A 55257-nucleotide genomic window follows, 5' to 3' on the forward strand; every position below is an offset into this window, starting at 1 on the left:
TGCACGGTCGCGCCACACAGGTAGATCGAGACACAACCCGGCCGGAGCGGGGCGAAGTCACGGATCTGCCGGGCACTGGTGTCGTACAGGCGAATGGCCACGCGTGTCTCCCTGCTTCTCGTGGCGGTGACGCTCATGGTTGACGGAAATCAGGCGTGGGCGCGGGCGGACTTGATGAACGCTGTGATCAGCTCCGGGTCCTTGACCCCTCGGCTCTGCTCGACACCGCTCGACACGTCGACGCCCCATGGACGGGTGACTTCCACGGCGTTCTGCACGTTGTCCGGCGTGAGGCCGCCGGCGAGAAGCCACTTCTCGCCGGGGCTGGTGAGATGCTTTCTGGTCCAGTCCCAGGGGGTTCCCGAGCCTGGAATCGGGGCGTCCAGGAGGAGGATGTCCTCTCCCATTTCCCCGCAGCGTGGGACGTGGTCGCTGAACGCGGTGCCGCGAATCAGCGTCCAGCCTTCGCGGGCCAGGTCGTCGTAATATCCGCGGCCCTCCTGCCCGTGCAGCTGGACGCCCGAGACACCGGCGATATTGGCCAGGGACCGCACATCTCGCAGTGGCTGATTACGGAAGACTCCGACGGTCAGGACGTTTTCCGGAACGCGGCGGCACAGCTTGGCGGCTGTGCCGGCGCTGACGCGGCGCGGACTGTCGGAGAAGACGAAGCCGATGGCGTCGGCTCCCTCTTCGACGGCCGTGTCCACGTCCCTTTCGGTTCGCAGACCGCAGATCTTGATGAACAGGCGTTGACTCACGCTGGGGCTCCGTTGCGGAGTTCGATGTGTCAGCTGGTGGTCATCGCCAGCTGCAGGCCGATGCCCACGAAGGCGGCGGCGAAGGTTCGGCGCATCCAGGCGAGGACCTTCGGCCGGGAGATCACATGGTCCCGGACCGCTGCCGCGAACGCCCCGTAGAGGACGAAGACGACGAAGGTCATCACCATGAAAACCGTGCTCAGTTCAAGCATGGGCGCGACGGAGTTCTTCGCGTCCACGGGAACGAACTGAGGCAGGAAGGCCAGGAAGAAGATCGAGAGCTTGGGGTTCAGGAAGTTGATCAGGATGGCGGTTCCCGTGATCCTGGCGGCCGAGGTATCGCCTTCCTGACGGTCTTCGACCTTCAGGGTGCCCTGTTCACGCAGCGTGTTCCAGGCCATGTACAGGAGGTAGGCCACGCCCAGGTACTTGAAGGTCTGGAAGACGACCGCACTGGTGTGCAGGATGGCCGCGAGGCCCGCGATCGCCGCCGCCAGATGCGGGACGATGCCGAGAGTGCAGCCGAAGGCCGCTACGACGCTCTTGCGAAAGCCCCGGGACAGCCCGGTTGCGATCGTGTACAGAGCGCCTGTTCCCGGTGACACGACGATGACGAACGATGTGATCAGGAACTGGATGCTCACGGATGCCGCTCCTTGGTCCTTGTCATGGCGTCCGCAGGGGAAGCCGTCTCCACGCCGGGTTCCGTGCCTGGCCCCGGCGCGGCAGACCGCCGTGTGCTACCGCAGATGCCTGGTCTACTCAACAGTCGGAACGCTACCGGGTGTTGTTGAGATCAGCTCGCGAGTTGCGGATTCAACATCGTCGCGTCGCATCAGGCTTTCGCCGATCAGGAAGGTGTGAATTCCTGCCTTGGCGAGACGGTCGAGATCCGGTCGTCCCTTCAGTCCGCTCTCGCCGACGACGACCCGCTCCTCCGGGACCTTCGAGGCGAGGGACTCTCCGGTGGTGAGCGTGGTTTCCAGCGTCCGGAGATTGCGGTTGTTAATACCGAGGAGGCGTGAGCGCAGTCGCATAGCGCGGTCCAGCTCCTGCTCGTCGTGAACCTCGACCAGTACGTCCATGCCCAGACCGAGCGCGGTGTCCTCCAGGTCCTTGGCCGTCGCGTCGTCGACGGCGGACAGCAGGAGCAGAATGCAGTCGGCTCCCCAGGCCCGGGCTTCGACGACCTGATAGGGGTCGTACATGAAGTCCTTGCGCAGGACCGGGAGGGCGGTCGCCGCCCGCGCGGCCGCGAGATGTTCGCGGCGGCCGTCGAAGGACGGACCGTCGGTCAGGACGGAGAGGCAGGCTGCGCCGCCCCGCTCGTAGGCCTGTCCCAGGGCGGACGGGTCGAAGTCGGTGCGGATGAGACCGGCCGAGGGACTGCGTTTCTTGATCTCGGTGATCAGCGCGTATCGGCCCTGGGCGAGGCGCCGCTCGATCGCGGTGAGAAATCCCCGGGGCGCCGGAGCGGCTTCTGCGCGGCGCTGCAGTTCGGGCAGTGCGACCGACTTCTTCGCGGCGGCAATCTCCTCGCGCTTGTAGGCTTCGATCCGCGTCAGAAGGTCACTCACGTCAGTCTCCTGTTCTGTGCGAGGCTGCGGCCAGCCGGTCGAGACACCTCTTGGCCTGGCCGGAATTGATTGAGTGCTCTGCCATCGCCACACCGTCCACCAGACCGGCGGCACGACCGGCGGCCACCAGCGCCGCCGCCGCGTTCAGCACGGCGACGTCGCGATAGGGGCCGCGCTCGCCGTCCAGCACCGCGATCAGCGCCTTCGCGTTGCTCTCCGGCGGGCCGCCGCGGAGGTCCTCCGGCCGGCAGCGAGGAAGACCCACGTCCTCGGGCGTGATCTCGTAGGTCCGCACATCTCCGTCGAGAAGTTCGGCGACGGTGGTGGGACCGGTGCCGGTGATCTCGTCGAGTCCGTCCGAGCCGTGCACTACCAGAGCGCGCTTGGAGCCGAGCTCACCCAGCACCCGTGCCATCGGTTCCACCCATTGCCGGGAGTACACGCCGACCAGGTGGTGGCGCACTCCGGCCGGATTCAGAAGCGGTCCCAGGATGTTGAAGATGGTCCGGGTGGCCAGTTCGATCCGTGCGGGCGCCACGTGTTTGAGCGCGGGGTGGTGGGACGGGGCGAACATGAAGCCCACGCCCGATGCTTCGATGCACCGCTCCACTCCGGCAGGGTCCAGCCCCGTCTTCACGCCCAGGGCACCGAGCACGTCCGCCGCGCCGGACCGGGAAGACAGTGCGCGATTGCCGTGCTTGGCCACGGGGACGCCCGCGCCGGCCACGATGAACGCGGCACAGGTGGAGATGTTGTACGACCCGGAGCCATCACCTCCTGTGCCCACCACGTCCACGGCCCCTTCGGGAGCCGCGACGCGGCGCATCTGCGAGCGCAGGGCGGTCGCGGCTCCGGTGATCTCCTCGACGGTCTCGCCGCGGACCCGCAGCGCCATGAGGATGCCGCCCACCTGAGCCGGCGTGGGCTCGCCGGACATCATCTTGGTGAACACGTGTGCTGACTCCTCGCGAGTGAGCGAGGCACCATCGGCGACCTTGCCGATCAGTGACCGGAAGCGCTCCATCAGACCCCCACCTCCGCGTCGGCGCCCCCGGCCGGGAGGGGCTGGTCCCAGTCGAGTTCGACGTTCTCCCGCCGGTACGGGGTCCAGTCGGTGAGCCCCGTGTCCAGGGTCCGCGCGAAGAGATGGCCGCTGTGTACGGCAGCGGCGATGATGCCCGGGCCCAGACAGTCGCCGATGCGTACGACCCTGCGCACACCGGCCTGCGCCAGTTCCTCCGGATTCCACTGCCCGAGTTCGTGATACAGGCCGTCCCGGGGCACCATGCTCGTGGCCAGGACCACCGCGTCGGCCTGGACGGCCGTCTCGCGGCCGGTGTAGACGCATGCCAGATGGGCCCTCCCCGCCCCCGTGCGGGACAGCGCGGTCGACGTGTGGACCGATGCGCAGAGTTCGAGCACGCGGCGGCCGACACGGCGCTGCTCCGCCGTGTACTGGGTGAAGGCGGCGACCATGCTCTCGGGAGTGACGAAGGTGACCTCGCACCCCTCCGTCACGAGTCGTTCGGCGAGGACGGTCGCCATGTAGTAGTGGTCGTCGTCGAACAGGACGACCCTCCCCGCAGGAAGGCGGCCCTCCATGATGTCGTCCGGCGTGAAGACCGGCAGCTGGTCCAGTCCGGGAATGGGAGCGAGGTGATGCCGGCCGACTCCGTCCCGCCGCCAGCCGGCACCGGTCGCCACGGCTACGAGCGAGCATTGGGCCTCGCGCACGAGATCGCCTGTGACCTCGTTGCCCGGCAGCAGCTGTACGTTGGGCATCGAGCGCAGCTGCTGAAGACGCCAGTCCCGGATCCGGGCATAGGTCCCGAGACCCGGCAGACGGCTCTCACGGGTCACCCGGCCGCCGAGCTCGCGGTTGCTGTCGGCGAGTATCACGCTGTAACCGCGCTGGCCCAGTGCCCGAGCCGCCTCCAGACCGGCAGGACCGGCTCCGGCGATCAGCACCGTGTCGTTCGTCGTGCGAACCTCGATCTTCTCGGGGTGCCAGCCCCGGCGCCATTCCTCGCCGGTGGTGGGGTTCTGTGTGCAGCGGAAGGGCGCCCCGGCCCGGTCGTAGGCCACGCAGATGTTGCATCCGATGCACTCGCGGATGTCGTCGAAGCGCCCCTCCTCGATCTTGCGGGGAAGGAAGGGGTCGGCGATCGACGGGCGTGCGGCGCCGATGAAGTCGAGCGTTCCACCGCGGATCATCGAGACCATCGTGTCGGGCGAGGTGAACCGGCCCACCCCGACGACCGGTTTGGTCGTGACGCTCTTGACGAACTTGACGTACTGCTCCTGGTAGCCCTCGTCGGTGAAGCGCGCGGTGGCACCGTCGTTGTCGAAGTTGCTGACGTTCACGTCCCACAGGTCGGGCAGTTCCGCGAGCATTTCGACGACGTCGTAGCCCTCCCCGTCCGCGGTGAAACCGCGCTCTCCCATCAGCTCGTCCACGCTGAAGCGCACGGCGACCGCGCAGGTGTCGCCGACAGCCTCCTTCGTGTCCTCGATGAGCTCACGCAGGAGACGGGCCCGGTTCTCCAGACTCCCGCCGTACTCGTCTGTGCGCTGGTTGCGCCGGCGGGAGAGGAAGTTGACGGGCAGCGTCATGTCGTGCCCTGCATAGATGTAGACGATGTCGAAGCCGGCCCGCCGCGCATTGAGCGCGGCCTCGCGGTGCCAGCGGCGGAAAGCCCGGATGTCGCCCTTGTCCATGGCCCGTGCCGTGCCCGGAAAGATACCGCGGGTCGCCTCCACGCTCGGGGCGATCGGCACGGTACGCGACTCCAGGTTGCTCACATGCGCGCCGTTGTGGGCCAACTCGACCCCGGCGAGAGCGCCGTGCTCGTGGATGAGATCGGTCGCCTTGGCGAGGTAGGGGATGTCCTTGGCGTCCCAGAGGCGGATTTCACGCTGGTGGTTGCCGGAGTGGTGGATATCGCACTGCTCGGAGCAGACGACCCCCCAGCCGCCTTCCGCCTTGACGGCGCGCATCGCGGCCATCGAGCTCGGATAGGCGCGCCCCATGCCGTTGCAGTGGGGCACTTGGTAGAAACGGTTCTTGGCGGTGACCGGGCCTATGCGGACAGGTTCGAAGAGTATGTCGTAGCGCGCGGGGCGGACCATGGTGTTCCTTAGCGGTGTCGTGGTCGTCGTGCGGGGCCGAGGCCCGGGCGGGGCTTCTGGGGACCGTCGGCCCCGGGTGATCGACGAGATCCGCGGACCTACTGGTCCTGACGGGGCGGATAGGGGCGTGCGCCGAAGATCGCGCTGCCGACGCGTACATGGGTGGCGCCGTGCTCGATCGCGGAGGTGTAGTCGCCGCTCATCCCCATCGACAGCAGCTTGAGGCCATTGCGTTGCGCGATCTCGGTGAGCTGCGTGAAGTGCGGTTCCGGGGGCCCGCCGACGGGCGGGATGCACATGAGGCCCACCACATCCAGACGGTGCTTGCCCCGGCAGGTCTCGAGGAACGCGTCGGCCTCCTCCGGCGGAACTCCCGCCTTCTGTGGCTCGGAGCCCGTGTTGACCTGGACGAACAGGCGCGGCCAACGGTCCTGCTGGGCACATTGCTTGGCGAGGGCGGTGCACAGCGAAGCCCGGTCGACGGAGTGAATGACGTCGAAGAGGGCCACGGCCTCACGGGCCTTGTTGCTCTGCAGTGGGCCGATGAGGTGCAGCTCGAGCCCGGAGAACCGCTCCAGCAGGCCGGGCCACTTGTCACGGGCCTCCTGGACGCGGTTCTCGCCGTACACCAGGTGGCCCGCCGAGATGGTCTGTGCAAGGAGATCCGGCGCTACGGTCTTGGACGCGGCGACCAGTGTCACCGACTCGGGGGTGCGCCCGGCCCGGGCGCAGGCCGCCGCCATCTCCTCCCTGACAAGCGTCAGGCCACTGGCCGGGGTGCCGGCGGCCGGCGTCTCGCGGGCGGTGGTCACAAGGGTCTCCCCTCTCAGGAGTACGAGAAGTCGAGGCGGCGATGGGAGGGATCGATCATCGCCGTGGTGACGATCCGGACGCCGAGGTCCGTCAGGCCGCCGTGCAGCTCCGCCTCCATCGCGGCGAGGTCGTCGGCCGCCGTGTCGTGGTGGGCCTCCGACACGATCAGTACTCGATCGGTCTCCGCGGAGACGACGGACTTGCCGCTCTGCCGGTACGTCCACCGCCGCGAGTGGGCGTAGCCCTCCGGGTCCGCGAACACGACCTCGCCCTCGGCCGGGTTCTCCGACTCGCCCTGGAACGTCAGATACGTCTCCGATCCGGTGGCGGGGCGGACCTCGATGCCCTCGGCGACCTTCGACATGTCGAAGGCGGCGATGGGGGTCCCGAAGGCCATCGAAACGTAGTTGAGATAGTCGACGAGGGGGTGGAAGCTCGGCATGTCCTTGCTCTTGCGGTAGCGCCGCAACAGAGCTTCGGAGGCGCAGCGGTACTGGGTGGGTTTGAGCCCCATCCGGGCGAACGCCTCACGCCATGCGGCGATCTCCGGCATCTCGGCCTCGGCGGCCGCGGCCTGACGCCGGTCGATGTCCTCGGCCAGCTTCTTGATCCGCTGGTGGCCCTGCTCGGCCCCGAGCACGTTGTCGGTGACGACGACCAGGGCGCGCAGGTTGGGGTGTACGTCCCAGATCTCGTCCGCATGGGTGAAGTACATGGTGGCGGTCCTCAGAAGGAGTAGTGGTTCACGTGATGACCGAAGCCGGGGATGCTAGGGATAGAGGCGTCCCTTGTCCCAGGCACCTTCGGGCTTCTCACGGCTGAAAACGAGACGATCGTGCAGGCGATACGGCTGGTCCTGCCAGAACTCCAGATAAGTTGGCCGAATGCGGTACCCGTTCCAGTGGGGCGGACGGGGCACGTCGCCCTCGCCGAAACGCGCCGTTTCCCGCTCGACGGCGGCCTCCAGCTCGGTCCGATCGGCCAGCGGCCGGGACTGCCGGCTCGCCCAGGCCCCGATGCGGCTCTGACGCGCACGGGAGGCGAAGTAGGCGTCGGACTCCTCGTCGGTGACGAGTTCGACTGTTCCCCGGAAGCGCACCTGGCGGCGCAGTGACTTCCAGTGCAGCACGGCGGCCGCCTGCATGTTGGCATCCAGTTCCAGGCCCTTGCTGGACCGGGAATTGGTGAAGAAGACGAAGCCCTCGGGACCGTGGTCCTTGAGCAGCACCATGCGGACGTCCGGCAGGCTGTCGCTGCCGGTGGTGGCCAGGGCCATGGCGTTGGGATCGTTGACCTCGCTCGTGCCTGCTTCTTCCAGCCACTGGCGGAAGAGATCGAAGGGATCGTCGGCCAGGATCTGCTGGTTCTGCATGGAAGCTCCTTGCTGGCGTCACAGGGCCGTGGAGACGGGGGTGGGCGGGCGGGGCTCCGCGGCGACGGCTTCGGCCCCGGCCCGCCCGTGGGAAGGCGCGTCAGGCGGCCGCGGGCAACCCGTCGAGCGACTGCTTGTCGGTGAGCAGGTTCCGCCACTTGTCCCGCTCGTCTCCGGGAGTGCTGATCAGCTGGATGACGCCGTCCGCCGTGATCAGGACCTCGGCGGCCGGAGGCACGTTCAGGAACTCCATGTGCTGGGTGGCGCAGTAGGCGCCGACGTCGAGGATCGCCATGTGGCTGTCGGCATCGAGCCCGTCCGGCACCGCGACTTCCCGAGGCAGGATGTAGTCGTTGCGCAGGATGGTGCGTCCGCGTACGGCCGCGCTCGTCGTGGTCTCGCTCTCGATCACCTGCATCGAGGAGTCCAGGAAGAGGACGTTGTGGTTGCGGTCGCGCAGCTGGGCCGAGGGCATGAGCATGCGGCAGCCGTCGGTGACGAGGATGTTCGAGACCGGCGTGGTGATGAGGGAGCGCTCCACGCTCAGCAGGAGGACCCCGGTGTCGGCCAGAACGTCGCGGGCCGGCTCGAAGAGGAGCTTCACGTCCTCCGGAATGTGCATCCGCTGGACCGAGTCCGCGATACGGGCAAAGTACTCCTGCCAGTCGAAATGCTTCTCCGACTCGTCCCACGCGTCGTAGTCGAAGCCGTGGCCGCCGGCGAAGTTGATCGACCGGGCGGTGGGGAAGTACTTCAGGTAGATGGAGAATACCTGCTCGACGATTCCGACCATGTCCTCCAGGGAATTTCCGCTGCCGCAGTACACCTCGAGCCCTTCGAGGTCGCGGTCGTATTCCTTGAGGAGGTTCGCCAGCTGGTCCAGCTCGCCGAACTTGATGCCCGGTTTCCCCGAGTCGAGGCTGTCGATCCGGACGCTGATGGTCGGCGCCTCGGTGCGCAGCGAGTAGGCGACCTCGTCGAGGCTCGCCAGGAAGGTGGGATTCCCCGTCTGGTCCCAGAAAGCGATCTCTTCGTCGGAGACGTGCCCCGGTGAGACGATGAACTTGTCGAATCCGAACTCTCGCAGGAGTCGGTACTCGCTGGGAAGCTGGACGAGTACGCCGACCCCGTCCATCTCCTTCAGGGGCGCTAACACGTGAGGGTTCGAGTTCGGGAAGAACGGTATGTACAGCTCGACCCTGTCTCCCAGGCCGGCTGCTGCCGCGGCGTCCCTTACACGCCCGAGGTTCTTGCGGAACTGCGCTTCGCTGTAGACGAAGGCCGGAGTGCCGACCTGCCCGGCGATGCGAGCGAGGTCGGCCTGTCGGAGCCACGGATGAGCCAGTGCGGTCATGTAGATCCCCCAGAGCCCGCGCGGTTTCCGGGCGCACAGGTAAGGCACGGCTGCGCAGAGAAGCCGGCAGATCCCCCCGTGCGCACCAGGAAGCCGCTGCGGAATGACGTTGGCGACGGTCTGATGGCGCTGCTCAACGTCTATCAACCTTCTTCACAAAGCTGCAATATTTGACACCTTCACTGGCTGAAATCAGATGTCGATGCGTCGGCAAGAACTCGATGGAGCTCCAGGCAGGAAGCGGGAAGCGTCATCTGTCCGAATGTTGAGATAACCCATGCGTGGCCGGAATTGACCTTTATCCCAGCATGTGGACATTCATTTGACGCGTCTGCATGGGTAGCCCCTAACATTGCCTCACTCCTTCGCGCCGCACAGGTTGGCCCGATAGCCGAGCCGCGCAATGGAGCGCTTTCTTCTTACCGTTTTCTTGGCGCGTGCACCAAGAAAACAAGGAGGGCGACCCTCTGGGTATTCCCTCCGGCATGGCCGTGTGCCCGAGTGGTCAGGGAGCCGCCTGCAAAGCGGTTTACATCGGTTCGAATCCGGTCGCGGCCTCTGTGGAGCCCTGCTGTGCCGGCCCTGCGACAAGACAGACGGGGGCACAACCGAGCCGTCATGGCGCCCTTCTGCGCAGGGCGCTGCGGTCAGCGGCCGCCCCGTCCGACGGGGCGGCCGCGCCGCGTCACGACGTCGTCGACTTGCCGTACCAGTCGCGCAGCCAGGTGCGCATCTGCGCGACCTCTGCGCTCTTGCTGGTGACGACGGAGCGGGCCAGGGCGGTCAGCTGGCTGTGGGTGGCGCGCCCGGGCACGGTTCCGGCCACGAGGACGGCTGCCTCGTGGTGGGAGATCATCGCTTCCAAGAACGCCTGATCGACGCTTTCACCCGTGGGCATCGAGGTGAGGTGGCTGGTCATGGCCCCCATGTCCGCTTGCATCGTCCTCATCGTCTTCCAGACGTCCGCAGGCACACGGGCGGCTGCTTGAGCCTGCGTGAGCCCGTCCCAGTCCTTGAGCCAGGTGGTCATTTCGCTCATTTCCCGGTCCTGGGCGGTAACGATCTGTTGCGCCAAGGCCTTGAGCTCGGGGCGTGTGCCGTGGGCGAGCTCCACCTCGGCCATGGCCACGGCCATGCGGTGGTGCGGGATCATGCCGACCACGAACGCCTGCTCGAAAGGGGGCCCCTGTAGCTTCTTCAGGGCGGCGGTGTACTGCTGGGCCGTCCGCACCAGCGGATTCGCGTCGGACTCCTGCTGAATGGCGGCCATTTGAGGGGTGAGAGCGGATGGGACGGCCGCTCCGGCGGTCGGTACCAAAGCGAGGGGCAGGGCGAAGGCGGCGGGTGCGAGAACCGTGGTGACCGCACGGCGCGCGGGAGATGGCATGGGGCCACTTCCTTTCGAAAGCGTTTCCGGATAACCCGAGCCCTCTAAACCTGCCATGGCCGGAAACGGCGGGCAGGTCGGATGGCCGCCGGGCGTGACAGCCGCCGCGGTGAAGGAGCCCCGGGCACGAGGGGCAACGCACGTTCGCGGCACTCCGTACACCATTGGTCCACCCGAGTGACCCGATGGCGCGGCAGACGCCGGCAGCCCGCGATGTGCGCCAGGAGCCGAGAGGCGATTCACGAGGGCTGCAACGTTCGCAGGGGAGACGCGTGTCGGCGGTGCGGCCACGCGCGGGCCTCGGTGCCGTGGTCCGCCTGAGCCAGCTTCCGGCCGGTGCCCACGGCGTCTGCCGCCCACCCGGTCACCCGGGGTGTGTCGTCGTCGAGGGGAGCGCCTGTTCCACCCGGACCGTCTTGCCATCGGGCGTGTACCGCACCCCCCAGTTCCGGGCCAGTTGGGCCACGATGAACAGGCCGCGTCCGCCTTCGTCGACGGTCCGCGCATGGCACAGGCGCGGTGTGGTGGGGCTGATGTCGTGGACCTCGCAGGTGAGCACGCGGTCCTTCACCAGGCGCAGGCTCAGCGGTGCGCTGCCGTGACGGACGGCATTGGTGACCAGTTCGCTGACGATCAGTTCGGTCGCATAGGTCAACTCCTCGTCCACGCCCCAGTCGGCGAGCCGCCCGTGAGCATGCGTGCGCGCCGTGGCTGCCGCTGTGGGGTCCTGGTCCAGAGGCCAGGTGGCGCCGTGATCGGCGGGGAAGGGGTGGGTGCGGGCGAGCAGGAGGATGGCGTCGCCGGGGCCGGTGTTGCCCTGCAGACGATAGAGGACCTCGTCGCACAGGTCCTGCAGCGGAGAGCGTCCGGTGCATGGGCGGGCGCGGACGCCGTATGGATGGCAGGGGTGCAGAGCGCGAGGATGTCGCCTTCGGAGAGGGCGACATGGGTGGTGGCGAAGGGCGGTCCCTCGGCGCTGCCCAGCGTGGGTCCGCAGCCGGTGTCGACCGGTTCCGTCGGGCCGTCGCAGTGGGCGATCACGGGCGGGGACTCGCCGGCGCGAGCGGATGGTGCAGGTGCGGGCCAGGGAGTCGTAGACCGCATACACGCAATGGGTGGTGAGCTCTTGGCGGTGCGAAGGGTCGCCGGGTGGGCGAGCGGCACGTTCCTGAGCGAGAAACAGGGCGGCGTCGTTGAGTCGCGGGAGCAGTTCGTCGGGCTCCAGGTCGAGTGCGGCCAGTAAGTGGAGGACTGTCCGCAGCTGCCCCATGGTCGTGACGGCGTGGATGCCTTGCCCGGTGACATCGCCGACGACGAGCGCGGTGCGGGCACCGGGTAGGGCGAAGGTGTCGTACCAGCCACCTCCTGCTTCGGTGCGCCCGAGCAGCTCCGCCGCCTCGTCGCTCCACTGCACCACTGTCCCGTCACCGTCGACCACCACCAGCGGAGCCTCGCCCGTCACAGGCCATCACCTCCACTCTCAGCCTCCTCCTGGTTGCCATCGCGTGCCTCCGATGCCGGGGGTGCACGGAGGGCCGGGGCAGCGGGGTCTGCGATCGCGGTCCCGGTCTCGACTCGGCCAGACGCCATCGCCCTGGGATCGGCCACGCGCCATCGCCCTGGGATCGGCCACGCGCCATGGCCGTGGGATCGGCCAGACGCCATCGCCCTGTGAACAGCAGGGCTGCTCGCGGTCAGCCGCGGTCGCGGAGGCTGGCTTCTTCGAGGTCGAGTTCACGCTGGATCCGGCGCCGGGTGGCGTTGCTGATCTTGTTCGCTTCGTAGAGGTGCTGGAGTTCGGCCGCCTCGATGGCGATGAGTGCCCGGCGTATCTCACGGTAGGCGTCGGCGGGACGGGCGTCCGGGTCGCTGTAATGGGCGTCTTCGGCCTGGTGAATACGCGCTTCCAGATGGCGACGGGCCTGTTTCACGGCGGCCTCGGCGGCGGCACCCAGCTCGGCGAGCTGATCCAGATCGCCAAGCTGTTTGAGCTCGTCGAGGGCGGCGCGGGCGATGTGCCGGCGCGTCCGGGCCTCCTCGCGGGCGGTGTGCTCCGGTTCCAGAGCGATGCCGGAGCGGCGGACGATGGGCACGAGAGTGAAACCCTGGAAGACAAGGGTGAGCGCGATGGTCCCGGTCGTGAGCGTGAGGATGAGCGCCCGGTGCGGCAACGGCGCCCCCGTCTGGGTGACCAGGGGGACGGAGAGCGCGGCAGCGAGCGGCATGACGCCTCGGGTGCCTGCCCAGGACAGGACGGCCGGAACGCGCCAGGAAAGCCGGCTGTCGCCCTCCCCATGCCGGTGGTGGATCAGAGCGGACAGCGGGAAGACCCACAGCAGGCGGATCGCCAGCAGAGTGGCGGCGATCACCGGCACCCACAGCGGCCAGCCGTGCTCGTCACGCGCGAGCTGACGGACAAGGGAGGGGAGCTCGAGGCCGATGAGGGCGAAGACGACGCTCTCCAGCAGGAAGGCCACCGTGTCGTAGACGGCGTGGACCTGGATGCGGATGGGGGCGTTGCTGAGCTTGTGGCCGGTGCTGCCGAGGACGACCCCGGACACGATGACGGCGGTGACGCCGGAGGTGTGCGACTGCTCCGCAATGACGTACGAGGCGTACGGAGTGACCAAGGCGATGACGGTCTCCAGTATGGGATCCTCGGTCCGTCTGCGGATGAGGGCGACCACTCCGGCGACCGCCGCGCCGATGAGGGCTCCTCCGCCCGCAAGGATCAGGAACTGCTCGACGGTCCCGGACACGGAGACGGCGCTGCCGGAAACCGCGGTGGCCACGGCGACCTTGTACAGGACCAGGGATGTCGCGTCGTTGAACAGACTTTCGGCCTGCACCATGGCCTGCACACGCGGTGGAAGAGACAGGCGCCGGCCGAGCGCGGTAACGGCCACGGGGTCGGTGCTGGCCAGTACGGAGCCGAGGATGAACGCTGTCGCGGTGGTGAGTGGGGTGATCGTCCGGGCGACGTACCCGACGGCGATGGCCGAGGCGACGACCAGGCCGAAGACCAGACCGGTGACAGGGCGCCACACGGTACGCAGGTCGCGGACGGACATTTCCCCGGCCGAGGCGAAGAGCAGCGGGGGCAGCACCAGCACGTTGATCACATGAGGCGGGACGCGAACCTCTGGAACCCAGGGCATCAGCCCGACGAGCAGACCGGCAATCACGAGCAGAGAAGGGGCGGGCAGGCTCCAGCGCCGGGCACCGGTCGCCACTGCGGTGGCCAGCACCACGAGCAGCAGGATGACGGTCAGGCCAGTCATGGAGCGTCCCCGGTGGGTTACGGCTTGTTACCCCCTCTGACCGGATGCTTTATCAACGTAACCGACGGGGACCGGCGACGCAGCCCGCCCGGAACCGCGACGGTCCAGGTGCGGCAGCGGTTGCGGCGGCGCACCTGGGCGTGGTTCAGGCCCCGGCGACGGGTGAGCGCTCCGGGCTCACGGGCAGTCCTCGGCGATCCCGGCGGCTGCGGTTGCCGTACCGGACACGATGCCGGGGTCAGCACCGTCGTCGTCCAACCGCCCCTTCGGGGGCGGGGTCGTAGGTGGCTGCGCGGCACGCAGGGCGAACTGCGGGGTCGGAGCGACGAGGTGGTCCGCAAGGGAGCCGCGAGGGCAGGCGGTGCGTCGGCGACGACGCCGGGCCGGGGCCTGCGCTGCCGCCCGTGACGGCCTCGCACCCTACTTCTCGGCGGCCGGAATGAGGCCGGGGGCGAACCTGTGGGAGATGGATTCCATCAGCGGCCTGCGCTTGGTGTTGTGGAAAGCAGCGATACGCCACTTCCCGTCGTCCTGGTGGACGAGGGTGTACGTCTGGATCTTGGCGAGTTTCTGCGGCCGCTTGCCTTTGTAGGTGTCGCCGCGCCCGTTGACGACGGCTACGTCAGGGCCGAGGAAGCGGATGCCGAGGACCTCGTCCGCCAGCTTGCTGCCCTTGAGGAACCCCGCGAACAGCGTGCGGTGGCTGTCCACGATGTCCTGTCGTCCCTGGTAGAAGGTGCCGACGAAGGTGATGTAGGTGGCGTCCTCGGTGAACAACTCGCCGTACGCCTCGGCATCGTGTCGCTCCCAGGCGGCGACGAGTTCATTCAGTACCGATGTGACGGCGGCGACGTCGTGCGTGGTCGTCATGGCGAACGGCTGCCTTCCTTTTTGGTTAAACTGAAGCAGATACTCAACGGAAGCAGTATCTGCACATGTGCAGATAACTTAGAAGGTGGTTTCGTCGGATGGCAACCCCTGGAGACTCCGTAGACTCCGCAGACTCCGCGGACGCCGCAGATGAGCACGTGATCTTCCGCCAGTACCTGGACGCAGTGGGGCTTCAGGGCCTGGCCGGCGCGGAGGCTGCTGGACTGCATACGTCGGAGTGGTACGCGCTGAGCCTGATCACCCTGGAGGGCAGCCTCACGTCAGGTGAGCTGGCCTCCAGGACCGGGCTGACCACCGGTGCCACCACCCGCCTGATCGACCGCCTCGAGCGGGCCGGCTATGCCCGCCGCGCCGCAGACCCCAAGGACCGCAGGCGCGTGATCGTGAAGCCGGTGCCCGACGGACTCAGCCGCATCGAGGAAGTCCTGGGCCCGCCCCGCCGCCACATCGCCGAGGTCCTGGCGCGTTACACCCCCCAGGAGCGCGCCGTGCTCTTCGACTACTTCAGGCAGGCCGCACCCGCATTCCGCGCGGCAACGGAAGAGATCCGAGCGGCCGCAGCCCCACGACGCAACAGGGCCGCCGCCCGGGCCAAGGACGACGGCTGACCGCGGACAGGTGAGACGTGCCCGCCCGGACCGCCTCACCGGACACACCGGCCCGGTCGTATCAGTCGCATACTCCCCCGAGGGCCGGCTCCTCGCCATGGCCGAATGGGACCACGTCACCCGAGTGGGGAACATTACGGGCCCGTTGAACGGAGTTCACCCTGCCACTCCCCCATCTTCCTACGCATGCTGGGTGGCGGTCAGCCGGCTCGTGATCTCGTCCGCTGTCAGCACGAGCGCGAAACCCTTGCGCAGGACCGCGAGTTCTGGTTCCTGCCGGGTCTCGTCATCGGTGGCCGTGACGTCGGAGCCGAAGACGACCTTGTAGCCGCGCTCATACGCCTGCCGGGCAGTGGTGCCGCAGCAGTAGTTGGTGAGCGTTCCTGTGACGATGACCGTGTCCCGTCCGAGGTTGCGGAGCACTGTGTCGAGCGGGGTGTCGTAGAAGGCCCCGTAGGAGGGCTTGCGGATCAGGACCTCGTCAGCGTGGCGGCCCATCTGGCCCCATACGCGGGCAGGGCCCGGCCGGCGCCAGTCGGTGTCGGCGTGCGGCAGGAACCGCAGGGTGCGCGGCCGGTCCAGTCCGAGATGCGTGTCGTCGAAGAGGGTCCAGATCACCGGGATGGAGACGCCCCTGCATTCTTCGACCAGTTGCTGTAGCCGGGGGGCCATCCGGGTCGCCGCGGGCACCCAGTAGGGGCTCCAGCCAGGCTCCACGAACTCGTCTTGCATGTCGATGACCAGAAGCGCCGTCCGTTCGGGCCGTATGTCGAACGATGCCCGACCGTGCTCGTAAGAGCTGCGCGCACGCGCGGTCACCCATGCCTCGGTGTACGTCACCCTTACCTCCTACATCGTTTCGAGGTACCTCGGTTCGATGTGCGAGAGTAGCAGCATGCTTGAACTCGCGATCCTGGGATTCCTGGCCGAGGGGCCGCTCCACGGTTATCAACTGCGCCACCGCATAGCGCACTTGTCCGGCCATGCCCGGCCGGTCAGTGATGGCAGCCTCTACCCCGCGATCAACCGGCTGGTCAACGCCGGGCTGTTGGACCGGCGAGCAGAACCGGGCGTCTCGGCTGCTCAGCGGCACACCGTGAGCCTGACCGATGCAGGCCGCTCCGAGCTGCTGCGTCGGCTGCGCGATGCCGACGGCCTGGACATCAGCGACAGCACCCGGTACTTCACAGTCCTGGCTTTCCTCTCCCAGATTCCCGACACCGCCGACCAGCACGCAGTGCTGCGCCGGCGGTTGGCATTCCTGGAGCAACCCGCGAGCTTCTTCCACGAGGGTGACCGCCCGTTGTCCGCCGAGGAAACCGACGACCCCTACCGACGCGGCATGCTCACCATCGCTCGAGCTACCAGCCGCGCGGAGCGATCCTGGCTGCGGGAAGTCTTGGGCTGACGGGCTGCCAGTGAAGGCCACTCGAGGCGGGCCACGTACCCGGCTGATGATCGAGCCCACGATGCTGGACGCGCTCGCCGAGCAGGGGGCGGCCCGGCACTACGGCACGGACGAGCCGCAGCCCCTGTTTACCGGGCGTGGCTGGCAGGCGGAGACGACGATGCCGTACGCAGAGGTGGGGCAGGCAATGAGACGATGGCCGCAGAATGGCGCTACGGGCGGGGGCCCACCTGGTGCACGCCACACGGTGAGGACGGGCGTCAGCCGGTCCATGGTCCACACGTGGTGACGCCGGCCGGGCCGCCTTCGAGGACCCGTAATGCGCCGCCGCACGGCTGGTGTTGTGGGCGGCGGCCTTGCCCTGGCGGCAGCTAAGAGCGCCCCTTGCGAGCCTTGCGGCGAGCGCCCAGCAATACGCGTAGCGTGCTCAGGAGTGTCGGACTCGCCGAGCCGCGCAGCAACTTTGCACCACGCGCCAGCGCGGCATCAGCGGTCAGCAACTCGACTTCGACCAGCGCGCCCATCAGCGGGCGGTAAGGGGCCGGAGCCAGGGCGGTCAGCTTCCTGGCCGTCTGCAAGGCGGTCCGAGCCTGCGTTATCTGGTGGCCCAACAGCTCTCGAACACCCGGGACTTCGCGGCCAGCGGCCAAGTCGTCCAGTTTGACTGAGAAGCGTTGCAGCATGTCCGCCGGTATGCCCAGTTGCCCCTCCCGCAGGTCCTCGGCGATGTCGTTGACGAAGTCCAGCCGCTGACTGCCGTCGATGAACGCCCGGCACGCCACCCGATACGGCCCGTCGTCGGTCTCCGGTCCCAGCAGCGTGCCAACCAACATGAAGGCCGGCAGTGAGTAGGCATCCACATAGGCCTGGTAGTCAGCCTCGTCGAGGAATCCGGTGAATTCCAGCTCGGCTGTCGCGGTGGACAGATATTCCTCTACCGGCCTTCGCAGCCGCGGGTATGCAGCAATGGTGTGAGCCAGCGTGCGGAGCAGCGGATCACCGGCGACTCCCGTCTCCAGCACCCGACGTACCCGATCTCCCCAAGACGCCCAAGCTGCGGCTCGCTGCGCCTTCGGACCGGTGTCCAGAAGGTTGTCCCCGTGGTGCATCACGGCCGTCGCCACTACCACGTGGGGCAGCATCGGACGTGGCAGAAGCGTCTGCACTGCCAGGTATGAGGCGCGGCGGAAGCGTGCCACCAGTCGCCGCTGAGCCTCGTAGTCCCCTCGCAGCTCCGGGTCCTGGATCCCCGCAGCGTCCAGGCTCTCTCTCCACGCATTCATGGCACGATCGTAGGCCGGTCGCCTTGTGCGCCCTGGCGGGGTGGGCTGCGGGGTGGCGGGCGGCGCATCGACCACCCGAGGCGACGTCATCGAGGCCTTTGGGCACCGGCTTTTGAGCAACGTGGTTACGGATAGCGTCTGCCGGGTCGGTCTGGCGCTGTATGACGCCGGCCGAGGTAACGACATGGCCGTCGCGGACGAAGACGGGCTCACTTTCCACCCGTACCTGGGGGAAGGCCACGCTGACGGCGCTTGAGAGCTTCCGGGGGCATGACCATGCGCCACCTGACTACGGCGGTGGCCTCTGCTGAGCCGCCGCTTGGCGCGTTGGACGGGTTGCGCGGTCCGTACAGGGCGCCTTGTGGGGCGGCCGCCACCACACCGGAGGGTGGCGGCCGGTGCCGGTGCCTGGTCAGGCCACCAGGGTCTGTTCCTGCAGCTCCGTCAGTCTCACGGTACACAGGCCGCCGCGTTCGGTCCTCACATCTGTCACCTTCAGTTGGGTGCCCGGCGGAAGGATGAACTCCTCCTCGCCGGTGAAGGCGGAGAAGTCTCGAATGCTCACGGCCCGGGCGGGGGTGACCTCGAACAGCGTCCGCTTGCCGCGACTGCCGAGGAACGCCTGGCCACGCTGAGCTCGGACGTGCACGGGGACACGCCCCACCAGGTCACGGTCCGTCCGAGCGGGTACTGCGCACGCAGGTCCAGCGACACTCCGCGCCACAACGACCGGCTCTGGGCGGGGTGTTGCGACACCGCCGAGAACAGCAGCCGCAGATACGGCAGGTACGGGACGAGCCTGGTCCGGTCCGGGGAGCGCGGGGTGGCATTGATCTACCTGCTCCTCGCCTCCTCCAGCCTCGCGGAGGCGGCGGCAGCGGCGGTCCGATATCACCGGTTGGTGAGCGAGGCGGGGGTGGTCGCCCTGGACCGCGGTCCCCGGCGGTCACGGCTCGTCTACCGGCCGTCGGTGGCTCCGGGGACGATGCACCCGCAGCAGGTCGAGGCCATCGTCACCGGCATGGTCACCGCCGCGGGATGGATTGCGCCCGACTGGACGCCCGTGTCGGTCACGTTCGCCCACCCCGCGATCGGCGACCCGCGCCGGTACACGGAGATTCTGCGCTGCCCGGTCGTCTTCGACGCCGCCGAGAACGCTGTCACCGTACGAACCGCGGAGCTGGAGCGCCCTCGCGCCCTGACCGACCCCGAACTGGTCGCGCTGCACCGCCGGCACGCGGACGGCCTGCTCGGCGGCCTGCCGGCGACGGCCATGCTGCGCACACGGGTACGCGGCTGGCTGGACCAGGCCGACCTCCTCCGGGCCGGTCCGGAGGACCTGCGGGACGTTCTGTTCCTCAGCTCCCGGACCCTGCGCCGAGCCCTGCGCGAGGAGGGCACCTCTTGGCGCGAACTCCTCGACGAGGCACGGCACATGCGTGCCTTGCAGTTGCTCCGCACAACCGGCTTGCCCCTTGAGGCTGTCGCCCGCCAGGTCGGACTGAGCGGAGCGGCCGCCCTGGTACGCGCCTTCACCCGCTGGCGCCACATGACGCCCGGCGCCTACCGCCGGCATCACGCACACAACAGCGTCGCCTCACCCGAGGACCCGGCGTAGCAGACCCGTTCATGTGCCGGTTCGGGAGGCTGCTGCAGGGGTGAGGGGGCATCACCAGGCGCCCGTCGGCCCATGCTTCAGGCAGCGGGCCTGGACGCGGCCGGGCGCCGCCGGAGCGCCGGCGTGGTGAGCGACGGCGGAGTCCAGACGCCGTCCGGAGGATAGACGTCGGTTCCGGGCGGCACGATGTCGTCGATCCGGTCGAGGACGGCGTCGTCCAGCATCACGGACGTGCCCTTGAGCGTGCTGCGCAGGTGCTCCATCGTGCGCGGGCCGATGATCACCGATGTGACGGCCGGATGCGCGAGCGGGAAGGCCATGGCCAACTCCGGGAGCGAGCAGCCCACTTCCTCGGCCACGGCAACAAGCTGCTCGACCGCCTCCAGCTTGGCGGCGGTGAGCGGCGCCGACGGGTCGAAGCGGTGCGGGTGCAGGGTGGGACGTCCGCTGCTCAGATCCAGGGCCCGGCCCTTGCGGTAGCGGCCGGTCAGGAACCCCGAGGCCAGCGGGGACCAGGTCAGCACCCCCATTCCGAGGCGTTGCGCGACCGGCAGCACATGCCTCTCGACGCCTCGGGCCAGCAGCGAGTAAGGCGGCTGCTCGGTGCGGAACCGCTGGAGCCCTCGGCGGTCTGCCACGTGATACGCCTCGACGATGTCGTCCGCGGGGAAGGTGGAGCAGCCGAACGTTCTGATCTTGCCCTGACGCACAAGATCGGTCAGGGCGGAGAGCGTCTCCTCGATGTCGGTCGTGTGGTCCGGCCGGTGCACCTGGTACAGGTCGATCCAGTCCGTTCCCAGCCGCCGCAGGCTGTCCTCCACCTCCCGGACGATCCAACGCCTCGAGTTCCCGCCCCGGTTGGGGCCGTCCCCCATGGGAAAGTGGACCTTGGTCGCAAGGACCACGTCGTCGCGGCGGCCCTTCAGCGCCTTGCCGACGATCGTCTCCGACTCTCCGGCCGAGTACATGTCGGCCGTGTCGATGAAGTTGATCCCCTCGTCGAGCGCGGCGTGGACGATCCGGACGCACTCGTCGTGGTCGGCGTTGCCGACGGAGCCGAACATCATGGTGCCGAGGCAGTAGGGGCTGACCTCGATGCCGGTGCCGCCCAGAACGCGGTGGTGCATACGACTCTCCTTGAGGCCAGTCCTGTTGGGGATGTCACGACACTACGCGTTGGAGTCCGCTCCAGGGCAAGCGTGGCTTCCGTTCCGGGCCGGGGCCTTCGGAAGGGGGAAGCCCGGTACCACGTTCAGGACAGGCGGGGACGGCCGTCATGGGGCCGAGGACTGGTCCTTCGTTGCGCCACGCAGCGGTAGCCCGGCGGCGCGGTAGATGCCGTCGAGGACGCCCATGGTCGTCACGGCGTCCCTGGCGGAGGTGAGGACCGGACCGCCGTCGAGCACGGCGGCGGCGAAGGCCGTCAGCTGACAGACATAGCTCGACGGTTTCCGAGACACGCGCTCCCGCCGCACCGCGTGCCGTCCCGAGCCGCGAGGCGCACGGATCGTCAACTGGTGGTAGAGCTGCGGCATCACGAAGTTGGTCACATTCAGTTCGCCGTCCATGCCCACCGCACGGGCCCGGATCGACAACACACGGCGCGACCACATCGACGCACGGACGCGACCGGTCACCCCGCCCGGGAAAGCGAGTTCGGCGCTCATCGCCCGGTCGATACGCGGATCCTTACCCAGAGTGATCATGCGTGCCGAGGCAACTTGCGGATCGCCGGCGCCGAGAAGCCTCGCTGCGTGCACCGCGTAGCAGCCGGCGTCCATCGCCGCGCCGCCCGCCAGCGCGTAGTCGTACCGGATGTCGCTGAAGCGGGGCAGGGGGAAGCAGACCTCGGCCTCGACGTGGCGCAGCTCACCCAGTTCGCCGCTCGTCACGACCTCGCACATCCGCTCGGCGAGCCGGTGGTAGCGGTAGTGGAAGGCCTCCATCACCACCAGGCCGCTGCGCGCGTAGGCTGCGTCGGCGGCGTCCGCGACGCGCTCGGCTTCGGCGCGGTTGGCAGTGAACGGCTTCTCGCACAGCACATGCTTGCCTGCCTCGAGAGCTTTCAGTGTCCACTCGGCGTGCAGACCGTTGGGCAGGGGCACGTACACGGCGTCCACCTGTGGGTCGGCGAGCAGCGTGTCGTAGTCGGTGTGCACGACGGGGACGCCGTGCTTGCGGGCGAATGCCTCGGCGCGTGTGCGCTCGCGTGCCGCGACAGCGGTCACGGTGACACGCGGCGTCTGCCGCGCGGGCCTGATCAGCGCACTCGGCGCGATGGCGGCTGCCCCGAGCAGCCCGATTTGAAGGTTGCCGGGCACGGGGACCAGTGTGCCGGCACTGCTGCAGGGTGCGGAATCCGGGCTGTAGCTCACCTCGCTGAATCTCGCGTCGTGTCACCGAGGGAGAATGCGCCCGACGTGATCGCCGTCAGCCGCGACCCAGGAGCATCGTTGTCCCCTACGTCATCGTCAGCCTGCGCCCGGTTGGGGCTTGCGGCTGCTCTCCTCCTGCCGGCCGTCTTGCTCGGCGCATGCTCCGCCGCCGGCGGCGACGGCTGCCGTGACACGGCCGACCAACTCGAGTCGCTGGCCGCCCAGCCGCTGCTCGACGCGGCTCCGGCCGGCGCGGTGGCCCCGGCCAACTACCGCGGCGTCGGCGCGACCACCGGATGCGACGACGACAGCCCCGGAAGGCCCTGGCTGCACGCCGACCATCTGTACGCCTATCCGGGCAAGCCCGACGACGTCGTCGCCCACTACACGAGGATCGCCGCCGCGGCCGGCTGGCGCCTTGAGGCGGACCCGGCACCCGGGGCGCCGCCCGCCGGTGTCGAGGGCGCCTGCTGGGCCAGGACCGCACAGGGCCGGCACCTGCTGCTCAGCGTCGACTTCCGTACCGCCGGCTTCTCACCCGCACCGGAGGTGGGCACGGGCATCGCCTACGTCGTATCGGTAGGCACCCAGCCCGACGGCAGCACGGACACCTGCTGGCACTAGGCGCTCGCGTCCGGGCCGGTTGAGGCCCTCATCGGCGCGTGCCCGGACCGTCGGTGCGGTGAACACCGCTCCCCGGGTGCGTCGACCACCCACAGCGGAACCGCGAACTCCGTTCCTTCTCCCCGGGTTGGCCGTTCCCCGCGAAAGTGCCTGAGCCCGGCGGTTTCCCTGCCGCCCGAATCACCGGGCAACGGGAAACCCGTCGACCTGGCGTTGCCCCGTGAGCAGGCTGGAACCGTCAGCACCAAGCACGTCCTGCGGTCCGCAGGACACCGCACGAGGGGAACAACCATGCGCACCATCTTCCGCGGCGCCGCCGCGCTGGCGACCGCCGCTGCGGCCGTGGTGGCACTGGGCGGTGCGGCTCAGGCCAAGCCGGCGGGCGACTGGGCCGGCTGCCCGTCCGGCGCAGTCTGCATCTACCCGCAGAACCAGAATCCGGCCGTCTCGCCCAGCCAGATCTACTACAGCTACGGCCCCCACAACCTGAGCAACCAGTACGGATGGCACTGGGTGCTCAACAACCAGTACGGCGGCGCGACCGCAAGCCTGTGCACCGGCTACAACGGCAGGGGCTGCGGAGCCCCGTTCGCGCAGCAGACTGGTGTGTGGGCCGATCTCACGCCCATCAACTCCATCACCCTCAACCGGCCCTGACCGGCACCGACAGCGCTTCCGGAACCGCCCTCTCCAGGATGGTTCCGGAAGTGCGCGTTTGCGCCACTTACGAGTGAAGCGCTTCGCCTCGCGTCCCGCCCGGAAAGTAATCTGGGCACCCGCCCGACTCACGGCAAGGGCATGGGGTGCCATGGGGGACGCCTTGAGCGAGTCACAGCAGGCAGCGCACGATCACGAGGGCAACGAGCCGGAACGGCCAGGGACGACCGCACGGTCAGGGACGGACGCGCCGTCCTTCGCCGCCCAGCTGAGACGGCTGAGACGTCGGCGGGGGCTGTCCCTGGCCGATCTGGCCCGGCAGACCCACTACAGCAAGGGGTACCTCAGCAAGATCGAGACGGGTGCGAAGCCTCCGACCGTCGATGTCGCCCGCCGCTGCGACCGCATTCTCGCCGCCGAGGGCGAGTTGCTCGCACTGGCGGAGGCGGCGACCGCCCGAGAACACGTTCATGACAACGATATCGGCGCGACTGCGGCCACCTGCCCTTACCGCGGCCTGTCGGCGTTCACCACGCAGGACGCGGAGTGGTTCTTCGGCAGGGAACGGGCGACGGCCACACTCGTCGAACGGCTCTTCCAGCGCATCGGCATCGGGCCGCTGATGCTGGTGGCCCCGTCGGGTGCGGGAAAGTCCTCCCTGCTCAGCGCCGGGCTCGTGACCGCTCTCGGGCACCCCGGCCGGTTTCCCATGCCGGGCGCGGACCGCTGGCCGGTGGTCTCCCTCACACCCACGGCGCGCCCTCTGGAGGAGTTGCTGGAGCGCACGGCGAAGGCGCTGGGCTGCGATCTGCGGCTGAGCGCGGCCGAACTCCGGGACAGGCCCCGGGCGCTGCTGGAAGCGGTCCACCGGATGACGGACACCAGGCGGCCGGAGTCCGACATGGACGACCGTCGCCCGCCACCGGTGTGCCCTGTGCTGCTCGTGGACCAGTTCGAGGAGCTGTTCACCCTGTGTACGGACGACGGCGAGCGCCGCGCCTATGTCCGGGTGCTGTGCGCACTGGCCACGTCCCCACCGTCCGGGCCGGCGTACGATCCCGCCGTGATCGTGCTCGGACTGCGGGCCGACTTCCTGGGGCGGTGCCTGGAACTCCCGGAACTCTCCCCGGTGTTCACCGACGGGCTGTTCGCGCTGCCCCCGATGTCGGTCGCCGAGCTGCGTGAGTCGATCACCCGCCCCGCGGAACGCGCCGGCATCACGCTGGAACCCGGGCTGGTCCCGCTGCTGCTGGGCGACGCCGGGCTGCGCGACGAGCCTGATGCGGCCGGCCACGGGGGCGTCCAGGTCCAGGAGACACCGTCCGGGGTACTGCCCCTGGTGTCCCATGCGCTGCTGGCCACATGGCAGCACCGCGAGCAGTCCACTTTGACCGTTGCCGGGTACGAACGCACCGGCGGCATCCGGGGGGCGGTCGCCCGCACCGCCGAGGATGTGTTCGCCGGGCTGTATCCGGCCGAGCAGAAGACGGTCCGGCGGATCCTGTCCCGGCTGGTGCACGTCTCCAAGGACACCGGCGCTACACGGCGCCGGACGAGCCGGACCGTCCTGATGGAGCAACTCGGCGACACGGACGAGGTCACGGCGGCGCTCGACGCCTTCGTACGGGCCCGACTGATCACCGTGGACCACGACATGGTCGAGATCACCCACGAGGCACTGCTGCACGCCTGGCCACGGCTGCGCGACTGGATCCAGGCGGACCGGGCCGGGCTGCTGATCCACCAGCAGCTCGCCCATGCCGCCGCGGACTGGGAGCGCGAGGGCTGCGACGCCTCCGCCCTGTACCGGGGCACCCGGCTGGAGACGGCACGCTCCTGGGCAGATGAACTGGACGGCTCCAGCCGTCTCAGCCGGGGGGAGAAGGCGTTCCTTCAGGCAAGCCGCGCCGAGGAGGAGGCACGTCAGCGTCGGGCGCGGCGTCAGGAACGGCTGCGCGACGTCATGCTGGCCACTCTCGTCGCCCTGCTCGGCCTCGCCCTGACCGCGGGCGCCCTGGCCTATCGGCAGCGCACAGCAGCGGTCGCCCAGGAGCATGTCTCCCGCTCACATGCCCTGGCCCTCCAGTCCACCTCACTGGCCGGCGGCCGGCCCGAGGCCTCGATGCTGCTGGCGGTCGCGGCCTACCGGGCCGGCGCCACGCCCGAGGCGCGCGGCGCACTCCTGAGCACTCAGGCCCAGCCGTTCGCCCGTCGGCTCGGCGGCCAGCGAGGACCGGTCAACGCGCTCGCCTTCGCACCGGACGACCGACTGCTGGCAACCGCGAGTTCCGACGGAACCGTGAAGCTGCGGCGTCCGGCCGACCAGCGCACCGTCGCGACGCTCACCCTGCCCGGGCGCGTTCGCTCGGTCGCCTTCAGCCCCGACGGCCTCACTCTCGCGGCCAGTTCGACAGGCGGTCCCGTGCGCCTGTGGCTCACGGCCGGCCGAGGGACCGTGTCGGTGCTGCCCGAGCGGACCACTGGCGCCCGAGCGGTGGCCTTCGATCCCCGCGGCCGTACGCTCGCCGTCGCAGGCCGCGACGGAACGGTGCAGCTGTGGGACACCGGGCCCGGCCACCGGGCCCGTGCGGTGCTCAGCGGTCACTCCGGGAACGTCACTGCGCTGTCGTACGCCCCCGACGGCCGGACACTGGCTTCGGCCGGCTCCGACCGGACCGTACGGCTGTGGAGCACCGACACGGCACGCCCCGTCGCCGAACTGCGCGGCCACACCGACGAGGTGCTGGGCGTGGCCTTCTCACCGGACGGGCGCAGCCTGGCCACGGGAGGGGTGGACCGGACCGTGCGGCTGTGGGACGTGGCCGCGCGCCGGGCGGCCGCCACGCTGACCGGACACGGTGACGATGTCAATGCGGTCGCCTGGACACCCGATGGTGCGAGTGTCGTCAGCGCGGGGGGCGACGGCACGACCAGGCTGTGGGACGTGCGCAGCGGACGGCCGACGGCGACACTGGCCGGACACACGGACTACGTCCTCGGAGTGGCCGTGAACGGCAGCGGGACCCTGCTGGCCACCGCGGGCTTCGACCAGTCCGTCGTGCTGTGGGACCTCAGGGGCCGCGCGCTCGCCGCACCGCCGTTCACCGAGGTCTCTCACGCCGCGTACAGCCCGGACGGGAAGCTGCTGGCCACCGCCGGCACCGATCACACGGTACGGGTGTGGGACGTGGACCGGCGACGGCCGCCGGCCATCTTGACCGGACATCGCGAGAGCGTGGTCTCGGTGGCCTTCGCTCCCGACGGCCGCACGCTGGGCTCGGCGGGATCCGACGGGACCGTCCGCCTGTGGGACGTTCCGACCCGCCGTCCACTCGGCACGCTCGAAGGCCACCGCGGAAGCGTGTTCGCGGTGGCCTTCGCTCCCGACGGCCGCACGCTGGGCTCGGCGGGATCCGACGGCACCGTGCGCCTGTGGGACGTTCCGACCCGCCGCCCGCTCGCCGTGCTCACCGGGCACACCGACTTCGTCAACGACATCGCCTTCAGCCCCGACGGTCGCACCCTCGCCAGCGCCAGTGACGATCTGACCGTACGGCTGTGGGATGTGGCCGCCCGCCGCTGTACCGCCACGCTCACCGGCCACACCGGTGCGGTGCGCGGCGTGGCGTACAGCCCCGACGGGCACACGCTGGCCAGCGGCGGCAACGACGGCACCGTGCGCCTGTGGGATCCGGGCCGGAAACGACCGGAGGCGTCCCTGACCGGCCATGCCGGATCGGTGCGGGGCATCGCCTTCTCACCGGACGGCCGGCGGCTGGCGAGCAGCGGCAGCGACCGGACGGTGCGGCTGTGGGACGTGCGGGAGCGGCGCCCCTGGGCCGCGCTGACCGGTCACACCAACGCGGTGTGGGGCGTGGTCTTCTCCCCGGACGGGCGGACGGTGGCCAGCAGCAGCAACGACGGAACCGTCCGGCTGTGGGACCTGGACCTCTCCGGGCGGATGGCTCAGGTCTGCCGAGTGCTCGAGTCCGCCGGCCGCAGCGCACGTGTGGGGCTCACCCCCGAGTCCGGCGTGTCCGTGGCACAGGCCTGCGCCCGCCCCTGATCCCCCGTCCTGGCGAGCGGGGGTTTCCCAAGGGTTTCCCGTCGCCTTCCCGAAGAGGGTGCCGCGCCGGCGTCGACCGGTGGGAGGGCCGGTCGGCAGCCTGGACGCCGACGCGGCGCCCGCAACCGGCGCTGCGGCGTCCTTCGCCGCGGCGGGGAGCCGCTCGGGAGCACTGCACATCCACGACACGAACGGGGGTACCGGCATGCGCGACAGGACCGGTCTCATCGGCGTAATCATCGGCTTACTCACCCTGCTCACCTGGGCGTTCACGTCCTCGGCCGTTGCGGCCGAACGGGCGCCCGCCACGATCGCCGATGCGCGGGCCGACGAAGGGTGCGCCGCCCTGGCACCGGGCGCCTCCCCGGCGGCCGAGCAGGCGATCGCCGCGGCATGTTCGCAGGTGGCGGCAGGGGTCTGGTACACCTGGGGTGGCGGCCACGGGCCCCGGCCCGGCGCCACCTATGGGCACGTCGACCCGACCGACCCGGCCAGCGAACACGATCCGGAACGGCGCGGCTTCGACTGCTCGGGGCTGGTGCGCTACGCCTATGCGCAGGCCGCCGGGTCCGACATCCTCAACGGCGACGCCAGCGCCCAGTACTACACGCTCCGGGCCGCCGCCCGCTTCACGGCCGCCCAGGGTCTCGCCCCGCTGCTCCCCGGCGACCTGCTCGCCTGGGGCACCTCGCAGGACCTCCACCACATCGCGATCTACCTGGGCGCGGGCAAGATGGTCGAGGCAAGGCAGTCGGGCACCAAGCTGATGGTCAGCGATGTACGCCTGGGTGGCGACTACTTCGGCGCGGTGCGCGTCAACACCGGCGCGGTGACCGGGCATGTCTTCAGCACCTGGGGCACGGGTGTCTGGACCAAGGCCCAACCGTCCACGCATGCGGCGCGGGTGTACGCCTTCCCCGGCCCGACCACGGTCCGGATCGAGTGCCAGAAGCACGCGGAACTCGTCACCGCCGACGGCTACACCAACGACGCCTGGTCCTACCTGCCCGACTACCGGGCCTGGGTCACCAACATCTACATCAGGGGCCCCGCCTGGCTCGACGGCGTGCCCACCTGCACAACCTGACCTCTGACACGACGGGGCTGCCGGATCCCACCGAGACCGCGGCCAGCCCCGTCGTCGTCAGCAGCCGCAGCGCCGCTTCGTCCGGTCGCCGTAGCCCTACGGGGTGGCTCTACCAGCGGGCCCCGTCAGCAGTTGGTGATCGACCAGATCCTCGCCCAGTTGCCGTGCGTATCGTGCGAGCCGGGCCCGTTGTCCCGATAGATGAACTCATCGTGCTTGCCCCACATGGTGGCCCTCATCCACGACTTGGTCTGATTGTTGTACCAGGACCCGGCCCCGCTCCAGCCCGAGCCGCGGAGGGCGTGCTTCCCGCACGGCCCCATCCGCTGTTCCCTGCCGCCGTAGTCGACGTCCGTGTAGGCGCAGAAGTCTCCGTAGGGGCAGACATGCGCCGCGGTCCGGCTGGTCACCGGACCGCGCGTGGTCGCGAGGTCGCGCACGTACTTCTCGCCGGGCACGACAAGTCGCACCGAGACGCCCTGGCCCAGGTCGACGATGTTCGCCGCCACCTGCCGGCCTCCGGACTCGGCGATGGTGGCATCCACCTGCCGCTGCAGCTTTGCGCTTTGCGCATCGGTCAGTCCTGCCTGACGGCTTTGGGCCGCGAACCCGGAGTGCGTGTCGGGGGCGGCCGAGGCTGTGGCGGCAGGTGCGGCCAACGCGCCGATACCCGCCAGCAATGCTGCCGCTGCGCCTACTGAAATGCGCGACCGAAGTTTCACTTCGGAACTCCTTTCGTCGTCTTGGGCGATTTCCGGCGCGCCTGTCCGGTCCCGGCAGAGGAGCAGCCGGGGGGAATCGCGGCCGTCTAGGGATCCGAGGCCCAGGTTGCCGACGCGTCCGGTGCTCGGTCGATGTGATTCGGGCTCACCCGAACAACGGCATTCCCGGAGGATGGGGTCCAGACTGTGACGGGGTTGGAGCGTGGTGTACCGCATCCATTCCACGGTTGAGGACCTGGCGCGTACGAGGGTTGCCGAGGCTCCGCCGCCGTTGTGGGAACCGCCTCGCCGAACCCGCCGCATCCGCTGGGCCCCGCCCGTGCTATCCGGCGGGCCTTGACCAGCAATCCGGCGCGCCGCACCGGTACGCGCCGCCCGCACAGCCTGGCGTATTTCCTCCCTGCCCTCCACATGAGTGGTCGAGCCCTTCGTATGGTTCAACCCCCAGGGGTGGCGGGCCGCTGCCGGCAGTGGTGGGCGACGCCTTCCGCGAAGGAGCGGGCCAGCGGGGAGAGTGCGTCCCAGCTGCGCACCGCCCATCCCGCGGCAAGGGGCGGGAGCGCGGGGATGGGAATCAGCCGCAGGTCCGGATGGCCCGGGCCACTCCAGTCGGGCAAGGCCGGGACGACGGCGTGGCCGAGTCCCAGCTCGGCGAGAAGGAGCGCCGTGTCCCAGTCGGTGACGCTGGTGTCGAAGACCGGCCGGATCCCGGATTCGGCCAGCCGGGAGCTGAGTTGGGAGCGGGAGGTCGAGTTCTCCGGGAGCCCGATGAGCCGGGCGTCTTGCAGGTCGGCGGGCTCGATGAAGGCTCTGCCCGCCAGCGGATCCCGCGCTGTGACGGCGAGCGCCCAGGGCAGCTCGACGACGGGGTGCTGCTCGGCGGAGCGGATCGAGGGCCCGAGGGTGATCCAGGCGAGGTCGACGCTGCCGGCGGCGAGGGCCTCGAAGCAGCCGCGGCTGGAGGGCTCGGTCTGGAATTCCAGGCTGGCCTTGGGAAAGCGCCGACGGAAGTCGACGACGGCGGCAGCCATGAAGTGCCGGACGGTGGTCGCCCCGGTGGTGACCCGCACCGATCCGCCTTCTGCGTGGGCGAGGTCGTTCAGCTGGCGCAGCGCCTGATCTATGCACCCGAGGCCCTCCGTGACCGCCGTGTGCAGCCGTCTTCCGGCAGGGGTCGGTACGACGCCTCTGGGCTGCCGCTCCAGCAGGCTGAGGCCGATTTCACGCTCGAGCCGCTTCACGTGCTGGCTGACCGCTGACTGTGTGCAGGCCAGGTCACGGGCGGCGGCGCTCAGGGAGCCGGTCCGGCAGACCACGGCGAAGACGCGGAGATCGTCGAGTGTCACGGGCCCCCAAGGTATTGCTTGGGGGCTCCCCAGCAAACCCCTGGGTTGACTTGGGTTTCGGGCGTGCTCGATCATCGATCCAGGGCCCAGGGCGGCAACCCGCCCTATGCTTCCACAGCGGTCCGGACGCGTGGCGGCAGGGCGGGTGCCGACCCGCTGGACATCGTTCTTCCAAGGACAGGGAGTCCACGTGACCACATCGGCTCTGACGGTGGCCGTCCTCGGCCCGGGCGGCATCGGCGGCCTGATCGGCGCACTGCTGGCCCGCGACGGTCACCGCGTCGTCTGCCTGGCCGGCGAGGAGACCGCAGCCGTACTGCGCCGGGACGGTCTGCGCCTCGAGAGCACGCGGTACGGCGAGTGCGCCGCGGCGGTGGAGGCCGACACCCGGCTGCGCGAGCCGGTGGACGTGCTGCTCGTGACGGTCAAGCAGACCTCTCTCGCGGCGGCCCTCGACCGGGTGACGCCAGACGTCCTCGGCAACGCCGTCGTGATTCCGCTGCTCAATGGCCTCGACCACCTCGCCGTGATCCGTGGGCGCTACCCGGCGGGCCAGGTCGTCGCAGGGACGATCAGAGTCGAGGCGACCCGCACCTCACCAGGCCGTATCGTCCACACCAGCCCGTTCGCCGACATCGAACTGGCGGCTTCGCTCGACGAGTTGGCGGACCGACTGCGTCACTCCGGTCTGGGCGTGTCCCTGCGGGACGACGAGACGGCGATGCTCTGGGACAAGCTCGTCTTCCTCGCCCCCTTCGCCCTGCTGACAACCCGGCACCGGACCGATGTCGGCACCGTCCGCACCGAGCATCGGCCGGAACTGCTCGCCGTCCTCGACGAGATCACCGCGGTGGCGCGGGCCGCCGGTGCGGCCGCGACCACGGACGCCGTGCTCTCCTTCTTCGACCGCGCCCCGCAGTCGATGAAGTCCTCGATGCAGCGCGACGCCGAGGCAGGACGCCCGCTCGAACTCGACGCCATCGGTGGAGCCGTCCTGCGGGCGGCGACCGTTCACGGCGTCGGCACCCCGATCACGGCCCGGCTGGTGGGAGAGGTGGCCCGCGCGGCGCATCAGGACGTCTGATGCAGGGGCTTTCCCAGCCGCCGAAGGCTCCCCCGGCGGGCGGCCCCGGCCGCGGCACGGAGCCCGACATACGCGCGTTCCTGGAGATCACCGCAGCGCACGAGCTCGACGTGCTCACGCACAACACCGGGCTGGCGGAGCGATACGGCCCTGATCTGCACCCGCTGTTCGCCGGCGCACGCGATCCGCTGTCAGCGGCGGCCTGGCGGTCATGCGTGCGTCTGCTCGGCCGGTACGCTCCCCGATCCGGTGCCAGGGGCAAGGACCACCGGTTCGGACCGTCCGGCGCACCGGGGCCCGAGCGCCCCTGACCAGCGCCTGCCTGCCGGGCCCCGACGGCAGTCCGATCGAGATCAGCGCCTACGACTGAGCCGCGCCTCGCCCATCGATCGGCGCAGGGCAGTGGTCACCGCGGCTCGGGCGGGGCCTGTCTCCTTGGGTGGCCGCCACCGATGTCGACAGGTCGACGAGGATGGCGCGCCGCTGGGGACTCACGTCCGCACACCCGCACTTGCCAGGGTTGCAGAGCGCACGGGTAGTCCTCAGGATGGAGCCGTGCCGGCCATCGGCCCGAAGGGAGCGCCTGCCGGCGAGCCCGGGACTTGGGCAGATGGCAATCCTGACATGCGGCGCCATCCACCGGAACGGGCCCGGTGCGTTGGGGACTGGAGGCGGGCTCCCAGACCCGGTCACCTACCGCGTCCGCACGCCCCAGTCCCATCCGTTTCATGGCACCGTCCACACCTCGAAGGAAGCGCGGAACACACGCATTGTGTGTGCGGTCTGGGTGACGCCGCATCCCCCGTTCAGCGCAACTTGAGCAATGCGAGTTCCGCCGGCTGGGACGGTCCGTGGTGCATCCACGACAGGAGAAGAATCGATGACGATACGCACCCGGCGGCTGGGAAGACGCCGCCCCATGGCTCTGCGCACCGCGGCCCCGCTGGTCTCCCTGGTGCTGGCCGCTTCCGCCTGCGGCGAAGCGGCCGCGCACGGGGGTGCCGCCGGTTCCGTCAGGGCCGCCCCGACCAGCAACATCGCAAAGGCCCCTGGCGCCACCGGCTCCCTGCCCGGCTACTCGGCCAGGGAGAGTGCATCGGCCGCCACCCTCACTCCTTCGGCCGCCACCACCTGCGTCGACAAGTACTTCAACGCCATGACCTCCGCGCAACGGGTGGGGCAGCTCATCATGGGCGGCGTTTCCGCTGCTCGCCCCGACCAGACGCAACTGCGTACTCTGCGGAACAACCACGTGGGGTCCATCATGCTGACCGGGCGCAGCACCGCCGGGACACGGGCGACCAGAACGCTGGTCGACAGCGTACGAGGTCAGGCGGACCAGGTCGGCGGGCACCGAGTGGGAATGTTCGTCTCCACCGACCAGGAGGGCGGCCGGGTGCAGGTACTGAGCGGCCCCGGGTTCTCGACCATACCCAGTGGGCTGACGCAGGGCAGCTGGTCGACCACGACGCTGCGCAGCCGGGCGGCCGAGTGGGCCAAACAGCTGAAGGCCGCCGGGGTGAACCTCGACCTGGCTCCCGTCGCCGATGTGGTTCCGGCCAGCCTGGGCACCCGCAATGGACCGATCGGCTCCTACTACCGCGAGTACGGCCACACACCGGACATCGTGAGTTCCCACAGCAACGCGTTCTCCAGTGGTTTCGCTCAGGCGGGCGTCATGACCACCATCAAGCACTTTCCGGGGCTGGGCCAGGTAATCGGCAACACCGACACCACCGCGAACGTGCAGGACTCGGTGACGACCGCCGGCAGCTCCAGTCTCACACCGTTCCGGAGCGGTATCCGTGCAGGTGTTCCGTTCGTGATGGTCTCACTCGCCACGTACACCAAGATCGACCCGCGGCACATCGCAGCCTTCTCACCGACTGTCATCGGCCAACTGCTGCGTACCCAACTGGGCTTCAAGGGCGTGGTCATCTCGGACGACCTCGGCAACGCGGTGGCGGTACGGTCCTTCACCCCCGCCCAGCGAGCGGTGAACTTCCTTGCGGCGGGCGGAAACATGATCCTGACGGTACGGCCGGACGTCGTACCGGCGATGACGCAGGCCATCCAGACCCGGATGCAGCAGGACGCCGGCTTCCGGGCCAAGGTCAACGACAGCGTGCGTCGGATCCTCGCCGCCAAGCGCAACGCGGGACTGCTCGTCTGCAGCTGAACGCCCGGCGGGCGGGCGCGCGTACATCGCGCCGAGGTCGGTCGCAGAAGGAAGGAAAGGCGGCGGCGGGCGGTGGGCTGGGCGTCACGGGGCTCCGGTAGTCCGGCCTACGGCCACAGCGCCTCGCCGCCGTCCCGAACCGGCAGAGGCCCCGGGGCGGTCCGATTCGTAGAAATCCGGTCCAGCCCACCTGGACGGTGCCGGAAGACGGACGGTGCCGGTCATCAGCCTTGGTGGCCGGCCGGCTGAGCAGCTGTGGGCCGTCGGTGGCAATGTGACCCGCACCCGCTTGCGCCTGCCCCGGGGCAAATCCCGCCACACTGCACAATCCCCCCTGGGTCAAGAGATACGGACGTGTCTGAGCGGCTGAGGAGAATGACCGATGGACACAGCAGGACACCCGGATCGGAGAACTCTGCTTGCCGCCGGGCTTGCGGGCGCCACGATCGCCCTCGCGGGCTGCTCAACGACGAAGGCCGTACCGATGGCAAGCAGCCTTTCACCGGAAGCCAGGCCGACCTCGCCCGCCACCGCGTTCGCCCGACTGATGGAAGGCAACAAGCGCTGGGTGAGCGGAGATCTTCGACACCCCGACCGGGACCCGGACCGGCGCCAGTTCGTGTCGCAGCAGCAGGAGCCCTTCGCCGCGATCCTTTCGTGCATCGACTCCCGTGTGCCGCCCGAACTCCTCTTCGACACCGGTCTGGGCGACCTCTACGTGATGCGCACGGGCGGGACGGCGGTCGGCTCGGTTGTCACCGGTTCGGTCGAGTACGGGCCCATGACGAGTGGCACTCCGCTCATCGTGGTCCTCGGGCATCAGCGCTGCGGCGCCATCAAGGCGGCGTACGACGCTCTTCGTGGCGGCAAGTCGCTGCCCGGCAATCTCCAGGCGATCGCCAGGGCTCTGCGGCCGGCGTACAGGCAGGCCCTCCCGGAACGGGGTGCCGATCCGGTCGAGACCATGACCCGGGCCCAGGTCGAGTTGACCGCGACCGCTCTGCGTTCCAATCACGACCTGGCACCGCTCGTGGGCAAGCGAGCCCTTGCCGTGGTCGGCGCCTACTACTCCCTCGACACCGGGAAGGTGGAAGTCCTGGACGGCGCGCCCTCCTGATGACCCACCGGGCGGGGCCCTGTGCGAACACCCGAAGGCTCCAGCAGCTCGTTCAGGGCTGCACGGCGGTCCCGCCCCGTGCGTACGAGGGCCTGGGCGCTGTCGGGGGCGTGGTCGGCCTGGGCGGTGACGGCCAGGACCGCGGTGCGGACGGCCGGCTCGCCGACGCCGGCTCGCAGGCTCTTCAGCCAGACGGTGGCCACGGCGCGCACATCGCTGTCCGGCTCGGGGTGGTTGCCCAGATCGGGGTCCTCGAGGATCAGATCGAAGAGCAGCGCCGCCCGGTTGGGCCAGCAACGGTAGAGGGTCTGACGGGTGACGTCGGTCATCGGCCAGATCAACTGCTATCTGCTGCCGAACCCCAGCCAACACCAACGCGCTGCCCGCGCAGGAGACGGGCGCCAAGCCGGCCCGGGCACTGCCGTACCAGCCGAACGCCTACATCAGCCGGTTCGACTACAACGCGAACGGCCAGATCCTGGCCTGGATCGACATGGCGAATCAGGGTGTCCAGGCCGGCGAGGCGGTGCACTTCTCGGTCTACGCCAACGCCTACCGCAGCGGCGGTCCGTGGCAGTACACCGTCGACCCCTACAACGCCGCCACACGCACCGACGGCTGGGCGGAGGACTACTTCAACGTCGGCACCGGCTCCGGCAACGGGCTCTACGACCTGAGCGTCGTCGGCCCCAACCGCTTCCTGCGCCGGTTCACCGGCAACGCCCTCGGTCCGGCCAGGAACATCGAGGTCGGCTGCTACTACGCCCCCGCCCCGACCACCGGCAAGCAGGCGGTCTGGTTCCGCATGACGAACCAGACCGCCGCGGGCATGACCTTCACCATCAAGTCGAACAACTACCGAAGTGACGGTCCCTGGACCTAACAGGTGGCCGCCGGAGGGTTCACGGACGACTTCTTCAACGCCGTGGCCTACCAAGGCGGCTGGTACGACTTCACGGTCACGGTCAGCGCCGACAGCTCCTTCTCCCGGCACTTCGTGGGCACATCGAGACGGGCGCCCCCAGCGTCACCGGCTGAGCCATCGGTCCGCACCCAGCCTGCGGTGCGGACCGAACCGACCGTGTGCCCGATGGCGTGCCGGTCACCGGACCGGACGGCGGCCGACGCTGCCACACACCCGTCTATTCGGTCGCTCCCTGTTCGCCGTCACGCTAGGTTGGCGTGATGTATGAGCTCCACACCGATCGTCTTGTGCTCCGCGGCTGGCGGGAGTCCGATCTGGGTCCTTGGGCGGCCATGAATGCCGATCCGGCGGTTCGCGAGTACTTGCCGGGCGTACTGACACGGGAGCAGAGCGAGGCATCCGCAGCCCGCTTTCAGGCCGACCTCGACGGGCGAGGCTGGGGGTGGTGGGCAGTGGAGGTAGGGGCGACCGGCGAGTTCATCGGGTTCACCGGGCTGGATCCGGTGGATGACGGCATGCCGTTCAACGGTGTGGAGGCCGGCTGGCGTCTGGCCCGTTCGGCGTCGGGACACGGATATGCCAGCGAGGGTGCCAGGGCTGCCGTGGCCTTCGGCTTCCAACGCCTCGGTCTGGCGGAGATCCTCGCGGTGACGGCGGCCACCAATCTCCGTTCGCAGGCAGTGATGCGCCGTATCGGCATGACCCGCGATCCGGCCGATGACTTCGACGACCCGGGCGTGCCCGACGGGCCACTGCGCCGGAGCGTGGTGTACCGGCTCCGAGCCGAAGACCAGCGGCCCGTTCGGCGCCAGGCACCGTCCCGGCCCTATCCGACACAGGGAGCGTGATGCGAGTCGAGTACGACGCGTCGGCGAACATGGCGTACATCTACGTCGTCGACAGGATCGGTCCAGGAGAAGCGGTCCGGCAGGTGGTCGCGGGCGAGGACACCCTCGCGCTGCTCGATCTCGACTCGCAGGGACGGCTTCTGGGCATCGAGTTGTTCGACGCCCGAGCCCGGTTGCACCCCGATGTGCTGGACAGGGCCGAGCAGATCGGTTGAGCCGCGTCCCTCGGCGGCCCAGTGGGTCCCGGGTCAGGCGGCGGAACGCTCGGGGGTCAGGCGACGGCGCAGCGCGGTCTGCCGGATGGCGGGCGGGTCGTAGGCCATGTCCGGCGTTCCGACGTCGGTGCCGGGCGGCACGATGGCGTCGATCCGGTCGAGGATCTCGTCGTTCAGGGCGGTCTCGGCGCCCGCGAGCAGATCGTCGAGGTGGTCCATGGTCCGCGGGCCGGTGATCGCCGAGGTGACGCCCGGGTGAGAGATCGCGGAGGTTATCGCCATGACGCCGCCGCGCCCCCCTGCGCCGCCGGGAAGGCTTTCGGAATTCCAGTCCGGCCTCGCGTACGGGGGGTGCGAAGGCGTCCGTGGTGGCGAGGGCCACGTCGTACCCGGCCCGGCGCAGTCCGGCGCCCAGGCCCGTGTACGGCGCGATGTCGCCGCGCGACCCGGCCGCGGCGATCGGGATCTTCATCGGTCCTCCTCGGAGTCGGTGCGGGCGCCTGCGCGGCGGGCCGCGTTGGCGTGAACCGCCTTGCCCGGATAGGCGGCCAGGCCCGGACGTTGTTGTGACGGAGGCACGATCCCGAGCTCTGGTCGGCGTTCCTCGCCCGTTGTGAACGGCTTGTCGACGTGACCGACGCGGCTGCGCGGGATCTGTCCCCGGATACCGAGGTCATGTGGACGGGCCGGTCCGTGAAGGTGCCGTTCTTCGCTGAACACATGCGCGAAGAGCTGGTTCTCCACCGGTGGGTCGTGACAGGCGACGACAGTACTGCGGTGCGCGCGCTCACCGAGCCGTGGATGACCGAGCACAGTGTGCACGAGGTCGGCCAGCCACTGTTTCATCGCGGCCCTGCCCGTTTGGATTGGGCCGGAGGCGACCGGGTCGAAGCGCGCCTGCGTGTGCCGGGCGCCGATGACATCCTGGTCACGGCTGACGCAGAAGGCAGCAGCATGCGTCTGGTCGCCCAGGAGGGGCCGGCCACGAGGGAGAGCGATGCGGCCGTTCGCGTATTTCTCATCCGGGGACGTCGCCCGGCGGACCCCTCACGCTGGCACAGTGACGCGGGTCCTGAGGCGCCGCGATCGGTGCGCACTCTCCTCAGTGGTTACCGATCCTGGCTGTGCCGAAGCCGTCCCGGTCGGGTTGCATCGTGTTCCGTGCGGGTCACGGTGCGGCCGGCTGCTTCGAGCCGGGACAGCCGACGGTGTTCGCGGGCGGCCCAGCGCCGGACTCGGTCGGGCTCCAGTGGGGAGCCGTGTCCGACATGGAGTCTGGTGGGGTTGAGGGCGAGCATCTCGCGCAGGCTCGCGAGGTTGCGCAGGGGGTTGTCGTGGAAGGGAGGGTTGGCCGGCCTGCCGGGGATGAGGCCCATGAAGGAGTTGGCGACCAGGTCACCGGCGACGAGGTCTCCTTCGTCGGTGAGGACGGAGATCGATCCGGCGGTGTGTCCCGGGGTCGGCATGATGCGCGCCGTGATGCCGAAGTCCTCCAGGCCCGTTTCACCGTGTACGAGTACATCGGGTTCGAACGATTCGGCCTGCACGTGCAGGTTCTTGTTCCTGGCCATGAGGCGGCCCATCGGGCCGGTGGGCAGGTACGGTTCGCGGGCCCGGCCGGTGCGGAAGGGGCCGATGTCCGCGCTGTGGCCGGCCACCGGTGCCCCGGTCAGGCGGTGCAGTTCGGCGGCGGAGCCGAAGTGGTCGATGTGGCCGTGGGTGATGACGATCAGCGCGACGTCGGTGGGGTCCACGCCGTGCGCGGCGACCTGATCGTAGATCCTTCGGCCGCTGCCCGGAGTCCCGGCGTCGACGATGACGGGTCGCCGGCCCAGCAGCAGGTACGCATTGATGCTGTGCCGGCCCATGACCGGGATCGGCACAACCTTGGTTCGGGACACGGTCTTCTCCTGGTGTTGTCGTGGTGTGGCGCTCGTGCGGGCGTGACCGCCTGCCGCCGGGTGACGGTGCGCGAGGTGGTGAGCGGCAGGGGGAAGCGTCGGGGTCAGCGGAATCGGCGGCGGTATTCGGCGGGGGTGGTCCCCAGGCGGCGCCGGAAGGAACGGTGCAGGCTCTCCACGGAGCCGAGGCCGCTGGTGGCGGCGACCTCCGGCAGGCTGAGGTCGCTGTCCTGGAGCAACCGGCGAGCGGCCTCCAGCCGGGCGGACTCGACGTAGGCGGCCGGTGTGGTGGCGGTGCGCTCGCGGAACAGCCGGGAGAAATGGCGCACGCTCAGATGCAGACGTGCGGCGAGTGCTTCGGCGGAGAGGTCCTCGGTGAGGTGCTCGCCGATCCATACGCGCAGGTCGTCGATGCGGTCCCCGGTGGCGACCGGCACGGCGAGCGGGACGCTGAACTGGCTCTGGCCGCCGGAGCGTTTGACATACATGACCATCATCCGGGCGGTGTCCAGGGCCAGATCCGGGCCGTGGTCCTCGGCGACCATCGCCAGTGCCATGTCCATCCCCGAGGTGATGCCCGCGCAGGTCCACAGGTTGCCGGCCCGGATGAAGATCGGGTCCGGATCGACGGTGACACGCGGGTGCGCGGAGGCCAGCTGCGCGGCCGTGAGCCAGTGGGTCGTGGCCGGCAGACCGTCCAGCAGGCCGGCTGCGGCCAGCAGGTGCGCGCCCGCGCAGACCGAGCCCGTCCGGCGGGTTCGGGGCACCGCTTCACCCAGCCACTCGATGATCTCGCTGTCGAGCACAGGCTCCACGTCGTCGTCGCCCACGTGGACCGCACCCGCCACAAGCAGGGTGTCCACGTGGCCGTTCACCTCGTCCAGTGTCAGGTCGGCGATCAGCCGGATACCACTGGAGGTGGCCACCGGGCCGCCATCGGCTGTCGCGATGTGGACGACGTAGCCGGGCCGGCCGGTGCATGCGACCCGCGTGGCGACGGAGAACACCTCGGCCGGGCCCGTGATGTCGAGTACTTCGACACCCGGGAAGGCGGCGATGACGACTCTGTGCGGTGGGAGCATGCCCTGATCATTTCGCCCCGCCGCAGTGGCCGCAATGACGATGTTCTGTCAGATCCGGACATCGCCGGGCAGCCATCGGTCTTCGCCATTTCCCCCCGGGGTCGGAGTCAGGCGGACTGTCGGATCTCGAGGAGGAGGTGGCGGGGGCCGCGGAGCATGGCGTTCTGCCGGTAGGGGGGCGGGTCCTGGACCAGGGTCGCGGTGCCGAGGAGGGGGAGCAGTGCGCCGAGTGCGGTCTGTGCTTCGATGCGGGCGAGGGGTGCGCCGTAGCAGAGGTGGACACCGCTGCCGAAGCCCAGGTGCCGATTGTCCGGGCGGGCCGGGTCGAACCGGTCGGGGTCGTGGAAACGCCTGGGGTCGCGGTTGCCCGAGGCCAGCGCGAGCACCACGCTGCCGGCCGCGGGAAGGGTGGTGCCGGCGATGTCGATGTCGGCGAGGGGGATACGTTCCCGCATGTGGACCGGGGGCTCGTAGCGCAGCAGTTCCTCCACCGCGCCGGGCAGCAGGCCGGGGTCGCGGCGCAGCCGGTCCAGCTGGTCGGGCCGGCGCAGCAGGGTGAGAACCCCGTTCGTGATCAGGTTGACCGTGGTCTCGTGTCCGGCGATCAACAACAGGACCGCGGTTTCCGCGAGTTCCTCGTCGGTGAGCCGCAGGGCCGGGTCGGGTTCGTTGATGAAGGCGGACAGCATGTCGTCGCTCGGATGGGTACGGCGCTGCTCGGCGAGGTCCAGCAGATACCGGCCCATCTCGGCCCGTGCCTCTTGGGCCGCCTGGTTGCGCTCGGCGGCGTCCTCTCCGGGTTTGACGTCGGCACCCGCGACGATGGCGTCGGACCATTGCCGGAAGAGCGGTTCGTCCTCGCGTGGTACACCGAGCAGTCGGCAGATGACCGCGACGGGCAGCGGGTAGGCGAAGTCGTCGACGATGTCGATTTGCCGGCGGTCCCGGAGCGCCTCGAGCAGTTCCCGGGTGATGTCGGCGATCTGGCCGCGCATGGCGTCGACCCGGCCTGGGCTGTGCGGTGGACCGAACGGCCGCATGGCCAGGGTGCGCAGTCTGTGGTGTTCGGGGTCGTCGAGCCGCAGGAAGGGCAGCTGCGCGCCTTCCACGTACAGAGCGCCGGCCGAGGCCGGACGGCTTCTCGGATCTGCGCTGATCCGCGGATCGTGGAGCAGAGCGGCGATCTCGTGGTACGTGCCGACCAGGTAGCTGCCGTCCGCCTGCCGCACCACGGGTCCCGCTTCGCGGAGTTCCGCGTACAGCGGGTACGGGTCGGGGCGGTTGGCGTAGTCGGTGATCCGTTCCAGCAGGGTGTCCGCGGTCATGATGGCGCTCCTCGGGGACGGGTGGAATGGTCGGCCTCAGTACTGCACCACGGTCAGCCGGCGGTCCGGCAGATAGCCGGTGAGTGCGACGGTGGGGCCGTGGGAGAGCCCCTTCGGGTCCGGTACATCGGAGGGAAGCGGGACTTCGGCCGCCATCGGGCGGTCCGCCGCGCCGGGGGCGGGCGGGAACGGAGCGGCGGTCTCGATCAGGTGCTGGTAGTACTCGAGCGACTTGGCCATGTCGACGGTGACCGCGGCGGTGACCCGCCCCCGGTAGCCGTACACCATCGCCAGACGGCGCGCCTCCAGCGAACCCTGCGCGATGACGACCTGGTCGGAGAAGACGGGAACGCCCACAGACTTGATGTTGAGCCCGAACTGGCTCGACCAGAACACCGGCACCGCAAGGTGGGGACGCCGCAGCGGCCCCGGATTCACCATGTTGTGGGCCGCCACCTCGGCCTGCGCGACCGCGTTGCCCCAGTGCTCCAAGGACAGCATCTGGTACTCGAACAAGGGGTGCGGGAAGCGGGAGACGTCACCGGCCACGAAGACGTCGTCGGTGACGATTCCGTACATGTTGAAGGCCCTGCATCCTGCGTCGCAGGCGACACCACGCGGGCCCGCGGCGAGGCCGGAGTCCGCCAGCCATTCGACGTTGCGCACCGCCCCCAACGCCACGACGCACACGTCCGCCTCGACGCGGCTGCCGTCGGACAGGTCCGCCCCGATGAACCGGCCGCCGCCGTCGCCGCGCAGGGCGGTGACCGTCACCCCGCACCGCAGGTCCACCCCGTGGCGCCGCTGCATCCCGGCGGCAAGCTTCGACAGCGTTCCACCGAGCGCCCCGACCAGGGGGCCGGGGCCACGTTCGGCGACCGTCACCTCCAACCCCCGTTCCCGGCAGGCCGAGGCGATCTCCGAGCCGGTGAAGCCCCCGCCGATCACCAGCACCCGCCGTGGTCCGGCGGCCAGCCGCGCGGCCAGGCCCCCGGCGTCATCGCGGGTGCGCAGGGTGAACACCCCTTCCAGGGCTGCCTCCTCCGGGTTGGGCCAGGGCCGCGCCCGGGTCCCGGTGGCGATCAGCAGCCGGTCGAACGGCAGCGGATCCCCATCGGACAGCAGCACCCGCTTGCCCAGGGGATCCAGACCGGTGGCCCGCACCCCCAGCCGCCACTCGGCGTCGGCATCCCGGCGCATCGGCAGCCCGGTGGTGTCCGCCGCCGTCTGGCCGAGCAGCACCTGCTTGGAAAGCGGCGGTCTGTCGTAGGGCGGGCAGGCCTCATCCCCCACCACGGTGAGTGAGCCTGTGAAGCCCTTTTCGCGCAGCGTCTCGGCGGCCCTCAGCCCGGCCAGCGACGCGCCGACGATGACGATCCGGCCCTTGCGCAGGTCATCGGTCACCCGCGCTCACCTCCTCACCGACGAGGATGGCCTGCACGGGGCACGCCGCCGCGGCCTGGCGCACGCGCTCCAGCTGTTCGTCGGGGACCGCCGGTGAGTACAGCAACGCTTCCTCCCCGTGCAGCCGGAACACCTCCGGCGCGAGGAACACGCACTGCGCATAGCCCTGGCAGAGCGTGAGGTCCACAACGATCTGCATCTCGCCGCTCCCTCCGTCGTCCCACCCCCCTCTCTCCCTTAGAGGGTGAGGGAAGAATCGGGCTCTCGCCCGGCTGCTACGCCGGGGGCAGGGTGGGCGCAGGGTTCGGGGACAGGAGAAACGCGGACACCGACGGGTCGGCGAAGCACAGGGAAGTCCGGAGGCTGTTCACCCGTTCAGGTCGGTGCCCACCTTCGCTTCGGGTTCGTAGTCGGCCGACTCAGGAACCAGTGGATTCGCGCGTCTGCGCCTTCGATCCTGCGACGGCGGTGCGGGTGTCGCCGGCGGCCCGCTCCAGGGCTCGGGCGGCCTCCTGAGCGGTGGAGTGGGTGAGCAGCATGACGATGGCGGTCTTGGCGTGGCCGCCGGCCTCCCGCAGGGCGTCCGCGGCCGTGTCGGGGTCGGTGCCGGTGGCTTCGACGACCATGCGGCGGGCGCGGTCGACGAGCTTGTCGTTGCTGGCCCGGACGTCGACCATGAGGTTTCCGTAGACCTTGCCCACGCGCACCATCGACGCGGTCGAGAGCATGTTGCAGACCATCTTCTCGGCGGTGCCGCCCTTGAGGCGGGTCGACCCGGTCAGGACCTCGGGGCCGGTGGGGACCTCGATCGGGATGTCGGCGTAGCGGCTGACGACCGCGTCGCGGTTGCAGGCGACCGACACCGTGACGGCTCCCTTGGCGGCGGCGTGCTTCAGGCCGCCGATGACATAGGGGGTACGGCCGCTGGCGGCGAGTCCGACGACCGTGTCCGTGTCGTTCACGCCGATCTCGTCGAGGTCGGCGACCGCCCTCGCGGGCTGGTCCTCGGCCCCCTCGACGGCCACGACGAAGGCGCCCGGGCCTCCGGAGAGCAGGCCCACCACCTGCTCGGGGGAGGTGCCGAAGGTGGGCGGGCACTCGACGGCGTCGAGCAGGCCGATACGGCCGCTGGTGCCGGCGCCGATGTAGATCAGCCGTCCGCCCCGGCGCAGCGACTCGCTGATCGCCTCGACGGCGGACCCGATCTCCGGGAGGGCGTCGCGTACCGCGAGGGCGACGGTCTGGTCCTCTGCGTTCATGACCGAGAGCAGTTCGGAGACCGGCATGCGGTCCAGCTCGGCGGTCCGCTCGTTGCGGCTCTCTGTGGCCAGTGTGCTGAGGTCCACGGAGCAGTCGTCCTTTCAAGGGTGGTGCTGAAGGGTCGTAGCTGAAGGGTGGGGGGAGAGGGGAAGCGGCGTCGGCGGTCAGTCGCCGGCGGATGTGCGGCGGGGCGACTGCGGGCGCCTGCGGCGCTGGATGGCCCCGTACGTCTTCTCGAGAGCCGCGGTGGTGGCGTCGAAGGAACGCTGCGCCACGCCCACGAACAGGCAGTCGATGAGCGCGAGTTGCGCGATGCGGCTGACGGTCGCACCGGAGCGGAAGGGGGTCTCCCGGGCGCATGTCGTCAGCACGAGGTCCGCGCTCTCCGCGAGGGTGGAGCGCGGGACGTTGGTCAGGGCGATGGTGGTGGCGCCGCGTTCGGCGGCGGCCTGGAGAGGCTCGAGTGTGTCCTCGGTCTCCCCGGAGTGGGAGATGGCGAGGGCCACGTCCCCGGGCCCGAGGAGGGCGGCGGCGGTGAGGGCGGCATGCCGGTCGGTCCAGATGAAGGCCATACGGCCGATGCGGTGCAGCTTCTGGTGCAGGTCCTGCCCGACGAAGGCGCTGGCACCGACGCCGAAGATGTCGATCCGCCGGGCCCCGGCCACAGCGTCCACCGCGCGGCCCAGCACCTGGAGGTCCAGCCCGGCCCCGGAGTCCTCCAGGGCCCGCACCTCGTTGTAGATGATCTTCTTGACGATCTCGCCCAGTGTGTCGGTGGCGCTGATGTCGGTGCCCGGTGCCGGGCGCTCGCCGCCGAGAGCGTGCTCGTGGGCGGCGGCCGCGGCCAGCGCGAGGCGCAACTGGGGGTAGTTGGTGATGCCTATGGCCCGGCAGAAGCGCATCACCGTGGCCACCGAGGTGTTGGCTTTCTGTCCGAGGGCGCTGATGGACAGCTCCGAGGCCTGCGCGGGATCGGACAGGACGGCGTCGGCCACCCTCCGTTCCGAGGGGGCCAGGGTGGGCAGCGCCGCGCGGATGCGCGCCAGGGTCGCGGCGGGGGTGGTGTCCTCCGCCGGCCGGGCCGGTGTGCGGGGTGGTTCCTGGCGGGCCATGGGCCTTTCCCTCCTGAGTGAGTGGGCGACACATTAACCACGCCTCGGTAGCGCGTCAAAAATTTACGCACTGAGCTATGAGAGGTTACTTATTGACATTCGGAGGTTGGCCTTCGGATACTCGCTGAACCGCGATCCGCGCCCGTCACCGGCCTTCCGGCCGTCCTGTGACCGCCCGACGCGCAGGATCCCTGGAGACACGAAGGCGTGCCCCATGACAGCAGCAGTGGCCGTGGACCTCGGCAAAACCGGCTGTCGTGCCGTGCTGTGGAGCGGCGACGACCCCGCCCAGGACGTCCACGAGGTTCCCGGTGCCCCCGGGCTCGCCGCGGACAACGGGGTGGCGGCGGCCCGTGCCGCCGTGCGCGCCGCGGTCCTCCCGCTCCTGGAAAGGGAACCCTCACAGCGGCTGGCGGCGGTCTGCGTCGGCGCCGCGGGGGCGGCCGCCGCACCGGAGGCGGCCCGCGAACTGGCCACCCTGCTCCTCGACGACCTGCCCGCGGACGAGGTGGCCGTCACCAGCGACGCCGTCACCGCTCACGCGGGCGCCCTCGGCGGCCGCACCGGCGTGGTCCTCGCGATCGGCACCGGCTCCGTCGCCATCGGCATCGGGGGCGACGGATCGTACGCCCGCGTCGACGGCTGGGGCCCCTGGCTCGGCGACGAGGGCAGCGGCGCCTGGATCGGTGCGGCAGGACTGCGGGCAGCACTGCGCGCCCACGACGGACGCGGACCGGACACCGCGCTGCTGGCGGCGGCCGTCGAGCGTTTCGGCGACCCCGACCGGATGCCCTCGGCCGTCGGGCGGGACGGCAACCCCGCCCGCACCGCCGCGTCCTTCGCCCCGGATGTGGCCCGTGCCGCCGCCGCGGGTGACGCCGTTGCCTCGGCGATCGTCCGGGACGCCGCCGCCGCGCTCGGCGAGGCCGTGCTCACGGCCGCCCGCCGGATCGGTGGCGGCGACGCCCTCCCCGTCACCGTCACCGGCGGGCTCACCGGCCTGGGCGAACCGCTCCTCGGCCCGCTGAGGACAGCGCTCACCGGCTCCCCGCGCCCCCTTGATCTGCGGCCCCCGCTCGGGGATCCGCTGGACGGCGCACGCCACCTGTCACTGGACACCTCGGCTCCGCACGAACTCCATGTCGCCCGCGTACGGCGGACGACGCCCCTCCCCCTGTCCCCACCCCGCCGGTGACACCGCCGGCCGACGCCCAGGAGTAAGCGTGCGTCAACTCGACCTCCTGGTGGTCGTCGTCTATCTGGTCGCCATCGCCATGATCGGACTGCGCCCGGCCGGACGACAGAGAACGGCGAAGGACTACTTCGTCGGCGAAGGCCACATGCCGTTCGACGTCCGCAGCCACTGGCGCTCCGCTAAGGTCCTGGACGACGGCCTGCGGGTCCGCCTCCTGCCCGGCCTGACGGTCCGTCAGGCCAATGTGCGGCTCGCCCGGTACGGGCGCCGGCTGGGCCCCGATCCGGCCAGCGAGTCCGCGTGCACCATCGGCGGACCGACGACATCCCCCGTGGCGGCCCCGCCCGCCCTGCGTCCCAGCGGCCCGCCGAGGCGCAGGCGGTGTTCTTCGCCGCATGTATCGGCAGCGTCTTCGCCCCGGAGGGCACCTCGGGCGGTGCGGCGGCCGCGTTCCTGAGGCTGTGTGAACGGGCCGGCATCCCCGTTGCCGTGCCCGACGGGCTGGCGGGCCTGTGCTGCGGCACGCCGTGGCAGTCCAAGGGCTACACCGCCGGGCACCGCACCATGGCCGCCCGCACACTGCGGGCGCTGTGGGAGGCCAGTGACGGTGGCCGGCTGCCGGTGGTCTGTGACGCGTCCTCCTGCACCCACGGCCTGGAGCAACTGGCCGGCGCGCTCCCGGAGTCCGACCGCGCACGTTTCACCGCGCTGCGCTTCGTCGACAGCGTCGCCTTCGCCGCCGAACACCTCCTGGCCGCGCTGCCCACACCCCGCCGCCTGGACAGCCTCGCTCTCCATCCCACCTGCTCCACCGTCCATCTCGGCATCAACGATGCCCTGCGCACCGTCGCCGCCGCCGTCAGCGCCGAGGTGACCGTGCCCGACAACTGGGGCTGCTGCGCCTTCGCCGGGGACCGCGGTCTGCTCCACCCGGAGGTCACCGCCTCGGCCACGGCCGGCCAGGCGGCCGAGATCACCGCCGGCGACTTCGACGCGTACGCATCGTGCAACCTCACCTGTGAGATGGGCATGAGTCGCGCCACCGGCCGGCCCTACCGGCATGTGCTCGAACTCCTCGACGAAGCGACCGCATGAGCCCGTAGGCACCGTTGGGCGCCGGCGCGTGTGCGGGGCGGCGGGCCGACGTCGCACGTTCTGGAGAGAATCTGGTCCAACCAGTTGACCACTGACCTCGGCCCGTCCACCCTGAGCGCCATGACCCAGCGACACATCCGGCGCGAGGCGGTCTCCGACCAGCTCTTCGCCGTGCTGCGCGACAGGATCCTCGGCGGTGAGCTGCCCCCCGGTTCCCCCCTCACCGCCGAACGGGACCTGGCGGCCGAGTTCGGTGTGAACCGTCATGCCGTCCGTGAGGCCGTCAAACGGCTTCAGCAGGCCCGGCTCGTCGAGGTGAGCCACGGCGGACGCACCCTGGTCCAGAACTGGCGCCGTACCGCCGGTCTGGACCTGGCCGTGGGAATCGCCGCGGCGGGCTGCGGGCCCTCGGTGGGGGATCTCGCCCGGGACGCCCTGGAGATGCGCGCGTGCATCGGTGCCGACGCGGCCAGGTTGTGCGCGATCCGGTGCTCCGAGCACACCGCCGCGGCGATCGTCGAGGCCACGGGCCGTTACGCGCGCAGCGGGCCCGACCTGGCGGAGCTCGGCCCGGCGGACATCGCCTGGTGGCGACTGATCGTGGAGGGCTCGGGAAACCTGGCCTATCTTCTGGCGTTCAACAGCCTGGTGGGCGGGGCGCTCCCGGTTGCCGCGGTCCCCGACGATCTGCGGACCGCCGAACTCCTCGACGTCGACGCCCATGTGCGGCTCGCGGCACATATCGCGGCGCGTGAAGCCGGGTCCGCCGAGCGGCTGGCACGCGAACTGCTGTCCCGCAGCGTGCCGGTGACGCCCCGGGAAGGCGGTGTGCTGACATGATCCCGGCCGTGGTCTACGCGATACCGGCGTTCGTGCTCCTGGTCGTCGTCGAGGCCCTCTCCTACCGCTTCCTCCCTGACGACGACGAGCGCGGTTACGAGGTGCGCGACACCGTGACCAGCATGTCCATGGGCGCCGGCAGCCAGATCATCGGGCTGCCGTGGAAGGCGGTGACGGTGCTCGTGTACGCGGCCCTCTTCACCGTCTCGCCATGGCACCTCTCGCCCGCCTCCGGGTGGACGTGGGTACTGCTGTTCTTCGCCGAGGACCTCGCGTACTACGCCTTCCATCGCGCCCATCACCGGGTGCGGGTGCTGTGGGCGAGCCATGTGGTCCACCACTCCAGCGTCCGCTTCAACCTGTCCACCGCCCTCAGGCAGAGCTGGACACCGATGACGACCCTGCCCTTCTGGATGCCCCTCGCGCTGCTCGGCATCCCGCCCTGGATGATCCTGCTCGAACAGTCCGTCAGCCTGATCTACCAGTTCTTCCTGCACACCGAACGGGTGGACAAGCTGTGGCGGCCGGTGGAAAGGGTCTTCAACACGCCCTCCCACCACCGTGTGCACCATGGCTCGAACAACGTGTACCTGGACCGCAATTACGGCGGGATCCTCATCGTCTGGGACCGGCTCCTCGGCACCTTCGAGCCCGAGGGCGAGCGGGTGGTGTACGGGCTGACGAAGAACATCGGCACCTACAACCCGCTGCGGGTGGCCTTCCACGAGTACGCGGCCGCCTGGCGCGACGTCCGTGCGGCCCGGCGCTGGCGCGACCGCGCCGGGTACCTGTTCGGTCCGCCCGGGTGGTCGCCCAGGGCGGAAGGGTGACGCGCCGCTGCTGAGCGTGGTCTTCGCCGCGCCGCAGGCGTGGCGCTTGCCGCGCTCGGAGATGTGACGCATCCGTCCCTCTCCCACGTTTGCCTCGGGCAGCGACGCGGCGTAACGTCCGGAGTGAACAGAACGTTCTATATATGTCCGCCTCGGACTAGGGCGTGAGCGCGGCGGCCCTCGGCATCAGGTTCCCCGGCAGCCACCTCGGCGACGACCCCGACGCCCTACCCACCGCTCTTGACGCCGTCCCCTTCGCCCAGCCCGACGGCGGCACCGGGACCGACCTGTACTTGAAGCCCGACAAGTAACGCGACGGCTTCGTCGGCGACAAGTTCGGCGACGCCACGGTGGCGGAGCCGGCGGCCGCCCAGCGCACCGCCACCGCACAGGCGCTCGGTGAGCCGTCCGGCACCCCGGCCTGGAGGACGATCCCTTCCTGGTACCTCGTCGCGCGCGACGACGCCCTCCCCGCCGCCGCCGAGCGGTTCATGGCGGCGCGGGCGCACGCCCACACCACGGAGATCAAGGCTCCGGTCGCCGTCCAGCCGACCGATCCGGGCACCGGGACGAACCTCGTGAAGCAGGCCGCCGGCGCCCAGTGACCCCGGCCCCAGGACGCGGGAAGGAGAGGGGTCAGCCGGCGGCCAGGAGAGCGGCGACGCCGTGCACGAGGGTGCCGTTCGCCTTCCGTGGATCGCTCAGGTAGCCGGCGACCATCGCGCCGTCGCGCAGAGCGACCATGGCATCGGCCGACCGCGCGGGATCCGCCACACCAAGCTGCCGAAACGCGTCCTCCAGCGCCTCGTGAAACCAGGACCGGTGCGTCAGTACCGCCTGGTGGACGGCGCTGTCCCGCTGCGGGTACTCGGCGGCCGCGTTGATGAACGGGCATCCCCGAAAGCCCACACCGCACAGCTCTTCCCCGATGCCGCCCGCCACGGCCTGAAGGAAGGCCGAGGAGTCGGCGAGCTCCTCCCTGGCCGCGGCCATGCGGGTGCGGATCTGCTGATCCGTCGCCTCGAGGTACGCCCTCACCAGGTCGTCCTTGCCCTTGAAGTGCCGATAGAAGGTGCCCCGGGCGATGTCCGCCTCCTCCATGACACGGTCGACGCCGACGGCCCGGATGCCCTCCGTGTAGAAGAGCCGGCTCGCCGTGCTCAACAGCCGATCACGCGCCTCCGACCGACGACCCCCCGGTGGCCCACCCTTCGACTTCGACATACCACCAGCATACGGAACGTTCTATTCATGCAGCTCCCGACTTCCGCGCGAGGCTCGCACCACGTGCTCGCCGACCTGCTGTGACTTCCCCCACCCACCCTTGCCCCGCCCAGCAAGGGCTACCTAAGTTCTGCCATATGTCCCCCCACGACCGCACTCTTCCCAACGAACCGGACGAACCCACCACAGCCGGCCGGCCACCGGCGGACCGCCCGGACAGCGCGTCGCTCGTCGAATTCAGTGTCGACCTGACCTCGCACGAGTCGCTGCGACGCACCCACGTCCTTGCCGCCATCGGCCCCGACTGGGATCCCGTCGCGGTGCTGCGCGACGAGGACAGAGCGCGTGAGCTGCTGTATTCCGACCTCAGCGAGGAGCAGCAGCGCCTCTACGACGACCTGGTCGCGGCCGGCGTGCTGCCCACGAGAGGCGACGGCAGTGCTGCCTCTTGACCCTCAGGCCGATATCGGACGCCGCGCCTGGGTGGCCTGCCCGAACTGCAACGACAGGGATGGCTGCAGAGCGTGCGAGGAGCGGCGTACATGCCCCGAGCACTGGCGCTATCTGCTCTCGAACACGGGCAGCCTGCTCCACTTGCAGTGCCCGTCGTGCCTCCACATCTGGACGCATGAGTCCGGCTTCGGAGCCACTCGGTCCCGCTGGGCGGGGGGCACCGGCGACCTCGGGCGGCAGTGAAACCTGCACCCGCACCGGGCGGGCCCTCCCACCCCGGCACGATGGCGAACCGACGGCCCGCACCATAGGGCCACCCCCTCTCGGCGATCGCCTCGATGGATCCACACATCCATCCACCCCTTTTGTGCCGATATTCTGTGGTTTATGCACTGGATCGGACAGTCGCGGCTTCACCCTCGTCCGCAGGGACGGTGGAGCCCTGTCCTGCTGTCGCCGGTGATCCTGACGGTCGTTGTCGCCAGCCTGGCGTTCGCCACCCCGCGGCAGGTCGCCTTCAGCCGCATCCTGACCGCCGCGCCCGCACTCGCCGCGTCCGTCTGGACCGTGCTGCCCACCGTCCTCCTGGGCGCGGCCTGCCTCCTGATCATGATCGGGCTCAGCCTCGTCTACCCGGATCTGGGCACCTGGTACACCGTGGGGGCCATCGCCGCGGTCACCATGGCCGCCGCCTACGCGAGCCACATCCGGATCACGCGGGAGCAGGCCCTCATCCAGGTCCGGCTCGTCGCCGATGCCGCGCAGAAGGTTCTTTTGCGTCCCCTGCCGTCCCGCGTCGGCTGCGTGGAGATCGAGTCGATGTACCTCGCGGCCGAGGCAGAGGCCCGGATCGGCGGGGACTTCTACGAGGCCATCAGCACCCCCTACGGGGTGAGGCTGCTCATCGGCGACGTACGAGGGAAGGGCCTGCCCGCGGTGGGAGCAGCCGCCGCGGTGGTCAACTGTTTCCGGGAGGCCGCCTACGAGGAGGCCGATCTGTGCAGCATCGTCCGCCGCATGGAGATCAGCAGCACCCGCCACATCGATTCGTTCCCCACCAGAGAGCTGTCTGAGCACTTCACGACGGTCCTGCTCGCCGAGATCTCGCCACAGTGCGAACGCATCAGCCTCCTGAACTGCGGACACCCTCCGCCACTGCTCGTGCAGAGCGGAAAGCTTTACGTACTGGACCCCACCACGCCATCTCCGCTGCTCAATCTCGCGACCCTCATCGGCGACCACTACTGCATCGACACCGTCGCCTGCGCCCCCGGCGATCAGCTGCTTTTCTACACCGACGGCATCATCGAGAGCCGGAACACCAAGGGTGAGTTCTTTCCCTTGCAGGACTGGATGCGGCGCCAGACGTCAACGCGGCCGCGCGAGCTGCTCCATCGGCTTCATCATGATCTCCTCCGGCACAGTGGCGGAGGGCTCGACGACGACATCGCGGCGCTGGCCGTGCGCCTGCGCGACAGGTCTACGACGTGCGCGACCGGTCCCAGCGCCCCGGCCCAGAAACAGTGAAGATCATGCCGAAGGAGCCAGCACGACCGCCGCGGACGGCGCGGGACGAAACGCCCGAGGAGCGGGCCGACCGCAATCTGGTCGAGCTTCTCCAGGAACTCCGTGTGGTCCAGACCGGCGTACAGATTCTCTTCGCCTTCCTGCTGGGAGTGGCCTTCACCAGCCGTTTTCCGCAGCTCAGTGCGTTCCAGCGCAACACCTATGTCGTCACGCTGCTGCTGACCGTCATGACCTCCGCCGTCCTCGCCACCCCGGTGGCTCTGCACCGCGGCCTGTTCCACCGCGGCGTGAAGCCTCGCATCGTTGCTCTGTCCGCCCGGCATGCCCAAGTCGGGCTCGTCTTTCTCGCGCTGGCTCTCAACGGCGCCGTCCTGCTGCTGATGGATCTGGTACTCGGCCGCACCGCGGCCATCGCCATCACGGCCGCAACCACTGCGATGTTCGCCGGCCTGTGGTTCCTGCTGCCATGGGCAGCGGGACGCGGATGACCTCAGGGTCCCCCACCCTGCGCCGCCGGGCTTGACCGCCGCCTCCGCGGTGTCCGGTGTCCACCAGCCCGCGATCAGGTGTGGGACATCGGGCCGACGGGACGGTCGGGTGCCGAGTTCCGTCCTCGGCGGAGCGTGCCGTGTGGCGGGGGCTCCTGGGTGAAACGGGCGGCGGTCTCCAGCAGCATGGCGTGAACGAAGGCCTGCGGGAGATTGCCGCGCAGCTGGCGCTGGGCGATGTCGAATTCCTCCGCGTACAGTCCCGAGGCGCCGCATGCGCCGCGGTTGCGTTCGAACCAGCGATAGGCATCGGCTGTGTGGCCCTGCTGGTGTTCGGCCAGCGCCATGACAAAGCCGCACAGCACAAAGGCGCCCTCGGCCTCCTCCAGGGGCCGGTCGTCGTGACGGAACCGGTAGACGAAGTGGTCCTGGGTCAGTCGCTCGCGGCAGGCGGCCAGGGTGGCTCGAGTGCGCGGGTCGTCGGCGGGCAGCGCCCCGCGCACTGCGGGCAGCAGCAGTGCGGCGTCGACCGCGGGATCGTCGGGGGCGCGCTGCCAGTGGCCGTCGGCGTGCACGCTGCTCGCCGCGGTCTCGGCGAACAGCGTGTCGGCGAGCCGGGTGCAGGTGTCGGCGAGCGGTCGGTGCGGTGCCGCGTCGGCCAGGGCGCGCAGCCCGGCGACGCAGATCAGCCGGCTGTGGGTCCACCGCCGGGCCTCCAGCTCCCAGATGCCCGCGTCCGGTTCCCCGTGGCGTTCGGCGATGGCCCGCACCGCGAGGTCGGCGGCCTTCCAGGCGTCGGCATCCAGCCGGTCGAGACGTTCGGCCGCAGCCAGCAGCAGCAGTGCCTCGCCGAAGCAGTCGAGCTGGAACTGCCTGCTCACGTGGTTGCCGATCCGGCTGAAGCCGCCGGGGTAGCCGGGCAGGTCGAGTTCGTGCTGGCCGGGGACGCGCGTGCCGTGCACGGTGTAGGCGGGGGCAAGCCGGGGGCCGTCGTCGAGCAGCCGCTCGCTGACGAAACGGACGGCGCTGTCGAGGAGCTCGGGCGTGCCGGCCGCGGCCGCGGCCTGCCCGGCGTAGCTCTGGTCGCGGATCCACACGTACCGGTAGTCGTAGTTGCGGCCTGCCTCGGCGCGTTCGGGCAGGCTGGTGGTGGCGGCCGCGACCATGCCGCCGCCGTGGGTGGTCAGCCCCCGCAGCAGGGCATAGGCGCGTCCGGCGTCACGGGCGGCGACGGTCTCCAGCGGGGGCATTGACTGTCGCCAGGCCCGTTCGGTGGCGGCCCAGGCCTGCTCGGCCCGCGGGGGCGTAGGCGGCAGCGGTGAGCAGGAGCACTCCAGGACCAGGTCGTGGCTCTTGCCCGGCTTCAGCACGAGGTCGGCGGTCAGGCCCTCGTTGCGGACGGTCGCCGACGCGGCGCCCTGCCAGCGCAGGAGGTGGCGGCCGGTGGCCAGATGCCAGACACCGTCGTCGTCACGGTGCACGGAGGTGAGCGGGGCGCGGCCGTAGTCGGCGTGCGGGTCGAGGAGGACCCGGATCTGGGCGGTTCCGTCGACGGCGAGCAGCCGCCGCAGCAGGACCAGGCGGTTCTCGTCGCCGGGGTAGGCCAGGGTCTCGCGGCACTCGACGACGCCGTCGGTGGTGACCCAGCGGCTGCGCCAGATGAGGGTGCCCTCCTCGTAGTAGCCGCCGGGGACGTAACGGGCGCGCGGGGTCACCGAGTAGACGCCTCCGCCGCCGATGAGCGAGGCGAAGACGGCGTCGTCGTGCCACGTGGGGGCGCACAGCCAGGTCAGGACGCCGTCCGGTCCGATCAGCGCGCCGCGCTCCCCGTCGGCCAGCAGCGCGTAGTCGTGCAGTGGGTGCGGCGGGAAGGATGGGGTGCTCATGGGTGCTGTCTCCTGTTGATCAGCCCACCCGGTAGGGCCCTGCGCGCCCGGTGTTGAGGGTGAGCCCCAGTCCGGGTGCGCCGTCGGTGCCGGGCGTGATGCCGCCGCCGTCGGGGGCGAGGACACCGTCGAAGAGAATGCGCTCGATGCGGACGTGATCGTGGAACCACTCCAGGTGCCGCAGGTTCGGTGCCGCCGCGGCGACATGCGCGTGGGCGTGCGGGGCGCAGTGCCCGGAGATGCCGATGCCGTGGGCCTGGGCGAGGGCGGCGGCTCGTAGCCAGACGGTGATGCCGCCGCACCGGGTGACGTCGGCCTGGAGGCAGTCCACGGCTCCGGCGGCGAGCATGTGCGCGAAGTACGGCAGCGTGTAGCCGTACTCGCCGGCGGCGACGTCCGAGGTGACCTGGCCGCGGATCATGGCGAGGGTGGTGAGGTGGTCGGAGGAGACCGGCTCCTCGAACCAGGTAACGCCCTCGTCGGTGAGCGCCCGGCCGACGCGTACGGCCTGTTTGGCGTCGTAGCCGCCGTTGGCGTCTACATACAGCTCCGCCGTGTCGCCGATGGTGGCACGGGCCTTGCCGACCCGCCGACGGTCGCGGCTCTCCTGCCGCCCCCACGACTCGGCGATCTTGATTTTGACGCGGGGGATGCCCTCTTCCTCGACCCAGCCGCGCAGTTGCCTCTCCTGTTGCGCGTCGTCGTACGTGGTGAAGCCGCCGCTGCCGTAGACGGGCACGGTGTCGCAGGCGGCGCCCAGCAGCCGGACCAGCGGCAGGCCGAGCAGGCGGGCCTTGAGGTCCCACAGGGCGATGTCGACGGCGGAGACGGCCTGGGCCGCGACGCCGGGCAGTCCGGCGTTGCGCACCGCGCGGTGCATGGCCTCGTTCATGCGCGGCACGTCGAGC

The 55257-nt window shown here is 70.0% G+C and carries 58 protein-coding genes, 1 tRNA gene and 4 pseudogenes (1 of these 63 only partly in view); 27 read left to right on the forward strand and 36 right to left on the reverse strand.

Annotation, left to right across the window (positions count from 1 at the left end; translation table 11 throughout):
• Window positions 1–149: 149 nt before the first annotated feature.
• The 9 genes from ABZ876_RS31835 to ABZ876_RS31875 form a co-directional block, all read right to left on the reverse strand.
• Window positions 150–761 carry a phosphoribosylanthranilate isomerase gene (locus tag ABZ876_RS31835; protein WP_361788472.1) on the reverse strand — a complete coding sequence of 204 codons (612 nt, stop codon included), beginning with the start codon at window positions 759–761 and terminating at the stop codon, window positions 150–152.
• Window positions 762–790: 29 nt separating this feature from the next.
• Window positions 791–1405 carry a LysE family translocator gene (locus ABZ876_RS31840; RefSeq protein ID WP_361788474.1) on the reverse strand — a complete coding sequence of 205 codons (615 nt, stop codon included), beginning with the start codon at window positions 1403–1405 and terminating at the stop codon, window positions 791–793.
• A 114-nt stretch (window positions 1406–1519) separates the two neighbouring features.
• Window positions 1520–2338 (reverse strand): indole-3-glycerol phosphate synthase TrpC, encoded by an 819-nt coding sequence (gene trpC / locus ABZ876_RS31845; protein ID WP_361788476.1) that lies wholly within the window; start codon window positions 2336–2338, stop codon window positions 1520–1522.
• Between the two features lies 1 nt (window position 2339).
• The gene (trpD, locus tag ABZ876_RS31850; protein WP_361788478.1) at window positions 2340–3362 is read right to left on the reverse strand and encodes an anthranilate phosphoribosyltransferase; all 1023 of its coding nucleotides are present in this window, start codon (window positions 3360–3362) and stop codon (window positions 2340–2342) included.
• Window positions 3362–5467 (reverse strand): NAD(P)-binding protein, encoded by a 2106-nt coding sequence (locus ABZ876_RS31855; protein WP_361788480.1) that lies wholly within the window; start codon window positions 5465–5467, stop codon window positions 3362–3364. Before ABZ876_RS31855 ends, trpD begins: the two co-directional genes overlap by 1 nt.
• A 98-nt stretch (window positions 5468–5565) precedes the next feature.
• Window positions 5566–6279, reverse strand: a complete 714-nt coding sequence (locus ABZ876_RS31860) for a YggS family pyridoxal phosphate-dependent enzyme (protein WP_361788482.1) — start codon at window positions 6277–6279, stop codon at window positions 5566–5568.
• A 14-nt stretch (window positions 6280–6293) separates the two neighbouring features.
• Window positions 6294–6995, reverse strand: a complete 702-nt coding sequence (locus ABZ876_RS31865) for a phenylalanine--tRNA ligase beta subunit-related protein (RefSeq protein ID WP_361788484.1) — start codon at window positions 6993–6995, stop codon at window positions 6294–6296.
• Window positions 6996–7049: 54 nt separating this feature from the next.
• On the reverse strand, window positions 7050–7652 hold the full coding sequence (gene pdxH / locus ABZ876_RS31870; RefSeq protein WP_361788486.1) for a pyridoxamine 5'-phosphate oxidase: 603 nt from the start codon (window positions 7650–7652) through the stop codon (window positions 7050–7052).
• A gap of 100 nt (window positions 7653–7752) precedes the next feature.
• On the reverse strand, window positions 7753–9006 hold the full coding sequence (locus ABZ876_RS31875; RefSeq protein ID WP_361788488.1) for a hypothetical protein: 1254 nt from the start codon (window positions 9004–9006) through the stop codon (window positions 7753–7755).
• Between the two features lie 487 nt (window positions 9007–9493).
• Here ABZ876_RS31875 and ABZ876_RS31880 point away from each other — a divergent pair.
• Window positions 9494–9564, forward strand: a tRNA-Cys gene (locus tag ABZ876_RS31880).
• A 127-nt stretch (window positions 9565–9691) separates the two neighbouring features.
• On the opposite strand, the gene ABZ876_RS31885 is transcribed toward ABZ876_RS31880, so the two are convergent.
• From ABZ876_RS31885 to ABZ876_RS31910, 6 genes and pseudogenes are all read right to left on the reverse strand, one after another.
• Window positions 9692–10393, reverse strand: coding sequence for a DUF305 domain-containing protein (locus tag ABZ876_RS31885; RefSeq protein ID WP_361788490.1), 702 nt, complete (start codon window positions 10391–10393; stop codon window positions 9692–9694).
• Window positions 10394–10757: 364 nt separating this feature from the next.
• Window positions 10758–11129 (reverse strand): ATP-binding protein, encoded by a 372-nt coding sequence (locus tag ABZ876_RS31890; RefSeq protein ID WP_361788653.1) that lies wholly within the window; start codon window positions 11127–11129, stop codon window positions 10758–10760.
• Window positions 11045–11497: a SpoIIE family protein phosphatase gene (locus ABZ876_RS31895; RefSeq protein WP_361788654.1), complete on the reverse strand. Its 453-nt coding sequence runs from the start codon at window positions 11495–11497 to the stop codon at window positions 11045–11047. The genes ABZ876_RS31890 and ABZ876_RS31895 overlap by 85 nt, the downstream gene beginning before the upstream one ends.
• Window positions 11472–11855: pseudogene (locus tag ABZ876_RS31900) on the reverse strand (SpoIIE family protein phosphatase); the annotation flags it as partial. The pseudogene ABZ876_RS31900 and the gene ABZ876_RS31895, both read right to left, overlap by 26 nt.
• Before the next feature lie 232 nt (window positions 11856–12087).
• Window positions 12088–13674 (reverse strand): Na+/H+ antiporter, encoded by a 1587-nt coding sequence (locus tag ABZ876_RS31905; protein ID WP_361788492.1) that lies wholly within the window; start codon window positions 13672–13674, stop codon window positions 12088–12090.
• A 420-nt stretch (window positions 13675–14094) separates the two neighbouring features.
• Entirely contained in the window at window positions 14095–14544 is a 450-nt protein-coding gene (locus tag ABZ876_RS31910; protein WP_361788494.1) for an SgcJ/EcaC family oxidoreductase, read from the reverse strand.
• A 98-nt stretch (window positions 14545–14642) separates the two neighbouring features.
• Between ABZ876_RS31910 and ABZ876_RS31915 the strand changes: the two genes are divergently transcribed.
• The gene (locus ABZ876_RS31915) at window positions 14643–15173 is read left to right on the forward strand and encodes a MarR family transcriptional regulator (RefSeq protein ID WP_361788496.1); all 531 of its coding nucleotides are present in this window, start codon (window positions 14643–14645) and stop codon (window positions 15171–15173) included.
• A gap of 180 nt (window positions 15174–15353) precedes the next feature.
• On the opposite strand, the gene ABZ876_RS31920 is transcribed toward ABZ876_RS31915, so the two are convergent.
• A complete protein-coding gene (locus tag ABZ876_RS31920) occupies window positions 15354–16013 on the reverse strand; it encodes an isochorismatase family cysteine hydrolase (RefSeq protein WP_361788498.1) in 660 nt (219 codons plus the stop codon).
• Window positions 16014–16068: 55 nt separating this feature from the next.
• On the opposite strand from ABZ876_RS31920, the gene ABZ876_RS31925 reads away from it, so the two are divergent.
• Complete coding sequence (locus ABZ876_RS31925) at window positions 16069–16581, forward strand: PadR family transcriptional regulator (protein ID WP_361788499.1); 513 nt, start codon at window positions 16069–16071, stop codon at window positions 16579–16581.
• 371 nt (window positions 16582–16952) lie between these two features.
• Here ABZ876_RS31925 and ABZ876_RS31930 read toward each other — a convergent pair whose 3' ends face one another.
• Both ABZ876_RS31930 and ABZ876_RS31935 read right to left on the reverse strand, forming a co-directional pair.
• The gene (locus tag ABZ876_RS31930; protein WP_361788501.1) at window positions 16953–17864 is read right to left on the reverse strand and encodes a squalene/phytoene synthase family protein; all 912 of its coding nucleotides are present in this window, start codon (window positions 17862–17864) and stop codon (window positions 16953–16955) included.
• Window positions 17865–18276: 412 nt separating this feature from the next.
• The gene (locus ABZ876_RS31935; RefSeq protein ID WP_361788503.1) at window positions 18277–18528 is read right to left on the reverse strand and encodes an ADP-ribosyltransferase domain-containing protein; all 252 of its coding nucleotides are present in this window, start codon (window positions 18526–18528) and stop codon (window positions 18277–18279) included.
• Between the two features lie 159 nt (window positions 18529–18687).
• Here ABZ876_RS31935 and ABZ876_RS31940 point away from each other — a divergent pair, with 159 nt between their 5' ends.
• Entirely contained in the window at window positions 18688–19482 is a 795-nt protein-coding gene (locus ABZ876_RS31940) for an AraC family transcriptional regulator ligand-binding domain-containing protein (protein ID WP_361788505.1), read from the forward strand.
• 77 nt (window positions 19483–19559) lie between these two features.
• On the opposite strand, the gene ABZ876_RS31945 is transcribed toward ABZ876_RS31940, so the two are convergent.
• A complete protein-coding gene (locus ABZ876_RS31945; protein WP_361788507.1) occupies window positions 19560–20609 on the reverse strand; it encodes an aldo/keto reductase in 1050 nt (349 codons plus the stop codon).
• Window positions 20610–20756: 147 nt separating this feature from the next.
• On the reverse strand, window positions 20757–21803 hold the full coding sequence (locus tag ABZ876_RS31950) for a Gfo/Idh/MocA family oxidoreductase (protein ID WP_361788509.1): 1047 nt from the start codon (window positions 21801–21803) through the stop codon (window positions 20757–20759).
• A 165-nt stretch (window positions 21804–21968) separates the two neighbouring features.
• Between ABZ876_RS31950 and ABZ876_RS31955 the strand changes: the two genes are divergently transcribed.
• The 4 genes from ABZ876_RS31955 (at window position 21969) to ABZ876_RS31970 (ending at window position 28291) form a co-directional block, all read left to right on the forward strand.
• Window positions 21969–22481, forward strand: coding sequence for a hypothetical protein (locus ABZ876_RS31955; RefSeq protein WP_361788511.1), 513 nt, complete (start codon window positions 21969–21971; stop codon window positions 22479–22481).
• A gap of 291 nt (window positions 22482–22772) precedes the next feature.
• Window positions 22773–23138, forward strand: a complete 366-nt coding sequence (locus ABZ876_RS31960) for a hypothetical protein (protein WP_361788513.1) — start codon at window positions 22773–22775, stop codon at window positions 23136–23138.
• 163 nt (window positions 23139–23301) lie between these two features.
• Window positions 23302–27204 carry a helix-turn-helix domain-containing protein gene (locus ABZ876_RS31965; RefSeq protein WP_361788515.1) on the forward strand — a complete coding sequence of 1301 codons (3903 nt, stop codon included), beginning with the start codon at window positions 23302–23304 and terminating at the stop codon, window positions 27202–27204.
• Window positions 27205–27409: 205 nt separating this feature from the next.
• A complete protein-coding gene (locus ABZ876_RS31970; protein WP_361788517.1) occupies window positions 27410–28291 on the forward strand; it encodes an NlpC/P60 family protein in 882 nt (293 codons plus the stop codon).
• A gap of 125 nt (window positions 28292–28416) precedes the next feature.
• Here the strand turns inward: ABZ876_RS31970 and ABZ876_RS31975 are convergent, their stop codons facing one another.
• Together ABZ876_RS31975 and ABZ876_RS31980 are read right to left on the reverse strand one after the other, a co-directional pair.
• On the reverse strand, window positions 28417–28836 hold the full coding sequence (locus tag ABZ876_RS31975; protein ID WP_361788519.1) for a peptidase inhibitor family I36 protein: 420 nt from the start codon (window positions 28834–28836) through the stop codon (window positions 28417–28419).
• Between the two features lie 614 nt (window positions 28837–29450).
• On the reverse strand, window positions 29451–30359 hold the full coding sequence (locus ABZ876_RS31980; RefSeq protein WP_361788521.1) for a LysR family transcriptional regulator: 909 nt from the start codon (window positions 30357–30359) through the stop codon (window positions 29451–29453).
• A 190-nt stretch (window positions 30360–30549) separates the two neighbouring features.
• Here ABZ876_RS31980 and ABZ876_RS31985 point away from each other — a divergent pair, with 190 nt between their 5' ends.
• The 4 genes from ABZ876_RS31985 to ABZ876_RS32000 all read left to right on the forward strand — a co-directional run bounded on the left by ABZ876_RS31985 (window position 30550) and on the right by ABZ876_RS32000 (window position 34739).
• A complete protein-coding gene (locus ABZ876_RS31985) occupies window positions 30550–31443 on the forward strand; it encodes a 2-dehydropantoate 2-reductase (protein WP_361788523.1) in 894 nt (297 codons plus the stop codon).
• A complete protein-coding gene (locus ABZ876_RS31990; RefSeq protein WP_361788525.1) occupies window positions 31443–31754 on the forward strand; it encodes a hypothetical protein in 312 nt (103 codons plus the stop codon). Before ABZ876_RS31985 ends, ABZ876_RS31990 begins: the two co-directional genes overlap by 1 nt.
• Window positions 31755–32323: 569 nt before the next feature.
• Entirely contained in the window at window positions 32324–33622 is a 1299-nt protein-coding gene (locus tag ABZ876_RS31995; protein WP_361788527.1) for a glycoside hydrolase family 3 N-terminal domain-containing protein, read from the forward strand.
• 484 nt (window positions 33623–34106) lie between these two features.
• Window positions 34107–34739, forward strand: coding sequence for a carbonic anhydrase (locus ABZ876_RS32000; RefSeq protein ID WP_361788529.1), 633 nt, complete (start codon window positions 34107–34109; stop codon window positions 34737–34739).
• Here ABZ876_RS32000 and ABZ876_RS32005 read toward each other — a convergent pair.
• Window positions 34688–35068: a hypothetical protein gene (locus ABZ876_RS32005; RefSeq protein ID WP_361788531.1), complete on the reverse strand. Its 381-nt coding sequence runs from the start codon at window positions 35066–35068 to the stop codon at window positions 34688–34690. The genes ABZ876_RS32000 and ABZ876_RS32005 overlap by 52 nt on opposite strands.
• A gap of 113 nt (window positions 35069–35181) precedes the next feature.
• On the opposite strand from ABZ876_RS32005, the gene ABZ876_RS32010 reads away from it, so the two are divergent.
• From ABZ876_RS32010 to ABZ876_RS32025, 4 genes are read left to right on the forward strand one after another with little or no spacing between them, the layout of a single operon-like run.
• Window positions 35182–35622 carry a phospholipase domain-containing protein gene (locus ABZ876_RS32010; protein ID WP_361788656.1) on the forward strand — a complete coding sequence of 147 codons (441 nt, stop codon included), beginning with the start codon at window positions 35182–35184 and terminating at the stop codon, window positions 35620–35622.
• Between the two features lie 42 nt (window positions 35623–35664).
• A complete protein-coding gene (locus tag ABZ876_RS32015) occupies window positions 35665–35925 on the forward strand; it encodes a hypothetical protein (RefSeq protein ID WP_361788658.1) in 261 nt (86 codons plus the stop codon).
• On the forward strand, window positions 35925–36512 hold the full coding sequence (locus tag ABZ876_RS32020) for a GNAT family N-acetyltransferase (RefSeq protein ID WP_361788533.1): 588 nt from the start codon (window positions 35925–35927) through the stop codon (window positions 36510–36512). Before ABZ876_RS32015 ends, ABZ876_RS32020 begins: the two co-directional genes overlap by 1 nt.
• Window positions 36512–36727: a DUF2283 domain-containing protein gene (locus ABZ876_RS32025; protein WP_361788535.1), complete on the forward strand. Its 216-nt coding sequence runs from the start codon at window positions 36512–36514 to the stop codon at window positions 36725–36727. The genes ABZ876_RS32020 and ABZ876_RS32025 overlap by 1 nt, the downstream gene beginning before the upstream one ends.
• Before the next feature lie 33 nt (window positions 36728–36760).
• Here the strand turns inward: ABZ876_RS32025 and ABZ876_RS32030 are convergent.
• From ABZ876_RS32030 to ABZ876_RS32075, 10 genes and pseudogenes are all read right to left on the reverse strand, one after another.
• Window positions 36761–37009: pseudogene (locus ABZ876_RS32030) on the reverse strand (aldo/keto reductase); the annotation flags it as partial.
• 27 nt (window positions 37010–37036) lie between these two features.
• A pseudogene (locus ABZ876_RS32035) lies at window positions 37037–37199 on the reverse strand (glycosyltransferase); the annotation flags it as partial.
• A pseudogene (locus tag ABZ876_RS32040) lies at window positions 37196–37309 on the reverse strand (MerR family transcriptional regulator); the annotation flags it as partial. The pseudogenes ABZ876_RS32035 and ABZ876_RS32040, both read right to left, overlap by 4 nt.
• Before the next feature lie 527 nt (window positions 37310–37836).
• Window positions 37837–38628, reverse strand: a complete 792-nt coding sequence (locus tag ABZ876_RS32045; RefSeq protein WP_361788537.1) for an MBL fold metallo-hydrolase — start codon at window positions 38626–38628, stop codon at window positions 37837–37839.
• A gap of 104 nt (window positions 38629–38732) precedes the next feature.
• Window positions 38733–39710, reverse strand: coding sequence for a helix-turn-helix domain-containing protein (locus tag ABZ876_RS32050; protein WP_361788539.1), 978 nt, complete (start codon window positions 39708–39710; stop codon window positions 38733–38735).
• A gap of 107 nt (window positions 39711–39817) precedes the next feature.
• Window positions 39818–41035 (reverse strand): cytochrome P450, encoded by a 1218-nt coding sequence (locus tag ABZ876_RS32055; protein WP_361788541.1) that lies wholly within the window; start codon window positions 41033–41035, stop codon window positions 39818–39820.
• Window positions 41036–41071: 36 nt separating this feature from the next.
• Window positions 41072–42439, reverse strand: coding sequence for an FAD-dependent oxidoreductase (locus tag ABZ876_RS32060; protein ID WP_361788543.1), 1368 nt, complete (start codon window positions 42437–42439; stop codon window positions 41072–41074).
• The gene (locus tag ABZ876_RS32065; protein WP_361788545.1) at window positions 42429–42638 is read right to left on the reverse strand and encodes a ferredoxin; all 210 of its coding nucleotides are present in this window, start codon (window positions 42636–42638) and stop codon (window positions 42429–42431) included. Before ABZ876_RS32065 ends, ABZ876_RS32060 begins: the two co-directional genes overlap by 11 nt.
• 220 nt (window positions 42639–42858) lie before the next feature.
• A complete protein-coding gene (murQ, locus tag ABZ876_RS32070) occupies window positions 42859–43785 on the reverse strand; it encodes an N-acetylmuramic acid 6-phosphate etherase (protein WP_361788547.1) in 927 nt (308 codons plus the stop codon).
• A 78-nt stretch (window positions 43786–43863) separates the two neighbouring features.
• The gene (locus ABZ876_RS32075; protein WP_361788549.1) at window positions 43864–44811 is read right to left on the reverse strand and encodes a MurR/RpiR family transcriptional regulator; all 948 of its coding nucleotides are present in this window, start codon (window positions 44809–44811) and stop codon (window positions 43864–43866) included.
• 214 nt (window positions 44812–45025) lie between these two features.
• Between ABZ876_RS32075 and ABZ876_RS32080 the strand changes: the two genes are divergently transcribed.
• From ABZ876_RS32080 to ABZ876_RS32110, 7 genes are all read left to right on the forward strand, one after another.
• A complete protein-coding gene (locus ABZ876_RS32080; RefSeq protein ID WP_361788551.1) occupies window positions 45026–46006 on the forward strand; it encodes a BadF/BadG/BcrA/BcrD ATPase family protein in 981 nt (326 codons plus the stop codon).
• Window positions 46007–46034: 28 nt separating this feature from the next.
• On the forward strand, window positions 46035–46463 hold the full coding sequence (locus ABZ876_RS32085) for a hypothetical protein (protein WP_361788553.1): 429 nt from the start codon (window positions 46035–46037) through the stop codon (window positions 46461–46463).
• Window positions 46388–47101 carry a (Fe-S)-binding protein gene (locus tag ABZ876_RS32090; protein ID WP_361788555.1) on the forward strand — a complete coding sequence of 238 codons (714 nt, stop codon included), beginning with the start codon at window positions 46388–46390 and terminating at the stop codon, window positions 47099–47101. Before ABZ876_RS32085 ends, ABZ876_RS32090 begins: the two co-directional genes overlap by 76 nt.
• A 120-nt stretch (window positions 47102–47221) precedes the next feature.
• Window positions 47222–47941: a GntR family transcriptional regulator gene (locus ABZ876_RS32095; RefSeq protein WP_361788557.1), complete on the forward strand. Its 720-nt coding sequence runs from the start codon at window positions 47222–47224 to the stop codon at window positions 47939–47941.
• Window positions 47938–48771 (forward strand): sterol desaturase family protein, encoded by an 834-nt coding sequence (locus ABZ876_RS32100; protein WP_361788559.1) that lies wholly within the window; start codon window positions 47938–47940, stop codon window positions 48769–48771. The genes ABZ876_RS32095 and ABZ876_RS32100 overlap by 4 nt, the downstream gene beginning before the upstream one ends.
• Before the next feature lie 164 nt (window positions 48772–48935).
• Entirely contained in the window at window positions 48936–49082 is a 147-nt protein-coding gene (locus ABZ876_RS32105; RefSeq protein ID WP_361788561.1) for a hypothetical protein, read from the forward strand.
• A gap of 39 nt (window positions 49083–49121) precedes the next feature.
• Window positions 49122–49376, forward strand: a complete 255-nt coding sequence (locus ABZ876_RS32110; protein ID WP_361788563.1) for a hypothetical protein — start codon at window positions 49122–49124, stop codon at window positions 49374–49376.
• A gap of 31 nt (window positions 49377–49407) precedes the next feature.
• On the opposite strand, the gene ABZ876_RS32115 is transcribed toward ABZ876_RS32110, so the two are convergent.
• Window positions 49408–49935 carry a helix-turn-helix domain-containing protein gene (locus ABZ876_RS32115; protein WP_361788565.1) on the reverse strand — a complete coding sequence of 176 codons (528 nt, stop codon included), beginning with the start codon at window positions 49933–49935 and terminating at the stop codon, window positions 49408–49410.
• 197 nt (window positions 49936–50132) lie between these two features.
• On the opposite strand from ABZ876_RS32115, the gene ABZ876_RS32120 reads away from it, so the two are divergent.
• The 4 genes from ABZ876_RS32120 to ABZ876_RS32135 all read left to right on the forward strand — a co-directional run bounded on the left by ABZ876_RS32120 (window position 50133) and on the right by ABZ876_RS32135 (window position 52463).
• A complete protein-coding gene (locus ABZ876_RS32120; protein WP_361788567.1) occupies window positions 50133–50447 on the forward strand; it encodes a DUF6400 family protein in 315 nt (104 codons plus the stop codon).
• Entirely contained in the window at window positions 50434–50691 is a 258-nt protein-coding gene (locus ABZ876_RS32125; RefSeq protein ID WP_361788568.1) for a hypothetical protein, read from the forward strand. Before ABZ876_RS32120 ends, ABZ876_RS32125 begins: the two co-directional genes overlap by 14 nt.
• Window positions 50692–50835: 144 nt before the next feature.
• Window positions 50836–51975 (forward strand): PP2C family protein-serine/threonine phosphatase, encoded by a 1140-nt coding sequence (locus ABZ876_RS32130; RefSeq protein ID WP_361788570.1) that lies wholly within the window; start codon window positions 50836–50838, stop codon window positions 51973–51975.
• Between the two features lie 5 nt (window positions 51976–51980).
• A complete protein-coding gene (locus ABZ876_RS32135) occupies window positions 51981–52463 on the forward strand; it encodes a DUF6328 family protein (RefSeq protein ID WP_361788572.1) in 483 nt (160 codons plus the stop codon).
• A 74-nt stretch (window positions 52464–52537) separates the two neighbouring features.
• Here ABZ876_RS32135 and ABZ876_RS32140 read toward each other — a convergent pair whose 3' ends face one another.
• Window positions 52538–54349, reverse strand: coding sequence for a glycoside hydrolase family 15 protein (locus ABZ876_RS32140; protein WP_361788574.1), 1812 nt, complete (start codon window positions 54347–54349; stop codon window positions 52538–52540).
• Between the two features lie 19 nt (window positions 54350–54368).
• Window positions 54369–55257 carry the 3' portion of an enolase C-terminal domain-like protein gene (locus tag ABZ876_RS32145; RefSeq protein WP_361788576.1) on the reverse strand. The gene runs 221 nt beyond the window's last position, so only the last 889 of its 1110 coding nucleotides appear in the window; its start codon lies beyond the right edge, outside the window — the gene reads right to left on this strand; it ends in the stop codon at window positions 54369–54371.

The organism is Streptomyces sp. NPDC046931, assembly GCF_040644655.1.
Classification (GTDB): domain Bacteria; phylum Actinomycetota; class Actinomycetes; order Streptomycetales; family Streptomycetaceae; genus Streptomyces.

Bases quoted from the DNA above. Each gene is read 5' to 3' on its own strand.
- trpD (WP_361788478.1), bottom strand. From the start codon at position 3,362: ATGGAGCGCTTCCGGTCACTGATCGGCAAGGTCGCCGATGGTGCCTCG.
- ABZ876_RS31855 (WP_361788480.1), bottom strand. From the start codon at position 5,467: ATGGTCCGCCCCGCGCGCTACGACATACTCTTCGAACCTGTCCGCATA.
- ABZ876_RS31865 (WP_361788484.1), bottom strand. From the start codon at position 6,995: ATGTACTTCACCCATGCGGACGAGATCTGGGACGTACACCCCAACCTG.
- pdxH (WP_361788486.1), bottom strand. From the start codon at position 7,652: ATGCAGAACCAGCAGATCCTGGCCGACGATCCCTTCGATCTCTTCCGC.
- ABZ876_RS31875 (WP_361788488.1), bottom strand. From the start codon at position 9,006: ATGACCGCACTGGCTCATCCGTGGCTCCGACAGGCCGACCTCGCTCGC.
- ABZ876_RS31885 (WP_361788490.1), bottom strand. From the start codon at position 10,393: ATGCCATCTCCCGCGCGCCGTGCGGTCACCACGGTTCTCGCACCCGCC.
- ABZ876_RS31895 (WP_361788654.1), bottom strand. From the start codon at position 11,497: ATGCGGTCTACGACTCCCTGGCCCGCACCTGCACCATCCGCTCGCGCC.
- ABZ876_RS31905 (WP_361788492.1), bottom strand. From the start codon at position 13,674: ATGACTGGCCTGACCGTCATCCTGCTGCTCGTGGTGCTGGCCACCGCA.
- ABZ876_RS31910 (WP_361788494.1), bottom strand. From the start codon at position 14,544: ATGACGACCACGCACGACGTCGCCGCCGTCACATCGGTACTGAATGAA.
- ABZ876_RS31915 (WP_361788496.1), top strand. From the start codon at position 14,643: ATGGCAACCCCTGGAGACTCCGTAGACTCCGCAGACTCCGCGGACGCC.
- ABZ876_RS31925 (WP_361788499.1), top strand. From the start codon at position 16,069: ATGCTTGAACTCGCGATCCTGGGATTCCTGGCCGAGGGGCCGCTCCAC.
- ABZ876_RS31930 (WP_361788501.1), bottom strand. From the start codon at position 17,864: ATGAATGCGTGGAGAGAGAGCCTGGACGCTGCGGGGATCCAGGACCCG.
- ABZ876_RS31945 (WP_361788507.1), bottom strand. From the start codon at position 20,609: ATGCACCACCGCGTTCTGGGCGGCACCGGCATCGAGGTCAGCCCCTAC.
- ABZ876_RS31960 (WP_361788513.1), top strand. From the start codon at position 22,773: ATGCGCACCATCTTCCGCGGCGCCGCCGCGCTGGCGACCGCCGCTGCG.
- ABZ876_RS31970 (WP_361788517.1), top strand. From the start codon at position 27,410: ATGCGCGACAGGACCGGTCTCATCGGCGTAATCATCGGCTTACTCACC.
- ABZ876_RS31990 (WP_361788525.1), top strand. From the start codon at position 31,443: ATGCAGGGGCTTTCCCAGCCGCCGAAGGCTCCCCCGGCGGGCGGCCCC.
- ABZ876_RS31995 (WP_361788527.1), top strand. From the start codon at position 32,324: ATGACGATACGCACCCGGCGGCTGGGAAGACGCCGCCCCATGGCTCTG.
- ABZ876_RS32000 (WP_361788529.1), top strand. From the start codon at position 34,107: ATGGCAAGCAGCCTTTCACCGGAAGCCAGGCCGACCTCGCCCGCCACC.
- ABZ876_RS32005 (WP_361788531.1), bottom strand. From the start codon at position 35,068: ATGACCGACGTCACCCGTCAGACCCTCTACCGTTGCTGGCCCAACCGG.
- ABZ876_RS32020 (WP_361788533.1), top strand. From the start codon at position 35,925: ATGTATGAGCTCCACACCGATCGTCTTGTGCTCCGCGGCTGGCGGGAG.
- ABZ876_RS32025 (WP_361788535.1), top strand. From the start codon at position 36,512: ATGCGAGTCGAGTACGACGCGTCGGCGAACATGGCGTACATCTACGTC.
- ABZ876_RS32050 (WP_361788539.1), bottom strand. From the start codon at position 39,710: ATGCTCCCACCGCACAGAGTCGTCATCGCCGCCTTCCCGGGTGTCGAA.
- ABZ876_RS32055 (WP_361788541.1), bottom strand. From the start codon at position 41,035: ATGACCGCGGACACCCTGCTGGAACGGATCACCGACTACGCCAACCGC.
- ABZ876_RS32065 (WP_361788545.1), bottom strand. From the start codon at position 42,638: ATGCAGATCGTTGTGGACCTCACGCTCTGCCAGGGCTATGCGCAGTGC.
- ABZ876_RS32075 (WP_361788549.1), bottom strand. From the start codon at position 44,811: ATGGCCCGCCAGGAACCACCCCGCACACCGGCCCGGCCGGCGGAGGAC.
- ABZ876_RS32080 (WP_361788551.1), top strand. From the start codon at position 45,026: ATGACAGCAGCAGTGGCCGTGGACCTCGGCAAAACCGGCTGTCGTGCC.
- ABZ876_RS32095 (WP_361788557.1), top strand. From the start codon at position 47,222: ATGACCCAGCGACACATCCGGCGCGAGGCGGTCTCCGACCAGCTCTTC.
- ABZ876_RS32100 (WP_361788559.1), top strand. From the start codon at position 47,938: ATGATCCCGGCCGTGGTCTACGCGATACCGGCGTTCGTGCTCCTGGTC.
- ABZ876_RS32120 (WP_361788567.1), top strand. From the start codon at position 50,133: ATGTCCCCCCACGACCGCACTCTTCCCAACGAACCGGACGAACCCACC.
- ABZ876_RS32130 (WP_361788570.1), top strand. From the start codon at position 50,836: ATGCACTGGATCGGACAGTCGCGGCTTCACCCTCGTCCGCAGGGACGG.
- ABZ876_RS32135 (WP_361788572.1), top strand. From the start codon at position 51,981: ATGCCGAAGGAGCCAGCACGACCGCCGCGGACGGCGCGGGACGAAACG.
- ABZ876_RS32140 (WP_361788574.1), bottom strand. From the start codon at position 54,349: ATGAGCACCCCATCCTTCCCGCCGCACCCACTGCACGACTACGCGCTG.